The 57,671-nt window shown below is 42.5% G+C and carries 45 protein-coding genes and 1 pseudogene (1 of these 46 cut by a window edge); 11 read left to right on the top strand and 35 right to left on the bottom strand.

Annotated features, from left to right (window positions below; translation table 11 throughout):
- The 3 genes in view from fmt to BXY_RS14695 are tightly spaced (at most 34 nt apart) and all read right to left on the bottom strand, a layout consistent with a single transcriptional unit that may run on beyond the window.
- Nucleotides 1–441: the start of a methionyl-tRNA formyltransferase gene (gene fmt / locus BXY_RS14705; protein WP_195436588.1), read on the bottom strand. It extends 531 nt beyond the left edge of the window; only the first 441 of its 972 coding nucleotides appear in the window; its start codon is at nucleotides 439–441; its stop codon lies off the left edge, out of view.
- 34 nt (nucleotides 442–475) lie between these two features.
- Nucleotides 476–2,269 carry a chloride channel protein gene (locus tag BXY_RS14700; protein ID WP_004313072.1) on the bottom strand — a complete coding sequence of 598 codons (1,794 nt, stop codon included), beginning with the start codon at nucleotides 2,267–2,269 and terminating at the stop codon, nucleotides 476–478.
- The gene (locus BXY_RS14695) at nucleotides 2,270–2,833 is read right to left on the bottom strand and encodes an L-threonylcarbamoyladenylate synthase (protein ID WP_004313073.1); all 564 of its coding nucleotides are present in this window, start codon (nucleotides 2,831–2,833) and stop codon (nucleotides 2,270–2,272) included.
- 314 nt (nucleotides 2,834–3,147) lie between these two features.
- Between BXY_RS14695 and BXY_RS14690 the strand changes: the two genes are divergently transcribed.
- A complete protein-coding gene (locus BXY_RS14690; RefSeq protein ID WP_004313074.1) occupies nucleotides 3,148–3,579 on the top strand; it encodes an acyl-CoA thioesterase in 432 nt (143 codons plus the stop codon).
- 635 nt (nucleotides 3,580–4,214) lie between these two features.
- On the opposite strand, the gene BXY_RS23615 is transcribed toward BXY_RS14690, so the two are convergent.
- The 9 genes and pseudogenes from BXY_RS23615 to BXY_RS14650 form a co-directional block, all read right to left on the bottom strand.
- Nucleotides 4,215–4,961, bottom strand: a complete 747-nt coding sequence (locus BXY_RS23615) for an alkaline phosphatase (RefSeq protein WP_243442520.1) — start codon at nucleotides 4,959–4,961, stop codon at nucleotides 4,215–4,217.
- 270 nt (nucleotides 4,962–5,231) lie between these two features.
- A pseudogene (locus BXY_RS23610) lies at nucleotides 5,232–5,536 on the bottom strand (alkaline phosphatase); the annotation flags it as partial.
- A 165-nt stretch (nucleotides 5,537–5,701) separates the two neighbouring features.
- Complete coding sequence (locus BXY_RS14680) at nucleotides 5,702–6,556, bottom strand: phosphodiester glycosidase family protein (protein WP_004314609.1); 855 nt, start codon at nucleotides 6,554–6,556, stop codon at nucleotides 5,702–5,704.
- Nucleotides 6,557–6,605: 49 nt separating this feature from the next.
- On the bottom strand, nucleotides 6,606–8,033 hold the full coding sequence (locus BXY_RS14675) for a BACON domain-containing protein (protein WP_004314610.1): 1,428 nt from the start codon (nucleotides 8,031–8,033) through the stop codon (nucleotides 6,606–6,608).
- A gap of 28 nt (nucleotides 8,034–8,061) precedes the next feature.
- Nucleotides 8,062–8,880 carry a phosphodiester glycosidase family protein gene (locus tag BXY_RS14670; protein ID WP_243442494.1) on the bottom strand — a complete coding sequence of 273 codons (819 nt, stop codon included), beginning with the start codon at nucleotides 8,878–8,880 and terminating at the stop codon, nucleotides 8,062–8,064.
- A 152-nt stretch (nucleotides 8,881–9,032) separates the two neighbouring features.
- Entirely contained in the window at nucleotides 9,033–10,301 is a 1,269-nt protein-coding gene (locus tag BXY_RS14665) for a RagB/SusD family nutrient uptake outer membrane protein (protein WP_004314613.1), read from the bottom strand.
- A gap of 15 nt (nucleotides 10,302–10,316) precedes the next feature.
- The gene (locus tag BXY_RS14660; RefSeq protein WP_004314614.1) at nucleotides 10,317–13,529 is read right to left on the bottom strand and encodes a TonB-dependent receptor; all 3,213 of its coding nucleotides are present in this window, start codon (nucleotides 13,527–13,529) and stop codon (nucleotides 10,317–10,319) included.
- Nucleotides 13,530–13,863: 334 nt separating this feature from the next.
- The gene (locus BXY_RS14655; protein WP_004314615.1) at nucleotides 13,864–14,799 is read right to left on the bottom strand and encodes a FecR family protein; all 936 of its coding nucleotides are present in this window, start codon (nucleotides 14,797–14,799) and stop codon (nucleotides 13,864–13,866) included.
- Between the two features lie 179 nt (nucleotides 14,800–14,978).
- Nucleotides 14,979–15,509 carry an RNA polymerase sigma-70 factor gene (locus BXY_RS14650; protein WP_008016003.1) on the bottom strand — a complete coding sequence of 177 codons (531 nt, stop codon included), beginning with the start codon at nucleotides 15,507–15,509 and terminating at the stop codon, nucleotides 14,979–14,981.
- A 313-nt stretch (nucleotides 15,510–15,822) separates the two neighbouring features.
- On the opposite strand from BXY_RS14650, the gene recJ reads away from it, so the two are divergent.
- From recJ to dnaG, 9 genes are all read left to right on the top strand, one after another.
- Entirely contained in the window at nucleotides 15,823–17,541 is a 1,719-nt protein-coding gene (gene recJ, locus BXY_RS14645; RefSeq protein ID WP_008016000.1) for a single-stranded-DNA-specific exonuclease RecJ, read from the top strand.
- Nucleotides 17,534–19,438 (top strand): RecQ family ATP-dependent DNA helicase, encoded by a 1,905-nt coding sequence (locus BXY_RS14640; RefSeq protein ID WP_134992991.1) that lies wholly within the window; start codon nucleotides 17,534–17,536, stop codon nucleotides 19,436–19,438. The genes recJ and BXY_RS14640 overlap by 8 nt, the downstream gene beginning before the upstream one ends.
- Nucleotides 19,439–19,477: 39 nt before the next feature.
- The gene (locus BXY_RS14635) at nucleotides 19,478–20,440 is read left to right on the top strand and encodes a tetratricopeptide repeat protein (protein ID WP_015532313.1); all 963 of its coding nucleotides are present in this window, start codon (nucleotides 19,478–19,480) and stop codon (nucleotides 20,438–20,440) included.
- Between the two features lie 486 nt (nucleotides 20,441–20,926).
- On the top strand, nucleotides 20,927–21,373 hold the full coding sequence (locus tag BXY_RS14630; RefSeq protein WP_004307855.1) for a transposase: 447 nt from the start codon (nucleotides 20,927–20,929) through the stop codon (nucleotides 21,371–21,373).
- A 476-nt stretch (nucleotides 21,374–21,849) separates the two neighbouring features.
- On the top strand, nucleotides 21,850–22,698 hold the full coding sequence (locus BXY_RS14625; protein WP_004315471.1) for a prephenate dehydratase: 849 nt from the start codon (nucleotides 21,850–21,852) through the stop codon (nucleotides 22,696–22,698).
- Complete coding sequence (locus tag BXY_RS14620; RefSeq protein ID WP_015532312.1) at nucleotides 22,673–23,851, top strand: pyridoxal phosphate-dependent aminotransferase; 1,179 nt, start codon at nucleotides 22,673–22,675, stop codon at nucleotides 23,849–23,851. The genes BXY_RS14625 and BXY_RS14620 overlap by 26 nt, the downstream gene beginning before the upstream one ends.
- 108 nt (nucleotides 23,852–23,959) lie before the next feature.
- A complete protein-coding gene (locus tag BXY_RS14615) occupies nucleotides 23,960–25,021 on the top strand; it encodes a bifunctional 3-deoxy-7-phosphoheptulonate synthase/chorismate mutase type II (RefSeq protein ID WP_004307852.1) in 1,062 nt (353 codons plus the stop codon).
- Nucleotides 25,022–25,150: 129 nt separating this feature from the next.
- Entirely contained in the window at nucleotides 25,151–25,924 is a 774-nt protein-coding gene (locus BXY_RS14610) for a prephenate dehydrogenase (RefSeq protein ID WP_004307851.1), read from the top strand.
- Between the two features lie 173 nt (nucleotides 25,925–26,097).
- Nucleotides 26,098–28,176: a DNA primase gene (gene dnaG / locus BXY_RS14605; RefSeq protein WP_134992992.1), complete on the top strand. Its 2,079-nt coding sequence runs from the start codon at nucleotides 26,098–26,100 to the stop codon at nucleotides 28,174–28,176.
- A 111-nt stretch (nucleotides 28,177–28,287) separates the two neighbouring features.
- On the opposite strand, the gene folE is transcribed toward dnaG, so the two are convergent.
- The 14 genes from folE to BXY_RS14535 form a co-directional block, all read right to left on the bottom strand.
- Nucleotides 28,288–28,878 (bottom strand): GTP cyclohydrolase I FolE, encoded by a 591-nt coding sequence (gene folE, locus BXY_RS14600; RefSeq protein ID WP_004324710.1) that lies wholly within the window; start codon nucleotides 28,876–28,878, stop codon nucleotides 28,288–28,290.
- A 7-nt stretch (nucleotides 28,879–28,885) separates the two neighbouring features.
- Complete coding sequence (locus BXY_RS14595; RefSeq protein ID WP_015532311.1) at nucleotides 28,886–29,335, bottom strand: SPOR domain-containing protein; 450 nt, start codon at nucleotides 29,333–29,335, stop codon at nucleotides 28,886–28,888.
- A gap of 110 nt (nucleotides 29,336–29,445) precedes the next feature.
- Nucleotides 29,446–30,204, bottom strand: coding sequence for a triose-phosphate isomerase (tpiA, locus tag BXY_RS14590; RefSeq protein ID WP_004307847.1), 759 nt, complete (start codon nucleotides 30,202–30,204; stop codon nucleotides 29,446–29,448).
- 106 nt (nucleotides 30,205–30,310) lie between these two features.
- A complete protein-coding gene (locus BXY_RS14585) occupies nucleotides 30,311–31,669 on the bottom strand; it encodes a BT_3928 family protein (protein WP_134992993.1) in 1,359 nt (452 codons plus the stop codon).
- On the bottom strand, nucleotides 31,659–32,201 hold the full coding sequence (locus BXY_RS14580) for a DUF1599 domain-containing protein (protein WP_015532310.1): 543 nt from the start codon (nucleotides 32,199–32,201) through the stop codon (nucleotides 31,659–31,661). The genes BXY_RS14585 and BXY_RS14580 overlap by 11 nt, the downstream gene beginning before the upstream one ends.
- A gap of 122 nt (nucleotides 32,202–32,323) precedes the next feature.
- Complete coding sequence (locus BXY_RS14575; protein WP_004307844.1) at nucleotides 32,324–33,193, bottom strand: peptidoglycan DD-metalloendopeptidase family protein; 870 nt, start codon at nucleotides 33,191–33,193, stop codon at nucleotides 32,324–32,326.
- A gap of 19 nt (nucleotides 33,194–33,212) precedes the next feature.
- Entirely contained in the window at nucleotides 33,213–33,677 is a 465-nt protein-coding gene (gene ndk, locus BXY_RS14570) for a nucleoside-diphosphate kinase (protein WP_015532309.1), read from the bottom strand.
- Between the two features lie 223 nt (nucleotides 33,678–33,900).
- Nucleotides 33,901–35,997, bottom strand: a complete 2,097-nt coding sequence (gene recG / locus BXY_RS14565; RefSeq protein WP_015532308.1) for an ATP-dependent DNA helicase RecG — start codon at nucleotides 35,995–35,997, stop codon at nucleotides 33,901–33,903.
- Nucleotides 35,998–36,657, bottom strand: a complete 660-nt coding sequence (locus BXY_RS14560; RefSeq protein WP_015532307.1) for a 2-C-methyl-D-erythritol 4-phosphate cytidylyltransferase — start codon at nucleotides 36,655–36,657, stop codon at nucleotides 35,998–36,000.
- A 7-nt stretch (nucleotides 36,658–36,664) separates the two neighbouring features.
- Nucleotides 36,665–37,216: a DJ-1 family glyoxalase III gene (locus BXY_RS14555; protein ID WP_008020485.1), complete on the bottom strand. Its 552-nt coding sequence runs from the start codon at nucleotides 37,214–37,216 to the stop codon at nucleotides 36,665–36,667.
- 27 nt (nucleotides 37,217–37,243) lie between these two features.
- Entirely contained in the window at nucleotides 37,244–38,116 is an 873-nt protein-coding gene (locus BXY_RS14550) for a cell envelope integrity protein TolA (RefSeq protein WP_015532306.1), read from the bottom strand.
- Between the two features lie 6 nt (nucleotides 38,117–38,122).
- Entirely contained in the window at nucleotides 38,123–38,539 is a 417-nt protein-coding gene (locus BXY_RS14545; protein WP_004305499.1) for an ExbD/TolR family protein, read from the bottom strand.
- A 7-nt stretch (nucleotides 38,540–38,546) separates the two neighbouring features.
- A complete protein-coding gene (locus BXY_RS14540; protein WP_015532305.1) occupies nucleotides 38,547–39,263 on the bottom strand; it encodes a MotA/TolQ/ExbB proton channel family protein in 717 nt (238 codons plus the stop codon).
- Nucleotides 39,260–39,976 (bottom strand): pyridoxine 5'-phosphate synthase, encoded by a 717-nt coding sequence (locus tag BXY_RS14535; RefSeq protein WP_004307837.1) that lies wholly within the window; start codon nucleotides 39,974–39,976, stop codon nucleotides 39,260–39,262. Before BXY_RS14535 ends, BXY_RS14540 begins: the two co-directional genes overlap by 4 nt.
- 148 nt (nucleotides 39,977–40,124) lie before the next feature.
- Here BXY_RS14535 and BXY_RS14530 point away from each other — a divergent pair, with 148 nt between their 5' ends.
- Nucleotides 40,125–40,994: an NAD kinase gene (locus tag BXY_RS14530; RefSeq protein ID WP_004307836.1), complete on the top strand. Its 870-nt coding sequence runs from the start codon at nucleotides 40,125–40,127 to the stop codon at nucleotides 40,992–40,994.
- 634 nt (nucleotides 40,995–41,628) lie between these two features.
- Here the strand turns inward: BXY_RS14530 and BXY_RS14525 are convergent.
- The 9 genes from BXY_RS14525 to BXY_RS14485 all read right to left on the bottom strand — a co-directional run bounded on the left by BXY_RS14525 (nucleotide 41,629) and on the right by BXY_RS14485 (nucleotide 57,348).
- A complete protein-coding gene (locus BXY_RS14525) occupies nucleotides 41,629–42,501 on the bottom strand; it encodes a hypothetical protein (RefSeq protein WP_008776712.1) in 873 nt (290 codons plus the stop codon).
- Nucleotides 42,502–42,675: 174 nt separating this feature from the next.
- A complete protein-coding gene (locus BXY_RS14520; RefSeq protein WP_015532303.1) occupies nucleotides 42,676–44,370 on the bottom strand; it encodes a hypothetical protein in 1,695 nt (564 codons plus the stop codon).
- A gap of 33 nt (nucleotides 44,371–44,403) precedes the next feature.
- Nucleotides 44,404–46,272, bottom strand: a complete 1,869-nt coding sequence (locus BXY_RS14515; RefSeq protein WP_015532302.1) for a hypothetical protein — start codon at nucleotides 46,270–46,272, stop codon at nucleotides 44,404–44,406.
- A complete protein-coding gene (locus BXY_RS14510; RefSeq protein ID WP_229097043.1) occupies nucleotides 46,259–48,472 on the bottom strand; it encodes an alpha-N-acetylglucosaminidase in 2,214 nt (737 codons plus the stop codon). The genes BXY_RS14515 and BXY_RS14510 overlap by 14 nt, the downstream gene beginning before the upstream one ends.
- A gap of 103 nt (nucleotides 48,473–48,575) precedes the next feature.
- On the bottom strand, nucleotides 48,576–50,036 hold the full coding sequence (locus tag BXY_RS14505) for a DUF3823 domain-containing protein (RefSeq protein ID WP_134992994.1): 1,461 nt from the start codon (nucleotides 50,034–50,036) through the stop codon (nucleotides 48,576–48,578).
- A 20-nt stretch (nucleotides 50,037–50,056) separates the two neighbouring features.
- A complete protein-coding gene (locus BXY_RS14500; protein WP_015532300.1) occupies nucleotides 50,057–51,907 on the bottom strand; it encodes a RagB/SusD family nutrient uptake outer membrane protein in 1,851 nt (616 codons plus the stop codon).
- Nucleotides 51,908–51,913: 6 nt separating this feature from the next.
- Complete coding sequence (locus tag BXY_RS14495; protein ID WP_243442493.1) at nucleotides 51,914–55,183, bottom strand: TonB-dependent receptor; 3,270 nt, start codon at nucleotides 55,181–55,183, stop codon at nucleotides 51,914–51,916.
- A gap of 287 nt (nucleotides 55,184–55,470) precedes the next feature.
- A complete protein-coding gene (locus BXY_RS14490; protein ID WP_015532299.1) occupies nucleotides 55,471–56,613 on the bottom strand; it encodes a FecR family protein in 1,143 nt (380 codons plus the stop codon).
- A 144-nt stretch (nucleotides 56,614–56,757) separates the two neighbouring features.
- Nucleotides 56,758–57,348: an RNA polymerase sigma factor gene (locus BXY_RS14485; protein ID WP_004297236.1), complete on the bottom strand. Its 591-nt coding sequence runs from the start codon at nucleotides 57,346–57,348 to the stop codon at nucleotides 56,758–56,760.
- Between the last annotated feature and the right edge of the window lie 323 nt (nucleotides 57,349–57,671).

Here is a 57,671-nt window from a genome sequence, read left to right as displayed (position 1 = left end):
ATCTATCTCATGCTTCAAAAAGAAAGTCGTAATCCCGGTTTCCGTATCACCGTTGATAACCGCCCAGTTGATAGGAGCAGCTCCACGATATTGAGGAAGTAAAGAAGCATGAAGATTAAATGTACCCAGTCGCGGCATATTCCATACCACTTCCGGCAACATACGGAAAGCAACTACAATCTGCAAATCCGCTTTCCATTCACGCAACGCTTCCACAAAAGCTTCATCTTTCAACTTTTCCGGTTGAAGCAACGGTAAATTCTGTTCGAGCGCATATTGTTTGACAGGAGAATATTGAATCTTATGTCCGCGTCCGGCAGGTTTATCGGGCATCGTAATCACACCCACTACATTATAACCGCCTTCTACCAATTGACGCAGGGCCTCTACTGCAAAATCGGGAGTCCCCATATATACTATTCTTAAGTCCTCTTTCTTCATCATTTTAAATATGTTATCATTACTTAGGCACGGATTAGTCTTCAGAAAAATGTACCAGCACTTGCCGATACGAATTAAATATCTTTGATTTAGAGACAAATCCCTGATAGCGGCCTTCCTCATCTACGACCGGAAGATTCCAGGCTTTCGTATCGTCAAATGTTTGCATAACCTGCTCCATTCCATCCGTATCGAAGATTTTGGCAGGAGCAGATATCATCAATTTATTAACAGTGAAACGATGATAAAGTTCTTGTCGGAACATGATGTTGCGAATATCGTCGAGCAATACAATTCCCAACAATTCACCCGTTTTCTTATCTGTCACCGGAAAGACATTTCTATGGGAAGCTGCAATTGCTTTCACCAGTTCGCCCAAGTCCATTTCCGGGTGTACGACAACGAAATCTTTCTCCACCACGTTTTCCATTTTCATCAGCGTCAACACAGCTTTATCCTTGTGATGTGTCAGCAATTGGCCCTTCTTAGCCAAACGCATCGAATAGATACTATGAGGTTCGAAAGCAATAATTGTCAGATATGAACTTACAGATACAATCATCAACGGAAGAAATAAATCATATCCACCTGTCAGCTCGGCTATCAGGAACACCCCTGTCAATGGAGCATGCATGACACCACTCATTACTCCCGCCATTCCCATCAATGCGAAATTCTTCTCCGGCAAATAAGCGGAGAAAGCAAAGTCATTGCTAAAATGAGAGAAAACAAAACCGGCAATACATCCCAGATAAAGCGAAGGAGCAAAGATACCACCACAACCACCTCCACCGTTTGTTGCACTGGAAGCAAATACTTTCAATAAGATAATCAGCATCAGATAAACCAGCAACAAATTACCATAGCCATAAAACATAGAGTTGTTCATGACCGTATCCCACTCTTCGGCAGACGTTCCATTCAACAAAAGATTAATCGTATCATATCCTTCACCATAAAGAGGTGGGAAAAGGAAAATCAATACACTCAACATCACACCACCAAAAGCCAGTTTCTTGTAAGGGTTATTGAGTTTGCCAAATACACCTTCTACCGAATTCATGGCACGTGTGAAGTACAACGAAATCAGCCCACAAAAAATTCCCAGCAAGATAACGAAAGGAATACGTTCCAGTTCAAATGCCTGATCGAGGTGGAACTTAAACATAGCCTCCGTACCAGTGACTATGTACGAAACAGTTGCTGCTGTCACGGCAGAAATCAGCAGGGGAAGCAAAGAAGACATGGTTAAGTCAATCATCAGCACTTCCAAGGTAAATACCAGTCCCGCAATCGGAGCTTTAAAAATACCGGCAATGGCACCTGCCGCACCACAACCTACGAGCAGCATCAACGTGCGATGCTCCATCTTAAACACGCTCCCGAGATTGGAACCGATTGCCGAACCTGTCAGTACAATTGGTGCCTCTGCTCCGACTGATCCACCAAATCCGATGGTTATGGCACTGGCGATAGTAGACGACCAGATATTGTGTCGCTTGATACGTCCCTGCCTACGGGAGATGGCATATAGAATTTTGGTGACCCCATGACTGATATCATCCTTTACAATATTACGCACAAACCAACCTGCAAGGAAAATACCGACTACCGGATATACCAAATACAAATAGTTAGCTTCTGTTGCATTGAAATTATTAGTCAGGAAATTCTGTATCTGATGGATAAAAAATTTCAATATTAACGCAGCAAACGCAGTGAAGATTCCGACCAGAAAACTTAATATCAGGATAAATTGCTTCTCCTTTATGTTCGCTTCCCGCCATTTGATACAACGCTGCAATAAACTAAGTTTTTCTCCTTTCATTTATTCGCGAATTATCTTTATCACTCCACCTTTTTCCAACTTAATAATACTTGAGGGTTTCGGCTTATTCATATCATCCTGACGAAAGCCAACGATATAATCTACCGCCGATTTGATTTCATCACTAATTTCACTAAAATTAGCAGCACCCGGCTGCCCGCTGACATTAGCCGAAGTAGAAACAATTGCTTTACGGAACTGCTGACAGAGTCTTCTGGAAAAATCTTCATTCGTCACACGAATCCCTACACTGCCATCTTCGGCCAGCAGATTAGGTGCTAAATTTCGTGCTCCGGAATAAATAATCGTCAACGGCTTGTCGGCAACTTCAATCAAATCCCATGCTACATCAGGTACATCCTGTACATAAAAATCCACTTTAACCGGAGAATCCACCAACACCAACATAGCTTTGCTATCAGCACGTTTCTTAATCTCATACACCCGGCGTACAGCCTCCTCATTAGTCGCGTCACAGCCTATACCCCATACGGTATCAGTGGGATAAAGGATCACTCCTCCTTCATTCATCACCTGACAGGCTTTTTTAATATCTTCTATCATTTCTTGATTAATTTCCGTTAAGAACAAGACGCAAAAATAACACATTTATTCCATTTAGTGAAATCTATCCTGACGTTTTTAAATCACCCTTTAAAATCAACTATTGGCAGACAACAATTTAACTATTACATTATTACAAGCGTGTTTCCCTAACAGAACAAACATCCCAAAACTTCGTTTTAAACGATTATTAACGAAAATCTTCCTTATCTCCGAAAGCAGAATCATTAGAAATCTCTATCTTTGCCTCAATTTCAAGCAAGAAAGCAAAAGTGCCATTTTTGTGTCGAATTTAAAACGTTTAAGAGAAAACAATGGAAGAAATCGTATTTCATCACACATTACCTATCCAATTGCGATTCAATGATGTAGACAAATTTGGTCACGTCAACAACACAGTTTACTTCTCCTTTTACGACTTAGGAAAGACTGAATACTTCGCTTCAGTATGCCCCGGAGTAGATTGGGAAAAGATCGGGATTGTCGTTGTCCACATCGAAGCGGATTTCGTCAAACAGATATTCGCATCCGATCATATCGCCGTACAGACTGCTGTTTCTAAGATAGGCACCAAAAGCTTTCACCTGATCCAGCGGGTTATCGACACAGAAACGAATGAAGTAAAATGTATCTGCAAGTCTGTTATGGTTACTTTCGATCTTGAAAGACATGAATCCATGCCACTGACAGAAGAATGGATAGAGGCGATCTGCAAATATGAAGAACGGGACTTGCAAAAAGCATAGATAGTTTTTTTTTGAAAAAGCCCCCTCACGAATGAGAAACAAAACAAGCAAAACCAATTCTCCGGAAAAAGTTTTATTCTGATTCATGTCCGCTATATAACAGAAATTGCCTATTTTTGTACCTTAATTAATAAGGCATAAAATATCTAGTACAGAAAATGATAGCTGACAAAAGTATAAATTTAGATACCCTTTATAATAAAAGTTCATCTTTTATCTTTCACGCTTTTCACAGTCTCATAAACTGTAGAATAACAGATGTTTGCTGTGATTTCACAACCCCATTTTAAACTCCTCACATCCTTCACACTGTTCACACTTTTAAGAAAAGAAGCTCTAGTTCAAACAAAAACTCAGGTGTTTTCTTATGTGGAAGAACGTAAGAAGAATATGACCGGATACCGGATTGAAACAGCCGACATCGTATCAGTCGACTAAAGTCGGCTATATAGCCGACTCCAGTTGACTAAGCAGCCGACTTCAGTCAGCTAAGTGGCCGACTCCAGTTGTCGATTAATAAATCAACGTCAAAATCGCCATATAGAGCCGACATTATGTAGTATCCAGCCATATATTTATGTTCAGTATTGGCTTAGTTCATTTTCATACGGGATTCCTCTAACTCAAATACTGACTCACATTCTTGATTGATAAACCTCTCCATATTTGATAAGGAATAATTTCCGCAAAACATTAGCCATATCCGTATTGTCTCTCCTGCCCGAATAAAGAACAGCCTGCTTGCCTATCGCATACAATGGCACGGGTGCTCCCGTATGCGTTTTAGTTGTCCATCCCAATGACGCCTTCTTATCCAACAAGGCAATAGCAGCCACCGCTAAAGGTTCATCTTTCGCGTAAAGGCTGACCACATCTTTCGACTTCTTCTTCAAGAAAGACTCTTCGTAGCAAACCAATAATTCAAGTTCTTCACGCGGAGTAATCTTAATTTGTTCCCAAAAGCCCAGGTTCTTTTTCAGAAACGCTTTCATGTCTTTCCACGAAGGAATCATCTTTCCGCTTTTCATTTCACGCATAGCAGCAGTCAAGGCTTCTTGTGAACACTTCTGATATTGAAGCAAGTCGATATTCAGGTTCATATCGGAGTTGCCCAGTCCAAGACCGCCCGTTTCGTGGTCGGCAGTCACTAATATCAATGTCTCGTTCGGATGCTTTTTGTAGAAATCATAAGCCAAGCGGATACATTGGTCGAAGTCAATGGTTTCTTTCACAACAGCGCCACCGTCGTGGGCATGGGCCGCCCAATCTATTTTTCCGCCTTCTACCATCATAAAGAAACCCTTCTTCGCGGTTTCCTGAAAATTAGCAAGGCAGGCTTTTGTCAAGTCAGGCAAACTCAAGTCTTTGGCGGAACGGTCCATCGCATATTTCAGGCTTTTGCTCACTGTATCGGTTGGGAAGAGGAGAATTTTATCCTTTGCAGCAGCACGGTTATAAGCGTCCATTCCACGAAACATCGTATAGCCTTTCTGATTGAACAGGTCATAAAGGCAAGGCGCCGAAAGGTTACGCTTGCTGCGAGGTTCGAGCAATCCCGCCCCACCGAAGAAATCGAAACCGGAATTGGCGGCATCCACTCCTATTTCGTAATACATAGAACGGTCGGGTTGTGAAGCATAAAATCCACCGGGGGTAGCGTGGTCGATAGAAGCAGAAGTGATTATTCCTATTTTATAACCTTTATCTTTCAGTTGGCGTGCCAGGGATTTTAACCCGTGATTCTTTTCCGCATCCATTCCGATTACATAGTTCGCGTTTTTTCTCCGGTAGCCAAAGCGGTAGCTGCGGCGGATGAACACGTAATCAAGTGAGAAGCCGAGCGCGTGCATACTTGAGTCATCACAGGGAAAGTGGGGAATAACAGTGAACATTCGCCCGTATCTGTTCCTACTTTCTCCGCATAAATTTGGGTTGCTTCCACATGGTTGAATCCCATGCCGTCACCGATAAACAAGAAGATATATTTGGGGACTTGCGCTCCGTTTACAACGACACTGCACAATAATAATAGCCCCAACAGGAAGCATCTTAAAAGTTTCTTCATTTCATTTTCCATTTTATTCGCAACTTCAAGTCGTGCGATAGCTGATAAACAATAAGGTTATTCATAAACATAAATGATGTTGGGCACTCCGCGTTCTCCGGCATGGTCGAAACGTTTATTATCACAAGGATAATTGACGACACCATTCTCCGGTGCCCCCGACAGCCATAATGTTGTGGAACCGCCACCGTCCAGGTTCAACGCATCCTTACCGCCTAATATCCGAAGCAAGTGTGCCAGTTCGGGGATATTCACCCCTTCGGCACGCCCCGGAAAACGTCCGTTCACCGTGACAAGCAGTATTTTTCCATCCTTCGTCATGCAAACAGCACTACGGGGATGCTTATTCTGGACAAAGTCCTTTCCACACAAGCTCCAGTCGCATACCCGACCGTCTTTTAATAATAACGGTCCGGATGCCAATATTGTACCCACCTTTCGCTTATATTTTTTTTCTATCTGTCTGTTCCAGGGAATCAGCTTCATCTTTCCTTTCCGTTCGTAAACGGCTCCCGTGACACGTAGTTTAAACTCGTTTATCGTTGTCGTATCAATCACTTGCCTGTCTGTTTTCAGGAAACAGACAGAATTCCCATGCTTCATATCAAAATAAGAACCATTGATTGCCGCAAGCGCATGATGTTCGGAAGCTATCCGGCTTGTCTTTTTCATACCGTCCGATATGGCAATACCCGCTTTCATCCCTTTGCCGGGGTCAATCTCTATCAGGTTGATAACTTGGGGGCACTGATAAAGCTGAGGTATAGACGCACTCTTGTGGATAATTCCCTTTTGAGCATGTATTATCTCCCATTGTGCAGAAACGATTGCCAAAGAATCTGATGCGGTCTGCCCTTTCAATGTTCCGACGGAACAGAGAGCTAAGACAAGGATAACGAAGTATTTTCTCATTGTAAACAGACAGATAAATGTGTTAAGTTAATAAATTAATTAAGTTATCTTATTCAGTAAGACTATTCCCTTGCAATATCCACGCAGCTTTCCGGGTTGCATATTGCGACCATGCCTTGATATCCGCAGGTATCTGTCCACTCAACTGATTATCATTCACTCTGAATATACCACTCGAACCACTCTTCTCGATTACCGTTCCATATCCGTAAGGGATACTTCCACTGAATCCGTTGGTATAAATCATAAACTCTTTCAGGCTCTTCCAAGTGGTCGGTTTATTGTTTCCGTCTAACGGAATAACCGGAAGCGGCCCGCTCAAATTATTACAATATGCCTTTATTGTCACCATACCGGGGATATTTATCAACATATCCAGATTACCAGTAAACGTGTTGTTAAATCCGGCCGGAGTGGAAGTTGGATGATTTGAGATGTTAAAGCTAGTCAATAATTCACATTCTCCCAAAGATTCCGGCAAGTTTCCGCTTGCAGCAGATTCTATTATCCATAAAGTGGTCAATTGGGACAGTTGTCCTATTTCCTCGGGAATACCTGCTAACTTCTGATGTTTGAACTTTATGCTTCTCAGTTCCGACAAGTTGCATAAGGGGATAATATCTCCTTCGATATTATTCGGGGACTGAATATCAATCTCAACCACCCTCTTATTCTCAAACTTCAATCCGAACCAGTTTGTCGGGTTAGTTTCCAGTGGAGCGTCAAAGTTCCATTTCTTCGTCCAGTTATCTCCGTTCGCACTTTCGTAGAACATTCTCAGGTAATCGATGTCTCCCAAAGGTTTCTTATCCTGCGTTATTGTCAGTACGTCGGTAATCCCATTCGAACCTTTCAGGTACAATGAGGCGGTACGTCCCTCGTCTATATCCGTATAAGGGTCAATCGCCAATTTCAGTTCCGATTCATTGATGACGCCCGGAGTAATTGCCGCCCCGTCGGTAACGTGTATCCAGTCGCATCCTTCGGATAGTTCGTATGTGTAAGTAACCATTGTCGAAAAAGGTATCACCTCTTCCGCACTGCCTTCCGCACCTACTTTCACCGCACGTTTTTTTAAAGCGATGCCCACTCCTTCCTGTACCACTTTCAGCTTTGTTTCGGCACCTTCGATAATCCAGCCTGCAATTTCCGCTTCGCGGGGAGCTACATTCGCATTCTTGGATACCGATATTCTGAAACTTCCCGTACCCATCCCGTTCGATGAAAGCAAGTCAATCCAAGTGGCGGAAGTCTTCACACGCCAAGGCAGATTGGATTCGATATCCACCGTATATTCCTTTTCTTCCAACGGAAGATTCAGCGTTCCGTCCGCAAACTTCAAATCCGGTTCGGGCATTGTGCGTCCCGTATCATCCGTAAAGTCCTGACAGCTTGCCATACCCAGCAGCAAGGACAGACAACAGATGATTCCCCATAGACCTTGCCAGCAACTATACATTCTATTATTTCGTATCATAATGATTCAACTATTAAGATTCAAACTATTAATTATCGGTCACCACCAACAGTCCGTTGGCAACTGCTCTTTCGACACCGCCATTATCATAAGGCCAATTGCGGATAGCAAAACGGTTCTCTTCAAATCCCGCCTTCGAGCGGATAATGAACGTAGACGAACCACCGCCATCCAGATTGATAGCATCCTTCGCTCCCAACGCTTTCATGACAGCTCCCATTTCAGCATACCTCATGCCATTGGAGTACCAAAAGTTACGTCCGTCGGCAACCAAAATATAAACGACATTATTGTCCGTCACGCCGATAGCCGTCCGGGGTTCCAGTGCTGTCGATGTCTGAGGAAGCACATTCCCGTTCGTCATCAAACGCACGCGACCGCCCACCGCTTCCTGAATCTCATCCTTATAAGTATCATATTCGTCATACGAGCCAATCACCGCCTTCTTACCCTTCGTGACGGCAAAGAAAGTACATACATTATCGGTCATCGTATTCTTCAAGCATACCCCGTTCCGGTAGTAAATGCCTTGCGGTGTTCCGTCCGTAGCAAAGAAATCACCATTCACGGCAGCCAGAACACGGCTGCCCTGTTTGTCGTGTGCCAATGCCTGCAACGTCATTTGTTGTTTCGTCTTGAGCTTGCCTTCGTCTTTGGGAGACGAAGCCTTCATCGTCAGATGCGTGTCTTTCAAATCGACTTCCAGGACAAACATCTTTACCGCCATACCTGTGGCAGAAAGGATTTCCATCTCCAAAGCCTTTACACCCGGAGCCAACGTGTAAGTAGTGTCCGAGAAATATTGTCCGACGTATCCGTCACTTCCGACAATTATCTTCTGTCCCAACTCCGTTTTCGCGCCCTCGGTGGAATAGACGGTCAGGTCTTCATCATTATTGCATCCCGTCCATAGCAGACACCCTAAAAGAAGAAGAGCGGAATCATATATCTAGTTTTTTCATCATTTTGTCTCTTTAATAAGTATAAATACAATCATTATCAATATCCGGGATTCGGCTCCAGGTTCGGATTCGAAATCATTTCCTTGCCCGGTATAGGCAATACCAACTGGTAATCTTTCAGTCCAAGCATTGTCTTTGCCTTATTCGTACGTATGAGGTCATAATATCTGAAACCTTCGGCGAGCAGTTCCTTCCGGCGTTCGTCCAGGATATATTCTATAAATTCGTCTTCATCCTTCGGATTTACGGCATCCAGCCCGCGTTCTTTCCGCAAGTCGTTCAGCCGTCCCAGACCTTTGGAGAGTCCTTGCGCTTCCGCACTTATCAGGTACATTTCAGCCAGACGGCTCATCACTACCGGGTCGGTACCGGTTTGTCCGCTCGGATATTTATTGATACAAGGTTCGGCACCTACATTGATAATGGAAACTTCTTTCCGTTTATCCTTGTCGTCATACATATTCATCACGTCGTTCGTGGGACGATACACATAGCTGCCGTGATTGGGATGAGCATATGTATAGAATAAGGTGGAAATGGTGATATTCGATTCTTCCGCCAGACATTGGAAGGAAAAGATAACTTCCGTGTTGGTCTTTCCACGGAATATCTTGTCGAAGCTATCCAGTTTGTATTTTCCATCCTTTATCAGACCTTCCGCCAGTGCAGCCGCTTCCGTCTTTTTGCCACGTTCGAGCATCACACGGGCTTTCAGTGCAAGGGCGGCATCGCGGGATACATAGTAACAACTGGAAGAAGTCCCCAAGAAAGCAAGGGCTGTTTCGAGTTCTTCCTCAATAAATGCCCACACTGCTTCTTCCGAATCACGGAAAGGCTTGTCCATCGTATTCACTCTTTGGATAGGCACACCACCCCAGCGTGTCACCAGTGAATGATAGATATATGCCCTGAAATAATGCGCTTCTCCGATAATCAGATTCCGCAGGTCGGATTCGGGAAGGTCTTCTACAATGGAGATAACATTATTTACTTGATATAAAGCATTGTAATAGCCGTTCCAACTGTTGGCTACGATCGAATTCAGTGAGGAAAGTACAGAGTTTATCAAGTCCCTTGCATTCCCTGTACTTTGAGTCAAGTCTCCGCCCAATATATCGAATGTAATATATGACTCACGCGCCGGAGAGTTCTGTACCTTATTGTACATTCCCATGCGTAAAGCCGATAAGTCTTTGGGCGTCACACTTCCCGGCGATACGGCGGAGTGGGATTCGATATCAAGCATGCCACTGCATGAAGCCAGCAACAGGCATCCCAGAAATATAGTAATAATCTTTTTCATCATTGTGAGCGTTTATGATTAGAAACTAAGGTTTATTCCGAAATTGACCGAACGGGAAGGCGGCACTCCATACAAATCGACGCCAAAGTACTGCGGGTCCATGTTCTTACTCACTTCAGGGTCCCAGCCGGAGTATTTGGAGAACAGCAACAGGTTGTCCCCTTGCACATAGAGACGCAGACCTTTCAAACAAATCTTTTGTAACATTACTTGCGGGAATGTATAACTGAATGTAAGAGAACGCAAGCGAATGAAAGAGCCGTCTTCAAGGAAACGGGTGGAGTTCTTGCTGTTATGCCCACACAGCGTATTGACCGCACGCGGATATTTATCAGAACTTCCCGGAGCCGTCCAACGATTCTTGGCGACATCTTCCGTAATGGCCATGCGGTATCCGGGACGGGTAGCGGTCACCGCCCATTCGGCATACACATCATTTCCGTACATATACGTAAAGAACACATCCAGTTGGAAACCTTTGTATTTGAAAGTATTGTTCCATCCACCGAAGAAATCGGGATTGGAAGAACCGGTCAGTACACGGTCGTTATCATTGATAATGCCATTATTATCCGCGTCATGATATTTCACGTCACCGGCACGTACACCCAGGTCGTACAATGGTTGCGGCACTTCACCGTCATATTGGTAGAGCCCGTCCATCTGGAACAGGTAGAAAGCTCCCAGTTCCTCACCTACTTTCAAGGCGCGGTTAGAACCTATCGGAAGCAAGTCGTCTCCCAGCAGTTTAGTCAATTTGTTTTTGTTGTGGGAGATGTTGAAAGAGGAAGTCCAGTTGACTTTCCCTATATTCAAATGGCCGTTGATGGAGAATTCCACACCGTAGTTCCGCATGGAACCGATGTTGCTGGTGATACTGGTGAAACCACTTGTTCCATGCAAGGGCATTGAATAAAGCAGGTTGTTCGTATTCTTCAGATAAATATCGGCTATCATATTCAGTTTGCCGTTCCAAAAGCCCAGGTCGAAGCCGAAGTCATACTGGTCGGCAGTTTCCCATGTCAGTTTGTTGTTTCCCATGCTGGTGACAGCCATACCGCTATTATTGCCGTAGTTAATGCCGCCGGACATTAACGGTTGCCAGGCATAATTGCCGATTCCATCCTGATTTCCGGTCTTACCATAACTCAGGCGGAACTTCAAGTCTGTCTGAGGGAATTTCCAGAAAGATTCTTTCGAAACATTCCAACCTAAAGAGACAGAGGGGAAATATCCGTAGCGGTCGGAAGGGGCAAAACGGGATGAACCGTCCGAACGCATAGTCACATTCAGAATGTAACGGTCTAAATAAGACAGGTTGATACGTCCGAAGTAGGACTCCATGGCAAACTCGGAGATGCCGCCCGAAGCATTATAAATTTCGGAAGCCGTGCCGACCGTATCGAATACCGGAGACGGAAAACCGCGTCCGTCGATAGAAGATGTACGGGTGGACATCTTCTGGAAAGAATGTCCTAGCATCAAACCCGCTTCAAAATCACCGAACTTATCATTATAGTTGAATACATTCTCTATCAATAAGTTCTTCACCAGGCGGTTGTACTCCACAATACGTCCGCCGCCTGCTCCATAAGGATGATTCTCATTGTAGTACACATAGTCATACGTATATCCGATGTCGGTGCTGACAGAGTTTTTCAGACTGAACTTCTTGTATTTTAAGTCTGCATTGAACGTTCCTAAATAACGGTAGGTATCAATATAGGATACTTCTTCATTCAGAATCTGAAGTGGATTATGACGTGCCAACTCGTCGGTTCCACCTAAATAATAGTCACCGTTCGGTTTGTACGGACGGTCGAAAGGACGTTGTTCAACGGCACGGGCTACGATGGTAGAACCGATATTGGCTCCCGGAACACGGTTGTTTTTCAGATAATTACCGCTGACATTGGCGCCGACTTCCAACCAGGAAGTCATTTCGTGGCTAATCTTGGCTTTCAGATTGATTTTGGTTATGTCATTGGTCTTGATTATACCTTCCTGATAATTGTAGTTGGCTCCCACATAGAATTTTGTTTTCTTGCTTCCGCCGGAGAAGGAGAGGTCTACATTGTAAGAATGTCCCACTTGAGTAATCAAATCCAGCCAATCCGTATCGGGTAATCCCTGGAATGGGTTGGAGATAGGCACTACATACCCTGCAGAACCTACGGTATAGCCATTCTGACGGTTATAACGTTCGACCCCGTCGTTATAAGTTTCCACATACAAGTCAGAATCCGCATATTTAATGCGTCCTTTATTGGCGAATTTGGAGATTCCCGTACTGACATTCAAACGAATATCCGAACGGCCTTCCTTACCGGATTTGGTTGTAATCACCACCACGCCATTCGTTGCCCGCGAACCGTAGATAGCTGCCGAAGCGGCATCTTTCAATACTTCAATAGATTCGATGTCCGTCAGATTCAATACTGCCATCGAGCTCAAATCTTCCCCCATATTGAATAAGGAAGCGTTACTGTTAAGGATGGGAATTCCGTCCACCACGTACAGAGGTTCGTTACTGGCACTCAAAGAAGCCGCACCGCGGATACTCATTCGTTCGGAACTTCCCAAATTGCCGGAGCCGGTCGATACCGTAACACCCGCCACTCGTCCTTGTAGTAATTCGCTCGGAGTCAACACCGGACGCATATTCGATTCGCTGGGCTTAAAAGAACTGATTGCATTAGTCACCAACGCCTTACGTTGTGTGCCGTATCCTACAACCACCACTTCATTAAGTGCTTTTGAATCTTCGCCCAAGGTCACATTGATAGTCTGCTGTGCTTTCACCGGATATTCCATACTCTTATATCCGAGGAATGAAAAGACCAAGGTTGCATTATCGGGAACTTCAAGGCTATACTTGCCATTTATATCAGTGATTGTACCGATGGTAGTGCCCTTAACCGACACATTGCATCCTACGATGGCTTCGCCCGAATATTCCTTCACCAGACCGGTTATTCTTTTCTTGTGTTGCACAGGACTTAGCGCTTCAGCTTGTTTTTTCGTAAGGATGATGTGTTTCCCTTCCATTGTATAGGAGAACTCCGTACCCTTCAGTGCATCCAGCAGCAGACTTGCCACTGTCCCATTCTGAGTGAAAATAGATACTTTCCGTTTCAGACTAACCTCACGTTCATTGTAAATAAACAAATAGTCTGTTTGCTTTTCAATCTGCCTGATGATTTCAGCCAATGTTGCGGTTCCTTTATTCATCGAAACTTTCTGATTTTGCGAATAGCCGTTCAGGGCATATGTCTCAAGAATAATGAATAACAGGAAAAAGACAGTTAACCTCATAATTCTTAAAATTTGAGTACAGTGTGTTTTTCTATGGACAATACGCCCACACCAAAGATTATTTTTCATATCTTTGCCTAGAGTTATTAAGTTAATACATAAAGATTTGTAACAGATGTCGAGTCTTTTTTATTGACTTCTCACATATCGGTAAGTGTTGCAGCATTTACCGATATTTCTGTTTTGAAAGGGCTGGTTCTCTTGCTCTCATTCCGGGTGTTTCTTTTTTAGATTAAATACTAGGGTTGATTTAATAGATAATTATCTGATTTTTCTCATCGTCCTGTATATAGTTGAATTTGACGTACTTCTGCAATACCTTCATCACGTGCTCGATTCCTTCTTTCTGACGGAACTTACCGGTACACGGGCGGGAAGCGATTTCCTCGTTCTTATTAATAATCTTCACTTCATAATATTGCTCCAATTTCCTGAAGACAGTTTCCAGCGGTTCATCCTTGAAAGAATAGATACCCATTCTCCACAAGAAATCATTGTCCGATGAGAAAGTCTCCTTATAGAGTTTGCCATCTTTAACTTCTACCTTTTCATGAGGTTTCAAGGTCATTTCATGTTGTGTATCGGGCTGATACACGGTAACTTTACCTTCAATCAAAGATGTCTCGAATAAACCGGAGTTTGGGTAGGCAGAGACATTGAAGGTGGTTCCCAATACTCTGATATCGTATTTCTCCGTTTCTACAATGAAAGGATGCTTCTCGTTATGTGCCACTTCGAAATATCCCTCTCCTTCCAGAATCACTTTCCTCTCTTTGGAATGAAATCCGGTTGCCGGATATTTCAAGGTAGAGTTGGAGTTCAGCCAAACAATTGTTCCGTCAGCCAAGACCAGACTAGCCCTTTGTCCTGCCGGGACGGTCATAATTTGCATTTCGGCAGAATGTTCTATCCGGTATTCCTGATATTCCTTATGGATAATAAAAGCAACCATGGCAACGACCGCCGCTATCTTTATAGACGCCCAAAGGTAACGCATCACAGGTTTCTTGTTCTCTGTTTTTTCTGCCTGTAAGTTTCCATTCCATATAGTGGCATTGTAAACACGGTGCAACTGCATCAACTGTTCCCGATTTTCTTCGCTCTCCTTCATCCAGCGTATCACTTCCTTTTTTTCTTCGGGAAGTGCGTCACCTGCAATATATTTATTCAATAGTTTCGCGTCCATACCTTTTCTTAGGTTTATATATAAACTCTTTGTGGGCTTACATATATAAGACACGCCACTTGCAAAGTTCACTAGTGGAAAAAATAAAAAAAGTGCGTTATTAACCGTTTATTTGTTCCCCGGTACCGGAAGGTGTGTTCCTCGGTGCCGAAGGAGTACTTCACCGGTGGATAACTTTATTAGAAAAATAATAAGGTATAAAGATAATCTTTCAGGTTCTTTCTCAATTGTTGCAGCGCTTTACTGATATGATAATCGGCTCCTTTCACTGTGACATTCAGCGCTTCGGCAATCTCCTTCACCGATTTGTTCTCATACCGGCTCATCATAAATGCTTTTCTTGTCTTTTCCGGTAATCCGTTCAAAGTACGGTTCACAATATCGGTTATTTCTTCAGAGAAAAGTCGGTTCGGGTCGGAAGAGTCCAAAGAAGCGATGCGGAAATCAAGTTCGTAGAGTTCATCAGCCAATATACTTTCACGGGCTTCCATTCGCAGATGTTCATTTCGCATATGATTCAATGCCTGGTTCTTTACTACGGTCATCAGGAAAGCATGGATATTTTTCACATCTTCGGTTTTCATCGTAGTCCATAAAGTTATCATGGCTTCGGAAGCTATATCTTTGGATAACATTTCGTCATGAAGATAAGACTTAGCAAATAAGAAGCAGCGTTGATAATACTCCATATAGATATTATCAAATGTCATTCCAGTGTTTATAGTATCATCCAGTCTTCCCATTTTTGTGGATTTCTCTCCTAGTTTTTATATTGGTTGGTGAAGCAAAGATAACCAAAAGAAGTTAGCTGCCAAAAAGCAGTATAGAAAAGTAAAACCATAAAGAAAAAAAAGTCCGGATGCCACTACATTTCTATTGCAAAAAAGTCCTCATCCATACTTCACTGAAATATTTTCGTAATATCTGCCTTTCACTTCCGCTTTTTTTCGTACTTTTACCCCTTGTTGGGAAGAAGTTCCTTTCCAACCCTTGAGAACAGAAAAAGAAAAAACAATATATAAAATGAATCACAAATGGAATTATCGACCCATTACACCCGAACAGGCAGAGACAAGCCAGACATTGGCCCAGGAATTAGGGATTAGCCCGATTCTTGGACAACTTTTGGTACAGCGGGGAATTACGAAGGCAGCAGATGCCAAGAAGTTTTTCCGCCCGCAGTTGCCCGACCTGCACGATCCGTTCCTGATGAAGGATATGGATATTGCAGTAGAACGTCTGAACAGGGCGATGGGAAAGAAAGAACGTATTCTAATTTATGGAGATTATGACGTAGACGGTACTACTGCCGTGGCATTGGTCTACAAGTTTATTCAACAGTTCTATTCGAACCTTGATTATTACATACCCGACCGCTACAACGAAGGGTATGGCATTTCTAAAAAAGGAGTGGACTACGCCGCTGAAACCGGTGTGGGACTGATTATTGTACTCGATTGCGGAATAAAAGCAGTAGAGGAAATCACGTATGCCAAAGAAAAAGGGATTGACTTTATCATCTGCGACCATCACGTACCGGATGATATTCTCCCGCCTGCCGTAGCTATATTGAACGCCAAACGCCTGGACAACACGTACCCGTACACCCACCTTTCCGGTTGTGGAGTCGGTTTCAAGTTTATGCAGGCGTTCGCCATTAGTAACGGTATCGAATTCCATCATCTGATTCCGTTGCTCGACATCGTAGCCGTGAGTATCGCATCGGACATCGTTCCGATTATGGGTGAAAACCGTATTCTCGCCTACCACGGTCTGAAACAACTGAACAGTAACCCGAGTATCGGCATGAAGGCCATTATCGATGTATGCGGACTTTCTGAAAAAGAAATTACTGTCAGCGATATTGTGTTTAAAATCGGACCGCGCATCAATGCATCGGGACGTATTCAGAATGGGAAAGAAGCTGTAGACTTGCTAACGGAAAAAGATTTCTCGGCGGCACTTGAGAAAGCCGGACAAATCAACCAGTACAACGAAACCCGGAAAGACCTCGACAAGAGTATGACGGAGGAAGCAAACAACATCGTTGCCAATCTGGAAGGATTAGCCGACCGCCGCTCTATTGTGCTCTACAACGAAGAATGGCACAAAGGAGTGATCGGTATCGTAGCTTCCCGTCTGACGGAAGTGTATTACCGCCCTGCCGTGGTACTGACACGAACGGATGACATGGCGACAGGCTCCGCACGTTCTGTTTCCGGCTTCGATGTATATAAAGCAATCGAGCATTGCCGCGACCTGCTGGAAAACTTCGGAGGACATACATACGCCGCCGGACTATCAATGAAAGTGGAGAATGTGGATGCTTTTACCAAACGGTTCGAAGACTACGTTTCACGGCATATCCTACCGGAACAAACCAGTGCCGTCATCGAGATTGATGCTGAAATCGACTTCAGGGATATTTCGTCCAAGTTCTTCAACGACCTGAAGAAATTTAATCCTTTCGGCCCCGACAACACGAAACCCATTTTCTGCACTCATCACGTCTATGATTATGGAACGAGTAAAGTAGTGGGACGCGACCAGGAACATATCAAGCTCGAACTGGTTGATAATAAATCGAATAATGTAATGAACGGTATCGCGTTCGGACAGAGTTCGCACGTGCGCTATATCAAAACAAAACGTTCGTTCGACATCTGTTACACCATTGAAGAAAACACGCATAAGCGTGGCGAAGTTCAACTTCAAATCGAGGATATAAAGCCGATTGAATAAGTATCAGGAGATATTAAAACAATATTGGGGATATGACTCCTTCCGCGACTTGCAGGAGGAGATCATCACCAGTATCGGCGAAGGCAAAGATACACTGGGGCTCATGCCTACCGGAGGCGGTAAGTCCATCACCTTTCAAGTGCCTGCTCTCGCCCAGGAAGGGATTTGCATTGTCATTACTCCGCTCATCGCCCTGATGAAAGACCAGGTGCAGAATCTCCGCAAACGTGGCATCAAAGCCCTTGCCGTATACTCCGGCATGACGCGGCAGGAAATTCTCACTGCACTTGAAAACTGCATCTTCGGTGATTACAAATTCCTCTATATTTCTCCGGAACGTCTGGACACGGACATATTCCGCACCAAACTGCGGTCAATGAAAGTCTCTATGATTACGGTTGACGAAAGTCACTGTATCTCACAATGGGGATATGACTTCCGCCCCGCTTACCTGAAAATTGCCGAGATACGGGCGCTGTTACCGGGAATTCCGGTACTGGCACTGACCGCTACCGCCACTCCGGAAGTGGTGAAAGATATTCAAGCTCGCTTGGATTTCCGTGAAGAGAATGTTTTCCGCATGAGTTTCGAGCGGAAAAACCTGGCGTATATGGTACGGCAAACAGATAACAAGACTCAAGAACTGTTACATATCTTACGAAAGGTACCGGGCAGCGCCATTATCTATGTCCGCAACAGACGACGGACCAAAGAAATCACCGAATTACTGGTAAATGAAGATATCACCGCCGACTTTTATCACGCCGGACTGGATAATGCCGTAAAGGACCTACGTCAAAAACGTTGGCAAAGCGGTGAAGTTCGCGTGATGGTAGCTACCAATGCCTTTGGCATGGGGATCGATAAGCCCGATGTGCGTATCGTATTGCATCTCGACCTCCCCGATTCTCCTGAAGCCTATTTTCAGGAAGCCGGACGTGCAGGAAGAGACGGTAAGAAAGCGTATGCCGTAATCTTATATACTAAAACGGACAGAACGACGTTACACAGGCGTGTAGTGGATACTTTTCCCGATAAAGAATATATCCTCAATGTGTACGAGCATCTGCAATATTACTATCAGATGGCAATGGGCGACGGTTTCCAATGTGTACGTGAATTTAACCTGGAAGAGTTTTGCCGGAAGTTCAAATACTTCCCGGTTCCGGTAGACAGTGCGCTGAAGATACTGACTCAAGCCGGTTATCTGGAATATACGGACGAACAGGACAACGCCTCACGCATCCTTTTTACGATTCGCCGGGACGAACTGTACAAACTGCGGGAAATGGGAACGGAAGCGGAAGCTCTGATACAGATGATTCTCCGTTCGTACACCGGAGTGTTTACCGATTATGCCTATATCAGCGAAGCCACCCTGTCCGTACGTACCGGACTGACCCGTGAACAGATTTATAACATATTGGTCACGCTTACCAAACGTCGCATCGTGGATTATATTCCGCACAAAAAGACTCCTTATATTATATATACGCGCGAACGGCAGGAACTTCGTTTTGTGCACATCCCCCCTGCTGTCTACGAAGAGCGTAAAGCTCGGTATGAAGCTCGCATCAAGGCGATGGAAGAATATGTCATTTCGGAGAATGTGTGCCGAAGCCGGATGCTGCTCCGCTACTTCGGAGAGAAAAACGAGCATAACTGCGGACAATGTGATGTTTGCCTTAGTCACCGTGCAACAGATACGCTGACCGGGAAGTCTCTTGAAGAGCTGAAAAAGAAAATAACAGAATTACTTGCCCAAAAACCGCATACGCCGGCAGAAATAGCCGAGAAAATAGAAGCGGAGAAAGAGAGAGTCAGTGAAGTCATCCAGTATTTATTGGAGGAAGGTGAATGGAAGATGCAGGATGGAATGATACATATTTCAAAATAAGTTACTACCTTTGCAAGGTAACTCAAAAATAACACAGTCATGCCGAACTTTTTTAAATCTTTCTTCTCCGGTAAGTCGGAAACTCCGGAAAGTGAAAAACAGAAAAACGATCAGAAAAATTTCGAGATTTTCAAATACGACGGTTTACGTGCGCAACGCATGGGACGTCCGGATTATGCAGTAAAATGTTTTACAGAAGCTCTTGCCATCCAGGAAGAGTTTGAAACAATGGGCTATCTTAGCCAACTCTACATTCAGATGGGAGAAACGGCAAAAGCCCGCGAACTGTTGGAAAAAATGGCTGCCATGGAACCTCATCTCACGAGTACTTTCCTGACACTGGCAAATGTATGCTTTATCCAGGAAGATTATCAGGCCATGGAAGAGGCTGCCAATAAAGCAATTGCCATTGAGGAAGGAAATGCCGTAGCTCATTATCTGCTAGGAAAAGCCCGTAAGGGACAAAACGACGACCTAATGACCATTGCCCATCTCACCAAAGCGATCACTTTGAAAGACGATTTCATCGAAGCCCGTCTGTTACGTGCAGAAGCTTTACTGAACCTGAAACAGTATAAAGAAATGATGGAGGATATAGACGCTGTACTTGCTCAAAATCCGGAGGAAGAAACTGCCATGCTCTTGCGTGGAAAAGTGAAAGAATCCAACGGTCAGGACGAGGAAGCGGAAGAGGATTACAAACTGGTGACGGAAATAAATCCCTTCAACGAACAGGCTTACCTTTACTTAGGACAACTTTATATCAATCAGAAGAAGCTGACGGAAGCCATCGGACTGTTTGATGAAGCCATCGAACTGAATCCGAACTTTGCAGAGGCCTACAAAGAACGCGGACGTGCTAAATTGCTGAATGGTGATAAGGATGGTTCTGTAGAGGACATGAAGAAGTCTTTGGAACTGAATCCGAAGGAGGAAGCTGGTCTGAATGGAGAATTCAAAAACTTGGGACCGAAACCGGAGGCACTGCCGGGAATCTTTTAAAATAAGACCGAAAGCCTATCATTATATAGTGTAGGAACTATCAGAAACGACGGATTGATATCAGCTTGATAAGCTGAAAGTCTTCCATTATATAGTGTAGAAACTATCAGGACGGATTGACATCAACATTGATAAGGCTGAAAGCCTTCCATTATATAGCGTAGAAACTATCAGGACGGATTGACATCAACATTGATAAGGCTGAAAGCCTTCCATTATATAGCGTAGAAACTATCAGGACGGATTGATATCAGCTTGATAAGGCTGAAAGCCTTCCATTATATAGCGTAGAAACTATCAGGACGGATTGACATCAACATTGATAAGGCTGAAAGCCTTCCATTATATAGCGTAGAAACTATCAGGACAGATTGACATCAACATTGATAAGGCTGAAAGCCTTCCATTATATAGCGTAGGGCATCGCCCTACGTATTTATAAAACCCAAATACAAGCCCTGAAAGGGCGGAACATGAACTAACTATATGCCACAATCCCTATCAAAGAACTATATTCATCTGACTTTCAGCACTAAATACAGGAAGGACAGTATAAACGAGGATAAATTATCAGAAATATCCAAATACATCTCCGGCATTCTGAAAAACATAGACTGCCCACCTATCATAGTAGGCGGATTTACCAATCATATACATATCCTATGTATTCTCAACAAAAACATCGCATTATCCAAAATGGTAGAAGAAGTAAAACGTAGTTCGTCAAAATGGATAAAAAGTTTAGGACCCTCATATCATGATTTCTCCTGGCAAGAAGGATATGGAGCTTTCTCAGTCAGTCAATCAAAAGTTGAGACTGTAACTCGATATATTCTGGGACAAAAAGAGCATCACAAAAAAATGACCTTCCAAGATGAACTGAAAATGTTTCTAAAAGAATATCAGGTTGAATATAATGAAGAGTTTATATAGAATCATACTATGAAAGACGTAAACGTCCAAGTAGTCCCGCCCTTTCAGGGCTTATGTTAGGTGTATGCTTTTACGTAGGGCGATGCCCTACGCTATATAATAGAAGGCTTTCAGCCTTAATGAAAGAAAAGGCTACACGCAAACCAGAGAAAGACGACATGTAAAGCTCAAAACAGAATGACCTTTTCATTTGTTTTTGATGAAAAAACAAAAAAAATATCGTTTTTTGTTTGCATCTAACAGAAAATTATTACTTTTGCCCCAGAATTAGAAACCAAAGCAAAAAACAAAGATTCGAATGAAATCATTTACTTATGCATATTACTTCTTTTTTTACTTTTACTTTAGCAACAAAGTAGAGCGGGAGTTTGTATGTATCAAGTGACAGTGATGCTTAAGGACTGAATAGAGAAATCAATCATATGAATCCCGCTCCAATATGGACGCGGGATTTTTTTATATAATACATTAGAACAATGAAAAAGATAGCAATTCAAGGAACACTCGGCTCATATCATGATATCGCCGCACACAAGTACTTCGAGGGAGAAGAAATAGAGTTAATCTGTTGTGCCAACTTCGAAGACGTGTTTACTTCGATACGAAAAGACAGCCAGGTTATCGGAATGCTAGCCATCGAGAATACGATTGCAGGAAGCTTGCTGCACAACAATGAGTTGCTGCGACAAAGCGGCACACAGATCATTGGTGAATACAAACTGCGTATCTCGCACAGCTTCGTCTGTCTCCCTGATGAGAGTTGGGAAGATCTGACTGAAGTCAACTCCCACCCTATCGCCCTGATGCAGTGTCGCGAATTTCTGAACCAACATCCACAGTTGAAAGTAGTGGAAGGTGAAGATACCGCCCGTAGCGCGGAAATCATCAAGAATGAAAACCTGAAAGGCCATGCCGCTATCTGCTCCAAAGCAGCAGCCGAACGTTATGGCATGAAAATCCTTCAGGAAGGCATTGAAACAAACAAACACAACTTCACCCGTTTTCTGGTAGTTGCCGATCCCTGGCAAGTGGACGAACTCCGCCAACATCATGTCAACGCAACCAACAAGGCAAGTATGGTATTCACTCTTCCGCACACGGAAGGCAGTCTGTCGCAGGTTTTGTCTATTCTATCGTTCTATAATATCAATCTGACAAAAATCCAATCGTTGCCAATCATCGGACGGGAATGGGAATACCAATTTTACGTAGATGTGGCTTTCAACGATTATCTAAGATACAAGCAATCTATTGCCGCAATCACTCCATTAACCAAAGAACTTAAATTATTAGGCGAATATGCAGAAGGAAAGTCAAACGTATAAAATCGCTCCTGCCGACAGATTGGCAAGTGTTAGCGAATACTACTTCTCAAAGAAACTTAAAGAGGTAGCACAGATGAATGCTGAAGGAAAAGATGTCATCAGCCTCGGTATCGGAAGCCCCGATATGCCTCCTTCAAGGGAAACCATCGAAACATTGTGCAACAATGCTCATGATCCTAACGGACACGGTTATCAACCGTATGTAGGTATCCCCGAACTGCGCAAAGGTTTCGCCAATTGGTATCAACGCTGGTACGGAGTGGAACTGAATCCGAATACGGAAATACAACCATTGATCGGTTCGAAAGAAGGAATCCTCCATGTTACGCTGGCATTTGTCAATCCGGGTGAGCAGGTGTTAGTCCCAAATCCGGGATACCCCACCTATACTTCTTTAAGTAAAATACTTGGCGCGGAAGTTATCAACTATGACCTGAAAGAAGAAGACGGTTGGATGCCCGACTTTGAGGCACTGGAAAAGATGTATCTTAGTCGTGTAAAACTGATGTGGACCAACTACCCGAATATGCCGACAGGAGCCAATGCTACTCCGGAAATCTATGAGCGTCTTGTTGATTTTGCCCGCCGAAAGAATATCGTGATTGTGAACGACAATCCGTACAGCTTTATCCTGAACGATAAGCCTATCAGTATTCTAAGTGTGCCGGGAGCCAAAGACTGTTGCATCGAGTTCAACTCTATGAGCAAGAGTCACAATATGCCCGGCTGGCGTATCGGTATGTTGGCATCGAACGCAGAATTCGTACAATGGATATTGAAAGTGAAAAGTAATATCGACAGCGGTATGTTCCGTGCCATGCAACTGGCTGCAGCAACTGCTCTTGAAGCAGAAGCAGACTGGTATGAAGGCAATAACGAAAACTATCGCAACCGTCGTCACCTCGCCGGTGAAATTATGAAAACATTGGGATGCACCTACGACGAAAAACAAGTAGGAATGTTCCTTTGGGGAAAGATTCCCGCTTCCTGCAAGGATGTAGAGGAACTGACGGAAAAGGTATTGCATGAAGCAAGAGTGTTTATCACTCCGGGATTTATTTTCGGCAGTAACGGAGCAAGATATATTCGTATCTCTCTTTGTTGTAAAGACAATAAACTGGCGGAAGCACTGGAAAGAATAAAAAGAATATAGGTTTCTGTTGTTCTCTCTTCAAAGAAAAAGAGAAGAAAACAGCAGCATAATGAGACAGAATAATTTCAACGAAAACAAGTTATTAAAAGAATAAAAACAAATAAGAATATGGAACTCGAATCAATTTTATTACCGGGCATTGAAGCTAAAAGACCGATTGTCATTGCCGGCCCTTGTAGCGCAGAAACTGAAGAACAAGTAATGGATACAGCCAAACAACTGGCTGCAAAAGGACAGAAAATATATCGTGCCGGCATTTGGAAACCACGTACCAAACCGGGAGGTTTCGAAGGTATCGGCGTAGAAGGTCTTGCCTGGTTGAAAGAGGTAAAGAAAGAAACAGGAATGTATGTTTCTACGGAAGTAGCAACAGCCAAACATGTTTACGAATGTCTGAAAGCGGGTATCGATATTCTTTGGGTAGGTGCACGTACCACTGCCAATCCTTTCGCCGTACAGGAAATCGCTGATGCGCTGAAAGGTGTTGATATCCCCGTATTGGTTAAGAACCCGGTGAACCCGGATCTCGAATTATGGATCGGAGCACTGGAACGTATCAACAACGCTGGTTTGAAACGTCTGGGTGCTATCCATCGTGGTTTCAGCAGCTATGACAAGAAAATCTACCGTAATCTTCCCCAATGGCATATTCCTATCGAACTGCGCCGCCGTATCCCTAATCTTCCGATTTTCTGTGATCCGAGCCATATCGGTGGAAAACGTGAATTAGTAGCTCCGCTTTGCCAACAGGCGATGGACTTGAACTTCGACGGTCTGATCGTAGAAAGCCACTGTAACCCTGACTGCGCTTGGAGCGATGCTTCCCAACAAGTTACTCCGGACGTACTCGACTATATCCTCAATCTGCTGGTGATCCGTACTGAAACGCAATCTACCGAAAGTCTGGCACAACTCCGTAAACAAATTGACGAATGTGACGACAATATCATTCAGGAACTATCAAAAAGAATGCGCGTAGCCCGCGAAATCGGTACTTACAAAAAAGAGCATGGAATCACCGTTCTTCAAGCCGGACGTTACAATGAAATCTTGGAAAAACGTGGCGCGCAGGGCGAACAGTGTGGTATGGACAGCGAGTTTATGAAGAAAATTTTCGAAGCCATCCACGAAGAATCGGTTCGTCAACAGATGGAAATTATTAATAAATAAAAAGCAGCCTCTCCACTAACCCTCTTCCAAAGAAAGGAAAGAAAGTAACCTCCTGTTCATATTGATAAGAGTAACTTTCAGTCTGTTCTCCTTGGGAGAGGGCTAGGGAAAGTTTTTTAAATAAACATTATGAGAATATTAATCCTTGGAGCCGGAAAAATGGGCTCTTTCTTTACTGATATATTAAGCTTTCAACATGAAACGGCCGTGTTTGACGTCAACCCGCACCAGTTGCGTTTTGTCTATAACACGTATCGTTTCACCACATTGGAGGAGATTAAGGACTTTGAACCGGAACTGGTTATTAATGCCGTTACAGTGAAGTACACGCTGGATGCCTTTCATAAAGTATTGCCTGTGTTACCGAAAGACTGTATCATTAGTGACATTGCCTCTGTAAAAACAGGACTGAAGAAGTTTTATGAAGAAAGCGGTTTCCGTTATGTCTCCAGCCACCCGATGTTTGGCCCTACTTTTGCTAGTCTTAGTAATCTAAGCAGCGAGAATGCCATCATCATCAGTGAAGGCGACCACCTGGGAAAAATATTCTTCAAAGACCTCTATCAGACATTGCGTTTGAACATCTTCGAATATACGTTCGACGAACACGACGAAACAGTAGCCTACTCGCTTTCTATTCCGTTCGTATCGACTTTTGTATTTGCTGCCGTAATGAAACATCAGGAAGCTCCGGGAACTACGTTCAAAAAGCACATGGCAATTGCCAAAGGCCTATTAAGCGAAGACGACTACCTGCTTCAGGAAATTCTATTCAACCCACGCACTCCGGGACAGGTAGCCAATATCCGCACGGAGTTGAAGAATCTTCTCGAAATTATCGAGAACAAAGATGCGGAAGGAATGAAAAAGTATCTGACTAAGATTCGGGAGAAGATTAAATAATCCATTATATAGAGAGGGATCAGGGGAAATAATAATCTTCCGTGTGCCTCTCCGGTTACAGAACCATCCCTTATATAGGCAAGATTTAACGATCCTCTGCATACTTTTTTGTTTGCAGGGGATTTTTTTATGTGTACCTTTGTATCCGCAAAAACGGATTCACAGGAGAAAGAATGATAGATCAAATTACCATAGACCGGATATTGGACGCGGCACAAATTATGGATGTCGTTTCAGATTTTGTCACCCTGCGCAAACGTGGTGTCAATTACGTCGGTTTGTGTCCGTTCCATAGTGATAAAACCCCTTCTTTTTATGTCTCTCCCGCCAAGGGATTATGCAAATGTTTTGCTTGTGGAAAAGGTGGAAACGCAGTGCATTTCATTATGGAGCACGAGCAGATGTCATATCCGGAAGCGCTGAAGTACCTTGCCAAGAAATACAATATTGAAATCAAGGAGCGGGAATTAAGCGATGAAGAGAAGTTTGTGCAAAGCGAACGTGAAAGTCTGTTTATCGTCAATAACTTTGCGCGCGATTATTTCCAAAACATACTAAAAAATCATATAGACGGGCGTAGCATCGGTATGGCTTATTTCCGCAACCGTGGTTTTCGCGATGACATTATTGAGAAATTCCAACTAGGCTACTGTACTGAAAGTCACGATGCATTCGCCAAAGAGGCAATCCAAAAAGGATATAAAAAAGAGTATCTGGTAAAAACCGGACTTTGCTACGAAACGGACGACCACCGATTGCGAGATCGTTTTTGGGGACGTGTAATTTTCCCTGTCCATACGCTTTCCGGTAAAGTGGTGGCTTTTGGCGGACGTGTACTTGCCAGTGCAACGAAAGGGGTTAAAGTAAAATACGTCAATTCACCCGAATCGGAAATCTATCATAAAAGTAACGAATTATACGGTATATATTTTGCCAAACAGGCTATTGTAAAACAAGACCGTTGCTTTTTGGTTGAAGGCTACACGGACGTAATCTCCATGCATCAATCCGGCATAGAGAATGTGGTTGCTTCCTCGGGAACAGCCCTTACACCGGGACAAATCCGTATGATTCACCGGTTCACCAACAACATGACTGTGCTTTACGACGGCGACGCAGCAGGTATCAAGGCTTCTATCCGGGGAATTGACATGTTATTGGAGGAAGGTATGAATATCAAAGTCTGTCTTCTTCCCGATGGGGACGACCCGGACTCTTTTGCCCACAAGCACAACTCAACGGAATTTCAGACTTTTATCTCGGAACATGAAACGGACTTTATCCGCTTCAAAACGAACTTGCTACTGGAGGATGCAGGAAAAGATCCCATCAAGCGTGCGGAACTGATTGGTAATCTGGTGCAAAGTATTTCTGTCATCCCTGAAGCAATTGTCAGAGACGTCTATATCAAAGAATGCGCGCAGCTACTTCATGTAGAAGATAAGCTGCTAGTATCAGAAGTTGCCAAAAGACGGGAAACTCAAGCAGAGAAACGGGCTGAACAGACGGAACGGGAACGCCGGATGGCTGAAAGAACAGCTACAATGTCTCAAGGGACACCGCCTGAAAATGCTCCGATGCCCAACGGAGATATTCCGTTGCCCCCTGAAATAGATAACGGATATACAGAGGTTCCTCCCGCTCTGCAGGAAGACAACTATGCATCTTTTATCCCCCAGGAAGGAAAGGAAGGACAAGAATTCTACAAATTCGAACGGCTGATATTACAGGCAGTAGTTCGTTATGGAGAAAAAATCATGTGTAACCTGACTGATGAAGAAGGAAACGAGATTCCGGTAACCGTTATAGAATATGTGATTAATGATTTAAAAGAAGATGAGTTAGCTTTTCATAATCCGTTGCACCGCCAAATGTTATCGGAAGCTGCTGCACACATGCATGATTCCAATTTCATTGCTGAACGTTATTTTCTGGCACATCCTGATCCGGTAATCAGTAAATTGAGTGTGGATTTGATTAATGTGCGGTATCAGCTTAGTAAATACCACTCCAAATCCCAAAAGATCGTAACAGATGAAGAGCGTCTCTATGAAATGGTTCCGATGTTAATGATTAACTTCAAATATGCAATTGTAACAGAGGAATTGAAGCACATGCTTTATGCCCTGCAAGATCCTGCTCTCGCCCATGATAATGAAAAATGTGATTCGCTTATGAAACGCTTTAATGAGTTGAAGACTGTACAAAGCATCATGGCAAAACGATTGGGTGACAGGGTTGTTCTGCGATGATTCCTCATCGGTGCCGAGAGATGTCTTCATCGGTGCAACCCCCTCTTCATCGGTACCGAAGCCTGCCTTCCCCGATACCGAAACCAAATAACGTCTCTTACCAGGTTTTCTCTACAAAGTCCCGTGTTGAATCAGATTCATAAACTCTTCACGAGTTTTTGCCTGATTGAAAGCCCCGGTAAAATCCGAAGTAGTAGTAATAGAGTTTTGTTTTTCTACACCACGCATCTGCATACACATGTGTTTGGCTTCCACTACCACCATTACACCCAACGGATTCAGTGTTTCCTGAATACACTCTTTGATTTGCAGTGTCATGCGTTCCTGCACTTGCAGGCGATGAGAGAATATATCGACTACACGGGCTATCTTGCTCAACCCGGTGATATAGCCGTTAGGAATATAAGCCACGTGTGCCTTCCCGTAGAACGGCAACATGTGATGTTCGCAAAGGGAGAAGAAATCGATATCTTTCACAATCACCATCTGACTGTATTCTTCCTGGAATTTAGCAGAGCGAAGCACTTCATGAGGATCCATGTGATACCCTTTCGTCAAGCTTAACATTGCTTTAGCCACCCGTTCCGGAGTTTTCAATAATCCTTCCCGTTCGGCATCTTCACCCAACAAAGTTATAATACTACGATAATGACTCTTCAACTCCTCCAGATTCGGAGAAACAATTTCTTCTTTTTCTAACATGATATAATTATAAAGGAATATTGATCTGGTCTCTTACAATAGAAACCTCTTTGAACACACCGGTAGCCTTCAACCGACGCATCATTGCGTCCGCCTCTTCAATGCTCCGGAAATCACCTACACGACAAAGCCAACGAGGTGGATTGAACGAAGTATATACTGTCAATTCAGGGAAATACTCTTTAACGCGTGATGCTACATGATAAGCATCATTCTTAGCCTGACGAGTATTGTTACCGGCATACGCCTGTATTCTGAACCCGGAAGTCTTTATTACTTTCTGTTCACCTGTTGCAGGACGTTCCATCCCTATCAGAGCCTCAATACGGGGATCTTGATGAATAGTCACCTTTCCTTGTCCCGGAACGTTACGTTCCAGACTTTTGACAATGCCCTGTGCCTGTACACCGACAACTGCCAATACCAACAACAAAGTAAGTAAAGCTAGTTTTCTCATTCTATAAATAATATTTAGGCACGGATTACGCGGGTTACACAGTTTTCGAAATCTCTTGGACTAAACTATACCGTGTAATCCGTGAAATCCGTGCCTGAAAGAAGTTTTAATTATGCGTTAAAAGCATCAATGATACCTTTGAAATCAGATACTTTCAGAGCAGCACCACCAATCAAACCACCATCAACGTCCGGGTTAGCGAACAGTTCTTTAGCGTTAGAAGGTTTGCAGCTACCACCGTAAAGGATAGAAGTATTGTCTGCGATTTCTTTGCCATACTTGTCAGCTACGATAGAACGAATGAAGGCATGGATTTCCTGTGCTTGTTCAGGAGAAGCAGTTTTACCTGTACCAATAGCCCAAACCGGTTCGTAAGCCAATACAATCTTAGAGAAGTCTTCAGCCGACAGAGAGAATACAGATTCCATTTGTGCAGCTACTACTTCGTTTTGCTTGTTAGCTTCGCGTTCTTCCAACACTTCACCGATACAGAAAATCGGAGTCAGACCGTTAGCCAAAGCCAATTTTACTTTTTCTTCAAGGATAGCAACTGTTTCACCGTAGTATGCACGACGTTCAGAGTGTCCCAGAATTACATATTTTGCACCAGTAGAAGCAACCATTTCAGCAGAAACTTCACCTGTATAAGCACCTGATGCTTTGTCTGCACAGTTTTCAGCACCTACACCAATCTTAGCAGCGTCTACCAACGGAGTAACAGAAGCCAGGTGGATGAACGGAGTACAGATGATTACATCACAGTTAGGCTTTTCGTTAGCCAATGCTTCGTTCAGTTCTTTAGCCAAAGCGATACCCTCTTGAAGGGTTTTGTTCATTTTCCAGTTTCCTGCAACAATGTTCTTTCTCATTTTGTTTTTTTATTTTAAAGGGTTAATAAATTTACGATCGGACGATTGACGATTGAACGATTCAGGTTAGTGTTCGTTACAGAGGGTCGCTCGTTATCATTTTTTCTTATTCTTGTTCTTCTATTCCTTGATTCTTTGTTTCCGGTTCTTTGCTTTTTATCTCTTCTTCTTGTTGCTTCCGCTTCGCGGTTTTCCGTTCCCGGCGGCGAACGACCAACACATCCACCCCAAGCACTAACAACAACGGAATAACAAACCACAGAAAAACATATCCTACCGTATGAGCGTCACTGCTCACTTTCTGCTTTCCTAGCGGCAGATTCTCCAGCTTGTCCGTCAGTACGTATTCATCCGGTATATCCTCATCGCTCCATTTATTCAGAATGGTTCCGTTCTTAATCAACATCAACCCCGGGTTGGAACGAACCATCGTCTTCAAAGTAATATCATCCATTTGGCAGAAAGGATATTCGGCTCCTGTCTTGTCCTTCCACAATTCTATCTGTTCCTCCGGTGAAGAAGTGAGGCAATAGAATTTGTAGCCATGCTCCACCGAATAGTCATATATCTCATTAATCAAATCAATGTTACTATCATCCGCCTCTTCAATGCGATGGGCAACCAACAGGAAAGTATATCCTATATCTGTCAATACATCGTTTGTTATATCTTCCCCCGTATTCAGATCTATCATAGAGAAATCGTGAATAGCCGGTTCATATCCTTTTTCCTTAAGGATAGTACGCGTATCGACAAATGTCCAGGTACTATCCGGATAGTTATCCAACGTAAATTCTTTCTGCTCTCCGTTCTTCTCCAGGATAAAAATGCTTTCATATACGCTTGGTTTGGCTCCTTCGGGCATTGTCATTCCTTCCAGGATATTCTTTCCGATCTTGTAAGGACGAAAGTCTAAAACAGGCAAACGGTCCAAGCAATAGAACGATAAAGTAAACACAAAAAACAGTGTATAAAGAGAAACCAGCCATTCCATCTTCACACTGATAAAACGAATCAGCATCCTCCTGTGACGGAAAGCCATTATTGCCGCAAATAGCAGAATGATATTCTTTCCAAATGTTTCCCAATTTGTCAACACCCAGGCATCACCAAAACAACCGCAGTCCGAAACCGGATCAAAGATGGCAAGATACAAGGTCAGTGGCGTCATGAAAATCATCAGCATCAAAGCCAATGAGGTAGCCAATGTTCTTCTTGTTGCAAAGAACAAAGAGATACCTATAAAAAACTCAACGGCAGATAAAACGATACCTCCCAATAAAGGGAAGAATGAAGGGAACCAGGAAGCCATTCCGAATGCAGTCAGATAATCCTGTATCTTATACTGGAAACCCAGCGGATCAACTGCCTTTACAAATCCGGAAAAGATGAACGATGCCGCCAAAACAAAGCGACACATATTCGCCACTACCTCCTGAATGATATGTAAGTTCTTATCCTTCAAATTCTATCTTAATCAGTCCGAAAACAGAGTAATTAATCATATCCATATAATTGGCATCAATACCTTCTGACACCAATGTATTGCCGGCCAAGCTCTCAATCTGCTTGGTACGGTAGATTTTCATCAGAATCAAGTCTGTGTAAGAGCTGACACGCATGCTCCGCCAGGCTTCATCATAATCATGATTCTTGGCAAGCATCAGTTCTAATGCCTCTTTTGCATACTTATCGTACAAAGCCATCGCTTCTTCATTGCTGATGTCGGCAGACTCGGCATACCCCAGTTCCAACTGGATAAGTCCGACAATGCCATAATTGACAATCGCAATAAACTCGGCACGGATTCCCTCGTCAATCAGGGTTACTCCTTTGGTTTCAATACTACGAATCCGATTGGCTTTAATAAAAATCTGGTCAGTCACCGAAGCCGGACGCAGGATACGCCATGCAGGTCCGTAATCGTGCAGCTTCTTGGAAAATAAGTCACGGCACAAAGCGATGACATGTTCAAATTGTTGCTTGGTATCTTTCATCTTCTTCCAAATAGTGCGCAAAGGTAACAATAATTAAGTAAAAACAGAAAGAGGGCACTCTAAATTATATTAAAGTGCCCTCTTCTAAAGATATTGTATTACTGTTTTATAAGCTATATTTTTTATGAACAACGCAAAACCTGTCCGATACGCAAAGTAGTAGTCGGTTTGATACGGTTCAGTTTGCAAAGTGTACTGACTGATACGCCACGCAATTTAGCAATGCGGGACAATGTATCGCCACTCTTCACCTTGTGATAACGGATGGTACCGTCAGCCACTTGAGTATCATGAGAACCAGCACGCTTCACGCCTTTTGCTTTGCGGAACGTATAAGTATCGGCAACGATATCTTGTTTCGGGAAGTCGAACATATAAATCGGATTAATTGCAATCCCCAGGAAGCGGGTTTCGAAATGAAGATGCGAACCAGTAGAACGTCCGGTGTTACCACCCAAACCGATTACTTCTCCGGCTTTCACTAATTGGTTTTCTTCAACCAATTGTTTTGATAAATGGCCATACACAGTTTCCAATCCATTATCATGACGGATAACAACATATTTTCCATATCCTCTACGCTCATATTTTACGATACGTACTTTACCGTCAAAAGCAGCTACGATAGTATCACCTATGTTCACTTTCAAGTCCAACCCATTATGCATTCTTCTCCAACGAGGACCGAAAGGCGAAGTAATTTTTGTACTTGGAGTTGGCATGTGGAAACCTGTCAGGTCGATTGTATACGTATCAGGGATAATAGCATTTCCGTAAGCATGCACATACTGGTTGTTCCAGTTTGGATAAAGACTTAGGGCGGGATATTCGGACTGTTCGGCACGGATTTGCTTCTGCAAGGCCAAAGAGTCTACTGATTTTAATTTCTTGTCTATCGGTGCTTGGCGGGCAATCAAGTCTTGCGAGAAAGAGCTCAGACTGACCATAGCCGCAACAGCGACCAATCCTGTTTTAATAATGCTAAAATTCATTCCTTCTTTGTCAATTCAATTAATATTCGTCGTTTGCATACAGGTAATCAAATGTAGCCTGCTTGTAATCGAATATTTCTTCCGGTTTAAAAAATCTCGTTAATTCAATAGCTGCAGTCTCCGGAGAATCGGATGTATGAACGATATTCTCTTGAAAGCTCATACTGTAATCCCCGCGAATGGTGCCTGGAGCAGCTAAACGTCCATTAGTCGGTCCCGCCAACGTACGGACTGTTTGAATAGCATCCACACCTTCGAAACAACAAACAATGACAGGAGTTGCCATCATCGAATCTTTCACACGCTGAAAGAAAGGTTTGCCGCTAAGGTGGGCATAATGTTCGCTTAACAATTCATCAGTCAGTTGCATCATCTTCATGCCGGCCAACCGTAATCCTTTACGTTCAAAGAGATGAGTAATCTCACCAACCAATCCCCGTTGAAGGGTACATGGTTTTAAAATGACCAGCGTTTTTTCAAGCATAATACTCGACTTTGCAAATGGTTAAACAATACATTTACTAAAAAAATTCCCCCAAAGGTAGTATTTTCCTATGAAAAGGCAAGAGAGTTATTAACTATTTTTCAGATGCTTAGTACAAAAAGAGGGAACAATTGAGCCGTTAAACTCCTATAAATAGGGAGAATAGGGACAAAATATGTTTTGCAACACATTTACGCAAATAAACTGCATGTTTAACCGTTTTTCAACTTATGGCAGCCCAGTTAACATTCGTTTTCCGCAAGGCTTTAAGTTGCCGCCACAAGATTTCATTCTCGGGATTCTGTGCCGCAGGGTCTTGTTCCACAATACTTTCAGCTATGGCACGAACGTATTGCAACAGTTGCCCGTCGCGTACAATATCCGCAATCTTCAAATCGAAAGCGATGCCGCTTTGCTGCGTACCTTCAAGATCACCGGGGCCACGCAATTTCAAATCGGCCTCGGCTATTTCGAAACCATCATTAGTGCGTACCATGATTTCCAATCGTTTCCGGGTGTCCTCCGTCAACTTATAATTCGTCACCAGAATACAATAAGACTGTTCCGCTCCACGTCCTACCCGGCCACGCAACTGATGCAACTGCGAAAGCCCGAAACGTTCTGCATTTTCAATAATCATCACCGAAGCATTCGGGACGTTCACTCCGACTTCAATGACGGTAGTAGCCACCATGATCTGCGCTTTGCCCGAAACAAAAAGCTGCATTTGCTCATCCTTCTCGGCTGGTTTCATTTTGCCATGCACTTTACAAACCGTACATTTCGGAAACTCTTCCAGAACATGTTGATATCCTTCTTCAAGGTTCTTCAAATCAATCTTTTCGCTTTCTTTAATCAGCGGATAGACAATGTAGACCTGACGTCCTTCTTCAATTTGTTTGTGCACCGAACGGTACATACTTTCCCGGCGGTTATCAAATTGGTGGATGGTAGTAATCGGTTTTCTTCCGGGTGGAAGCTCGTCGATAACAGACACGTCCAAATCACCATACAATGTCATTGCCAAAGTGCGTGGGATCGGGGTAGCAGTCATCACGAGCACATGCGGAGGTTGAACATTCTTACTCCAAAGGCGGGCGCGTTGTGCCACGCCAAAGCGATGCTGTTCGTCGATAACAACGAAGCCTAAAGAAGAGAAATTGACAGTATCTTCAATAACGGCATGCGTTCCTATTAATATCTTCACATCTCCGGTCAGCAATCCGGTCAGAATCGCTTCCCGCCTTTTGCCTTTAATAGAGCCTGTCAGCAGTTCGACACGGATATCCATGCCAAAGAGCAGTTCTTTGATCGTTTCATAATGCTGGTTCGCCAAGATTTCGGTGGGCGCCATCATGCAAGCCTGATAACCGTTATCCAACGCCAACAACATACTCATCAAGGCAACCAGTGTTTTCCCGCTTCCTACATCTCCCTGCAAGAGGCGATTCATCTGCCTGCCACTGCCGACATCGTTCCGTATTTCCTTCAATACCCGCTTCTGTGCACCTGTCAGTTGAAAAGGAAGATTCTTTGTATAAAATGTATTGAACACATCTCCCACTTTCTCAAAGATATATCCACGATATCTTTTTTGTCTGTCTTTGGCATAGCGGAGGATATTCAGTTGAACATAAAACAGCTCTTCGAACTTAAGGCGATATTGCGCCCTGCGAAGCACATCGGGATTGGTCGGAAAGTGGATATTCCGGAGAGCTTCCGTCAAAGGCATCAGATGATATTCCGCCAGCAATTTGGAAGAAAGTGTTTCAGGCAGAGGCTCCTGTATTTGCTGAATCACCGTTGCCATCATCTTCTCAATCGCGTGAGAGTTGAGGAAACTGCGCTTCATCTTCTCCGTCGTATTATAATAAGGTTGCAATCCCACCGAAGAAAGTTTCAAATCTTCCGGCTTGTCTACATCGGGATGCGCCACATTGATACGTCCGTTGAAAACAGTCGGTTTGCCGAAGATGATATATTCCTCGTGCAGTTTATACTTACCTAAGATATACTTAATGCCTTGAAACCACACCAAATCCACGACTCCCGTACCATCCGAAAAGTGCGCCGTCAAACGACGTTGACGTCCTTCGCCAATGGTTTCGAAACCGAGAATTTCTCCTTTCAACTGGATATACGGCATATTGCCATCTATTTCGTGAATGTAATAGATGCGGCTCCGGTCAATATATTTATAAGGGAAATAATAAATTAAATCGTGCAAGGAGTAGATTTCCAACTCCTTATTTAATACAGCGGCTTTTTGAGGGCCTACACCGGAGATAAATTTTATGTCGCGTGTGGCTAAATCGAACATTTATAAAAGAGCACTCCCCACTTTTAAATCGAAAGGAGTCGTTATTTTTATATTTTCACGGTTACCTTCCGCCAGATACACAGGCATTCCCATTGCTTCGACAACGGAAGCGTCATCTGTAAAGAAGGGAGTAAATTCTTGTGCATAGGCTTGTTTCAACAACTCTACATCGAACACCTGCGGTGTTTGAACCAGCTTGTAATCATTCCGGCTGACCGTTTCACTTCCGGTATCTGTCAGATGGCGAAGTGTCTCTACCACATCCACCACAGGAATCACTGCTTTCTGCACTTTTGCCAAGTCATAACAACGGCGAATCACCTCTACCGACACAAACGGACGTACTCCATCATGCACCCCTACCAGTCCCGGCCCTTGCACCAGTGCCAGACCGTTCTTTACAGAGTGAAAACGCGTTTCGCCTCCATCGGCAAGGGTATGTTCCACCGCAAAGCTGTGTTTTTGGCAAAGTTGCTTCCAAAAGTCCTGTTGTTCCCGTGGAAGCACTACTATGATTTGAAGTGTTTCGTCATATCTCCTAAATACTTCCAGGGTATGCATCAACACAGGTTTATCACCCATGGGAAGGAATTGTTTCGGGAGGTCACTTCCCATTCGCAAGCCCTTTCCACCGGCGACAATGATTACATATTTCTTCATGGACGGTTTAGCGTTTAACACACATCGCTTCTACCAGTTCGTCTACTTTTTCTTTACCTACCAACAGGTCAACGATTGTCAAAGCAAATTCCATGGCAGCACCCGGTCCCATACCGGTAATGATGTTTCCATCACGTACGACAGGTTCATTTACACATTCTGCACCATCCAGATATTGTTCAAAACTCGGATAACAGGTAGCCTTCTTTCCTTTCAGCAGTCCCAGTTTACCCAATACCATCGGAGCAGCACAAATGGCCGCAATAGGTTTACCTTTTGCGGCAAAATCAAGAATCAATTTACGCAACCCTTCGTGCTTGTCAAGTGTGGCAGCTCCCGGCATTCCTCCCGGCAACAGCAGCAGTTCAGCATCGAAGAAATCGCAATTCTCGAAGTTGATATCGCAAAGGACGGATACGTCATGTGCTCCCACTACAATTTCATCCGGCGTAACGGATACGATTTCTACATTAAGTCCGGCACGTCTCAACGTGTCAATAGCAGTAAAGGCTTCAATTTCTTCAAAACCATCTGCAAAAAAAGCGTATACAGTTCCCATAATCCTTTATATATTTGGTTAATGATACTATCTCAAGTTAAAATAATAGGTGATTGTCCCTGTCTGGTTATTCACCCCATCTATCGTATTAAAACGGGCTTTCTTCGCTGCATCCTCCGCCGCCTTACGCAAAGCGGAATTTACCGTATTCGTTTGAGGGCTAATACTGGTCGATATCACTTGCCCTGCAGGATTCACGGTGATATTCACCACTACACGTCCTTCTTCCTGCACATTATATACAGGCTTCGGCAAACTGCCCGTACCTAAAGAACGTCCGCCAAGGTCAAATGTTCCATAACCTCCGGTTCCGGTCTTCGCTCCGGTAGAAGAATTTCCCTCCTTGCTACCTTCGGTTCCCGTGCCACTAGCCGCTGTTCCTTTATTTCCTGTCATTTGCGCTCCCTTTCCAAACGCACCGGACACCCTCTTTCTGGCAGCTTCTTCGGCAGCCTTACGTTCACGTTCCGCTTTTTCTTCTGCCAGCCGTTTCGCTTCCGCAGCTTTTTCGGCTTCCGTTTTTTCGGGCTTCTTCACCGGTTCTTTCGGCTTGACCACCTCTTTAGGTTTCACCGTTTCTTTTTTCGGTTCTTCCGTCTTAGGTTTCAGGGTTACTGTTTCCTCTTCAGTCTGCGTCAATAAATCCTGTTCCGAAGGAAGTTCCGGTGCTGTTTCCGCGGGTGCTGCCGCATCTTCATCCATGATATCCACGTCTACCAGAGAGGGATCATCGAAGCCACTCGCTGCGTCTACATTTCCCATCATTACAGGCACTCCGCCTGCATCTTCATCCGGTTGAGGGACAGTAAAGCTCACCAGAATCAAAAGAGCAATCACTGCCACATGCACCAACAGTGCACCCAGCGCTCCTATGTATTCACCCTTTTTTCTTCTGTCCATTGTTTCTTATTTATTTTCAGGCGGGCGTGTAGCCAACACCATCTTAAAATGATTCTCGTTTGCAATGTTCAATACCCTTACGATCTCACGGTAAGGTACCGATTCATCTGCATACAATGCCACGTACATTTCCGGCTCCTTCTCTGCGCAACTCTGCAAGAATGAAGTCAGATCGTTCAGCGCCACCGGCTGCTCTTTTTCATTGCCGAAAGCGGCATAGAAATTCAAGTCTTTATCGATAACCACTCTTGTCAGCGGTTTGGCCGAAGTCTGCTGCTTGCCTTGCGGCAACAGGACTTTGATAGCATTGGGCGACACCACCGTAGAGGTTATCATAAAGAATATCAGCAACAGGAAGATGACGTCCGTCATGGAAGCCATGCTGAAATTGGGCGATACTCTATTTCTTCTTTTTAATCCCATCAGCCTATTATTTTGCCGGCTCGTTCAACAAGTCCATGAACTCCATTGTACGAGACTCCATTTTATTTACCACACGGTCTACCAGCATCACCAGATAATTGTAGGCAAACATAGCAATGATACCGACAATCAGACCACCGACCGTAGTAATCATAGCTTCATAGATACCACCAGAAAGCAAAGTGATATCAATGTTTCCGCTTCCGGCATTCGCCATTTCATAGAATGCACGTACCATACCGGTCACCGTACCGAGGAATCCGAGCATCGGAGCACCTCCGGAAATAGTTGCCATTACAGTCAATCCTTTTTCCAGCTTTGCCACTTCAATATTACCTACATTCTCAATAGCTACCTGTACATCGTTAATAGGACGTCCTAAACGGCTGATCCCTTTTTCTATCATACGTGCCGAAGGGGTGTTTATCGTACGGCAATAGTTAATAGCCGCTTTGATCTCATCGCTATGAATATAGTCTTTAATCCGCTCCATAAACATCGGGTCCTCTTTTCCTGCCTTACGAATCATGTAGTTACGTTCAAACAGGATATAGAAACAGACAACCGACAATACACCCAGCACAATCATAATCCATCCACCCTTGATAGCCATATCAAGCATGTTCATTTCAGGAGCATTCACCTCCGTCAATACGGGGTTGGCAGTAGCCAGCGAGTCGGCCATATTCATAGCCCCTTGGGCTAACAAGATCATTGCATTCATGAGCGTAGACAGTTTTTATATTCCTGAATGGTACGTTCGAGTCCCAGATACAACGCATCGCTAATCAACGCATGTCCGATGGAGACTTCATCCACCCAAGGAATGTTTTTATAGAAATAATTTAAATTAACCAGACTCAAGTCGTGTCCGGCGTTCAATCCGATACCCAGTTTACGGGCAGTCTTTGCGGCTTCGATAAAAGGAGCGATGGCAGCTTCCGGATTCTTCGGATAGTTCGTTGCGTATGGTTCGGTATACAGTTCGACACGATCCGCTCCCGCTTTTGCTGCATATTCCACCATTTCAGGATCGGCTGCCACAAAAACGGAAGTACGAATACCGGCGCTGTTAAACTGATCGAGAACTTCAGTAAGGAATTCCAGATTTGCTTTGGTGTCCCAACCGGAATTAGAAGTAATTTGTGAAGGATCATCGGGAACCAAAGTTACTTGATGAGGTTTAACTTTCAACACCAGGTCAATAAACTCCGGAGCGGGATAACCTTCGATATTAAATTCCGTGCGCAACAAAGGGCGCAAATCATATACATCTGAACGACGAATGTGGCGTTCATCGGGACGAGGATGAACAGTGATACCGTCTGCACCAAAAGATTCACAATCAAGCGCTACCTTTACTACATCGGGAACATTTCCTCCGCGAGCATTCCTTAGCGTAGCAATCTTGTTTATGTTTACACTTAATTTAGTCATAGTTCTACGTTATATTTGCCGCAAAAATACAAATATTATTATTAGTTGCCTAATAATACGAAACGCATTATGGGTTCTTTTTTGGTTATTTAAAGTAGAAATCCAAGAAAAAATGCCAAATTTGCATCCTGAACTAATGATATTGCTTATGAAATTCGCCATTTTCGGAAATACTTATCAGGCTAAAAAGTCCTCTCATGCTGTCACCTTGTTTAAACTTTTAAAGAAACAGGGAGCAGAGATTGGTATGTGCAGGGAATTTTATCAATTCCTAGTTTCTGAAAATATGGATATTAAAGCAGATCAATTATTTGATGGTGATGATTTTACTGCCGATATGGTAATCAGCATCGGAGGCGACGGAACATTTCTGAAAGCTGCCCGCCGCGTAGGAAGAAAAGGGATTCCTATTTTGGGAATTAACACAGGACGTTTAGGATTTCTGGCAGATATTTCGCCGGAGGAAATGGAGGAAACATTTGATGAAATCCAAAACGGCAGATATAGTGTGGAGGAACGGAGCGTACTTCAGTTGATCTGCAACGACAAACATCTCCAAGATTCTCCTTATGCCCTCAACGAAATAGCTATTCTCAAACGAGACAGCTCCTCAATGATTAGTATCCGGACAGCTATTAATGGCGCGTATCTGAATACTTATCAAGCTGACGGGTTAGTAATTGCCACTCCAACAGGTTCCACAGCCTACTCTTTGAGTGTAGGAGGCCCGATCATCGTCCCTCATTCCAACACTATTGCCATCACTCCGGTGGCTCCACATAGTCTCAACGTCCGCCCTATCGTTATTCGGGATGACTGGGAGATTACATTAGATGTAGAAAGCAGAAGTCACAACTTCCTCGTCGCCATCGACGGGAGGAGCGAGACTTGCAAAGAAACGACTCAACTAACCATCCGTCGGGCAGATTACAGCATAAAGGTAGTGAAACGTTTTAATCACATTTTTTTCGATACACTCCGCAGCAAAATGATGTGGGGAGCTGACGGAAGACGGTAAGCAGTTCACATTATGCAACCGTTATTCCTCATCACCCGATTCAACTATACGGTACTTAAAAATAGAACTTCTAAAAAAAGGGACATTCAAGCTGTTGGGAATGCAACAAATTGGGTATAGATTCCAACTAAAGAGAAAAAGGGCCGGGATTTACTATCTTCAGAAATCAGATTAACATGATTTCCCCCTATATTTACTCAATAAGATTAAAATTATACTGATTGCATTTGCAAATCATTCTTTTATAGACAACAGTCCTTCATTTTATCAATTTCTCCTTATCTTTATTCGCATACAAACTAGAGAGAAAAACTGCTTCCAATCATTCCCATATGACTTCCTCACCGAGAAACGAACTGTCCCTCACCGAGGAAGGATAAGTTCCTCGGTGAGGGACAGTTCGTTGATTTTAATCCAACGAAGGCTTCTACGATTAAAAAGCCGCATATTGTATGCAAATTCATGCTACATTCACCCTATTTTCTGTATATTATTGCAATTATTTATGCAGTTCTTTCCCCAGTTCATCCATAAAAGAACAGCTGTTACCCGAAGAAATATTAAAAACAGACCATCGGGTTAGTTAATATAGAAGAAAAATAAAATATCGATAGAGAAAAATAATACCCCGATATTAATTTAATGTAAACGACTGCGAACCAATCAGGTTCCCGCCTTCAAAAATATCTACCCGGTAATTTCCGGCATATAGAAACTCTTCTACATCCCAAAACACATTGATATTCTGTTCTTCTCCGTTATACTCAATATACTTCTTAATTGAATAAACCAATGTACGGTTTTCATAAGGGAAAGTATTGGATGCACTCTTGGTCAGTACATCATTATCGGGTTTGGTAATACGTATATAAATGGTACGTTCACCGTTTTCAGCAGTTATATTCTTCACGACCGTGAAACTGATAGCCAATTTCACCACATCTTTCACCTTCTTCGCCACTTTACCGCGTTTATTGCGTGGTTCGATACGAATATTAGTTGCATCGAGTTGTGCGGCTAACGTCACCTTCTTATCCAGATTTTTCTTTTCTTCGGAAAGGTTACTGATTTGTTGTGAAGCCTGATTATATTTTTGTGTTACTTCTGCAATGACCTGTTTCTGCTGTGCAGCCAGTTTATTTAGTGAATCAATCTGATTAATATAACCAACCATTACTTTACGTAAAGTAGCCAATTCTTTCTTTAAACGACGAATCTCTGTTGCATTCGAACTCTTCACAGTACGAAGTTCTTCTAATAGACGTTGGGTCTTTAACTGTTCCTGTTCTAACAATACTCCTAATGAGTCATTAGTAACCTTAAACTTCAATTCATCATATTCTTGCACAAAACGACTATATTCGTTTTCCAGATCTTCCTTATCCAATTGGAATTCCTGCACTAACTCCCGATTAGCTTTTTTTTCGGTAAACAATAAATAAGTAATACCAATAATAGCTATCACCAAGATAGCCACGGCCGCAATAAGAAGGCTTTTTTTACTCATAGTTTCAGTTGTGAATTGATAACGTGCGCAAAAGTAATCATTTCGCAACAGAAGTCAAGCAGAAAAGCAGAGAGTTTTTTGATAACCCTCTGCTAATCCATACAATTTTAACTTATTTGCTTGCTAACTTATTCAGTTCAGCAGGTGTTACTACTGTAACCAATAAACATCTTGCTACTTTTTCTTAAAAGAATGAAAGACAAGTCCCGGAATATTATTCGTTACTAGTTTAAGATCACCCATATTTAAATACAATGCATTCTTACATTGAGTCTGATATTGTTTTACCCCAATCTGTTCCACTATATTCTGTACAACCTCTTCACAAGGAGAATTTATTCCATCGGATAGGTTCCACAATTCTTCCACATTATCTTTGCGCTTAGTAACAAACCGAAATCCCCTTTTCTTCAATTCCTGTACCAACTCTTCTTTCCCGATACGTGCATTCACATGTACGGTTTTATTCTCCAAGAGAACACCTTTTTCATAAGTATCCACCACTTTCTGTATATCACGTTTTATCCTGTCGATCGTTGATACAGGAGGAACAAACTGCCAAAACAATAATGGAATATATCCTTGAGTCAACTCATACAAAGGTTGTGATATTAAATATTCATTTAAATAAGTCCCCTGTACGGAAACCTTTGTTTGCTCCCGATTCTTATACATAAAATACATACCCATATTTGCACCGAGATTATACATATCCATCATATCATGAGTAGCAATCAAAGAATAAACTTGTGCCGGAGTATGTTCACAAATACCTTTTGATATATTATCAATCTGCCTGTTGACAACACCGCTCTCCCAATCGGCCAAGTCCTTACCTTTTTCAAGAGATAACGTATCATAGTCCACGACATTTCTTGATATCGTTTTGATGTCATGCTCTGAACCGGATTGGGTATATAAAATATAAAGAGAGCCGTCTGCATACTCCTGACCATCCACTCCGGTTTTACTAAGTTTCCGACAATAAGATTCACTTTTCACGTCTTCTCCTATGCCTGCGATAATTACATTTTCTACTTCATGTTCTATTATAAACTTCCGATATTCATCAGGCAAAGCCAATAATTTTATCCAGGCAACTCCGACACCATCCATGGAAGCATCATATCCCAATGTCGCATAACAGGGTACTCCAGCTTGCGAGGAATATTCCAATATAGAAGAAACTTCTTTGGTAGAATTGACAGAAACCAAAAAATGTAATGGCAATACGGGAGCCTCCATAGCTGCAGAAAGATAAGGAACCGCCGGTACTCCCGTAGCTATTATCACAGTTTTAAGTTTCTTCGACTTACCCAAATACTCATTATATAAATCTACTGTATGCTGAACGGATTGTTGAAGGAAATCAGGTGTCCCCCATACCGGTTTGGGACCTCCTCCCGGACCAATCCGCCATGTATGGCTCACACCTGCCGTCAGATTAGCTAAAGATTTTTGGACAGCATATTCCGCACTCATCCCACCATCGAGCATAAACACATTCAAACCTTTATATTCCTCTTTAGCAATCTGATAGGTAGTCAACATTCCGGGAGTTACCACCCTAAAATAAGAAGAATATGTCAACTGTCCCTCCTCTTTTTGATAAACACCTACGGCTGCAGGCGTAAATTCTGAAGGAACTTCCCAAACAAATGGTTCTCCGCCAATCTCCGCAAGAACCGGTTCTCCTTTCTTGGAGAGATATTTCAGTATAATCGTTTTACCTTCTGACTTCCCATCAAAAGTAAACACAACCTTCTCCCCTTGTGAATAAACGAATTTATCCGTCAGCACACGAGCTCCAATCTCTCCTCCTGCCAATAGTGCAATGAAGAAAGTTACCATCAATTGTTTTATATTCATTTCGTTAGTTTAAATCTTAAATCCGATGTTATATCAATGTTCTACTAATCTCATATTTCCAACCTGTGCACAAATAGTACGAAGCTCCTCCAATGTCAGGTACTCCATCGACTTAACCGTATTCCGATACTTCTGCACTCCAATACGTTCAATTATATCATAAGCAAATTCTTCAGCCGAACCTATTTTATGATTAATGCGTCCCAAATACTCTTCCGTTTCTCCATCATCTTCCGGATTCCATTTATCTACACTCTGCCTAATTCTAATATTCTCCGAAGTGACACCTCTTGCTGTCAGCTCGTCATAAAACTCATAGCGTCTCATATTAGAATTCAGATAGAAAGATCCCTCATACAAATGATCAACAACATCAGGAAAATACCCGGCAATAGCTGACTTCAGATAACCATCAATACGTTCTACTGTAGAAGCCGCCGAATTAAATTGCCAATATAATAAAGGTACATATCCAACAAACGCTTCATATTGAGGGTGATTCGTAAGATACTCGTTAAAAATAACTCCATTCACAAAAGGTGCCTGCAACTTGCTTTGATTCTTTTTTATATATTGAAGCGTCAGGAAAGAAGATATATTGTACAAAGCCATCATATCATCAGTCTCAATCGTATAAGCTTTCACATTTGCCATCGCTTGCGCAGAGCCGGATATATTGGCTATCTGATCATCGACAATTCCACTTTCCCAATCAGAGATATACTGTCCTTCACCCAATTTTAACTGATTATAGTCATACAACCGATGTTTCAGTGCGTCAATATCAGCATCCGAACCAAAGTTAGTATACAATATATATAAAGAACCAGGTGCATATTCATCGGTAATTGTATTCTGCGTCAAAACCCTTCGGGAATAAGACTCTCCATGTCCTTCCTGACCTACTCCATAAATATAAACTTCTTCTACCTGATGATCTTTTATAAATTGCTTATATTCTTCCGGCAAATCCAATAATTTTATCCAGGCAACTCCCACTCCGGGCATAGAACCGTCATAACCCAATGTGGCATAAGAGGCATATCCATTTTGATTGGAATAATCGAGTATAGCTTGTACTTCGGAAGCAGAATTAACCGATACCAGATAATGAATAGGTAAATAGGCTGCCCCCATCATTGTTGCAAAGTAAGAAACAGATGCGATCCCCGTTCCAATCACCACTCTCTTTATCTTTGTGGCAGCTCCGATCTCCGAATTGTAAAGCTCAACAGTTTTGCGAACGGAACGTTGCAAAAACTCCGGAGTAGGCGCAACCGGATAAGTACCACCCTGCGGAGCCTCCTCCATGGTGGCAGCTATTCCCTGATCGAAAGCAACTATCGTTTTTAATACACCGAACCCGGCACTCATATCTCCTATCTGACGATAAACAGGAAGTCCCTGATAATCTAACTTTTGAATATCGTAAGTCAACAGCGACTGCTCGTTGACAGCTCTGAAATATGTTCCGTCAATTGTAGTGGTTATCCCATCTTCAAAATCTAACAGGAACTTGACAGCACAGAAGGAAGAAGGCTTTAATGCAGCTGGAAGGGTATACAGTGTCCCGGTATCCACAGGAACAGATTGTCCCGGTTCTATTTGAATATGGGAAGCAACAGACTTTTCTGTCAATACACACCCTCCATCATCCAAGTTCTGAATCACCACTTTTACTTCACGAATATCCATCGGATAGTTCGTTTCATTTTTCAAGGTAAAAGAGCAATTTACAGGATCTCCCGGCCAATAGGCAACTTTATTTAATTTCACATCAGAGGCTTTAGCCATTGTTGTACGAAAGCCGTCATCAACAACTTCCGAATCTTTGCATCCGCTCATGATAGCCAATGCAGAAAAAGCGATGATTATACTTGAAATATAACTAATTATTCTCATTGTGTTTTTCTTTTAAAATTGAATCCTTGTATTTATTCATCAATAAAGTAGCAATCTCAACAACATTACCAACCGGTTCGGAAGGATAACGTTCATGTGACTTGACCCAGTCAATTTCAAACTGCGTCACTCTTTGATGAAAAGCATCAGCATTAAACGGCTGCTTGTTAGAAACAGAGCGAATAACTTCATCTATAAACATTTCCCAACGAGGCGCATAATATCCCGATACTAAACCTCCCCAAGTACGATTTGCGTAATCGTTTAAACTCTGATCTTTATCTCCCCAGGTTGAAACGATAGTACGGGCATTTTCTTCGTAATAGTTTTTAGAAACTTCGTCTGTACCTAATGAACGGGCATCTTCAATCCATTTTCCCAGTAAAAAAGAAGATTGTGTACTTAATAAAGTATCAACATCACGCAGTAGTTGTTTCATTTCAGCTCCTTTTTGTTTTAATAGCGGTAATTGCTTCCGGGAATAAGCTTCCGCAAATTCATCGCGAAGCTTCCCGAAATAATTCCCCAGCACTTGCCTTCCTATATTAACAACATCATATTCATAAGCAGAATGTCGATGTTCTCCGGCTTTCAACAACATCTCCCATACCTCAAACAAAGTTTCATTAGAATACGCTACCGTAGGCGTAGTTGTCCAATTGCCATTTCCTTTTAAACAAGGACGCGCATTCATCAATGCCCCTTGTCCCAAAGCAGCTGGTACTGTATAAATACTGTCATAAAGCAATTTCCATGCCCGACGCATTTGTTGGTTTCTCAAGCCAATTCGCCTGTCTGCCAGTTGTTCTATCCATACAGAGTCCGGCAGATTACAATCCCATGCTTTACTGAAAACATATTCATACATGAAAGGATTTACATCAAACCCCTCCAAAGTAGAACCCAGTCCCGAAAAGTTTTCTCCACCATTGGTATATACATTTTCGATTCGTTTCCCCACTTCTTTGGTGTTTCCGGCAAGCATTGTATTTCCTCCGAAATTTCCTAAATAGCACCATAAATATGGTTGCCCGAAATACCGATCTGTCTGCTTCCAGACTTCAGTATTCTCACAATAATAGTCCAGTAGCAACAGTTTATCTTGAGGGACTGCTTTCAAGAAAGCTTCTACCCGTTCGTTTGTCCATAAATGTCGGTCAATATAGAATAACCATGTCATTTGTAACCAAGTAGCATCCGGATCGACATGCGTCATCGATTGATAAATATGCTTCGAGCAATTGGCTAAAAATTCCGGTTCCCAACTTGGAGGGGCTACTTCATTAAAAGGATCTGCCCCATAAATATGGTCTGTTCCGAACAACTTAGTTTGCTCTTCCAGAAACTCTTTCTGTATGGTTGCAAACAATGGGTCAAGCGGATCCAGAAAGTGGCTTCTGTATTTATCCTCGAAACCTCCCCAAGAGCTCATCCGGCTAATCTTAGCTTCCGGATAGATTCTTTTAAGTTCCGACGGTACATGTCCGGCAAATGCAGGAAGTATGGGGCGCATATTAAATTGACGTTCACGGGCTACGATTTGTTTCTGCAATGCTTCTTGTGTATCCAGCCATTCTTTAGGCAGAGGCCCCTGCCAATAATCCAGGTTAGACATACGATGCCAAGGCAAGTGAGCAGGCCCTGTGAAATAGTTCCGTATTTCCTCATCCGTCAATCCTAATTTCGTCCATACGCGATACCAGACAGATTCTTGTCCGGTGATTGCCAAAGGCATATTGATTCCATTTAAAGCCATCCAGTCTATCAACCGTTCCCAATCCTTCCATGTCCACCATGGCATTGTATAACCGAAGGTACAGTAATTAAGAAAGAATCGGTTCTTGCAACGGGCAGTCGAAGTTATTTTTGCCGGTGGCATGGGTAATACTTCCGGCATCTCCACCGTATCGTTCACATACCAGGAAACAGAGGTAAGGCAGTAATGATTCAGATAATAGTTCAGCCCTACAGCCATCGAATTTGCGTTATTTCCCCGTATTCGTACTGTTCCTCCTTGCGCTTCTATTTCATACCAATCTTTATCAATCTTTTCCGATTGTTCAAAACTAAATTGGGAAGCATACTCCGGAAATAAACGTTCCACCATCTGTTGCATCGCTTTTTCATCTTCTGTACTTTCTTTGCAGGAAGAACACAATACGATCAACATCAGTAGAAATAAACATTTAATCTTACACATACTATTTATATTTTCATTTATATATTTCTTTTAAAAAACGAATGTATCCGATGTTACCCACTAGACACATTCGCTTGTCAAAGGGAGTAGTGTGATTACCGACCTAGTTGGTAATCGTCAGATGTGTAAGTCCCGCATCATCAAAATTCTTTTTAGTAAGCGGCACATCCGGTCCTATAATAACTGTGTTAAGTTTCTTCAGTTTCTTCAGAACTGTCAGGTCAACTTTCGGATTAATCGTTTTATCCACCGAGAAACCTTTACCCTTTATGATAGAAAGTGTTTCCAGATTAACAAAAGGTAAAATATCAACCAATGTTTGTATTTCTCCCTGAATCGTCAGTGATTTAAAGTTCTCTATATCCTGGCAAGCAGGCATACGGTCGGCAAATCCTATCAACCATGTGTCCCACCAATCGAAATATTCAAAACGTAAATCGGTAGTGGACCAGTCTTCGCCGATTGTAGGACCATATATCAATGCCCATTCACCGGATAATGATTTTTTAAATTCCGAATCATTGTAGAAAGGAACATTTTCCGGACGGGTGTTTGAGGCAGGTACATATTTATCCATCAAAGATTTAGTCTGTACTTCAATCGTTTGTTCCGGACCGGCAACTCCTTTCGCCAGAAGTTGTACTTTGATTGTACTCTTTTTATTATGAGGCAAATTGGCAACGTATGAATAATCCGTAGGTTTAAATTTATCCATCACCTCTTCACCATCCCGATCCGTATAAGAAACCTTTATCTCGTCAACAACGGGAGGAAATGCCCACTGCAAAACAGCAGAAGTGGCACTACTTACTCCGACAGCGGCTTCAATCGGTAAGGAAGACAAATCAATATCTGTCGTATTAATCACAGTCTGTTCTGAATAATTCCAGTAATCTCCTGCTGATTCCGTACGTCCCAAAGCTCTTAGATAATATGTGCTGTTAGGGTTTAAGAACAGAGTCTCCGTAAATTCTCCCGACAATTCTGTCAAATTCTTCTTTATTCGTTTGTAAGTATGTGAACCGCTTTCGCTTTCATTCATAGCCGTACGTTGTCCGGGATATTGCTCTTTGCCATATACCAATCCTATTTCCTGATTCTTGGAGCGTTCGTCATTTACCTGATAAGTAAAAGTAACGTTCGCTGTAATGCCGTACAACACTTCCACCTTCTTGATTTTCAATGTTACATTAGGGGTAACAATCAAGTCCATTTTCTTCAAACTACGAATATCACCATAAATGGTATCCAACTCAAAGAACGGTCCGTTCGCCCATACTTTATAGCGGGAAGGATATACTTTGGTATTGCGATATGTTCCTTCAGGAAGTGTGTTATACTCCAAGGGAACCGCTACATTTCCATACTCCAGATCAAGTAACTTTAATTTAGCTCCATAATATTCGGTAGCCACCTTTTCACCGGTCAGCCTGTCAATAAAAGCGCCTTCGTAGCCACCGGTCAAATCGTCCACACGTTCGTCAAGCTCACACCCTGACAGATTCAGTGTTAACACTGCTAAAAGTAACAGTTTGATATTTATATATAATCTAGCTCTATTCATATTCTTTTCTTTTAGGGTTATCAATTCCAACCGTCATTCTGCACGATACCCGGGCTTTTGCTTAAAGGAAGCGGACAATAATAGTCTCTTTCCTCGAACCATTTCACTCTCGTAGCCAAATCCGGTGCTTCTACTTTCTCCAACGTATAATAAACGGAGGCAGGAGAAGTTGTTTCATCGATATGAAGAATGGGATAGAGAGCCTTCAACGTTTTATTGTGCATCTTTTCTTCCCCAATGCGCCAACGCTTCAAGTCCCAATAACGGAATCCTTCATACATCAAGTCTATCCGGCGTTCATGCCGTACAACCTCCAAGTCCATCGTTTTGGCAGGCAATCCTCCATGTATACTACGCAATTGGTCAAAAGCGACTTGGGCAACCGCTAAATAGTCATTCACTCCATAGGTTGAAAGCTCAACGGCAGCTTCAGCCAAATTTAAAATAACCTCGCCATACCGAATAACGACTGCATCCTGATCGTTTTCTTGTATAAGATAATCATCCAGCCTCTTCACTCCATAAAGTGTTTTTTTCAGAAAAAATCCCCAGTTAGTAGTTCCTGCGGCAGAAAGGTTCAAGAAGATACCATCTGCTCCACTTTTCATGTATTTTTCGTGACCGGGCACTTTCCCTGCTCCCATCCAATCTTCTGATTTTTCATAAGAATATTCTTCAGTAGTTCCATCTGTCCTTTTCACAAGTGTTTTCCGGTAAATAGAGAAACGTTCTCCCAAAAACTCTCCTCCCGGATAAATAACAGTAGCATCCAGACGTTTATCACGGTTTGCAAAAAAATCTTCGGGATTATTCTTTGAAGCGGCATAATCCAATGGCTGGATCTTGCCGTCTAATGTTTCAAATTGTTCGACAACATCTAAAGGAGGAACCATAAAGGCACAATAACTAGACCGTTTGATACGATAAGATTGGTACCAGTAATCTTCATATACAGCTACTCCTGTCTTGGCAACGTTAGCAAAACGGAAAATTATCTCATTATTATTTTCATCTTTTCCATTAAACAAATCGCCAAATTCAGTAGAGAGCGCATACTTACCATCATCAACGATTTCCTTTGCTGCTTTTGCCGCTTCCAATAAATATGTTTTCGCCATTTCTTTGCGGATTCCCTGGAAACTATTATTTGAAACTTTTCCATACTTAGCAATAGTCCCCGCATACAACATAGCCCTCGACTTCAACGCCAAAGCTGTATACCGATTGGCACGGTCACGATCTTCTGCTGCAATACGCTGTACTTTCGGAAGCAATACAAGAGCCGAGTCCAAGTTATCTTTTATATAATCCCAGGATTTTTCCTCTGTAGAACGATTGTTGATGGAACTTACATCATCCAACGGACTTGAATACAAAGGCACGCCCCCATATCGTTTCACCATCTCAAAATACAGATAAGCACGAATAAAATAAGCCTCACCGACTGTACTCAACACCCCTTCATTATCCGAATTCTTATAAGTGGCGATAAACTTATTAACAATATTGATTGTCTTATAATTCCATACCGCCTCAAATATTTCACCTTTGCTTTGAGAAAAGACTCCTCCAAAAACAGTACCCGGAGTGTTATTTCTCATGACCCCATTCTCGTAGGTAATATTGCTCGCTCCATCATCGGTAAAAGCATCCAGATGATGTTGCCTGTACGACATTGCTCCGTCACCGATACAATGGATTGATTTACGTAATTCCGCATAATTGGATAAGAACTGTGCTTCTGCCAGTTCGGGATATTTGGCAATGTCCTCTTCACTAAGAATGGTTTTCGAATCGACAGTAAGCCAATCGCTACATCCACAGCACAAGCTCAATGCCAATACCATATATATGATAGATTTTACTTTCATAACCTGTTAGAATTTAAGATTTATACCTACATTAAATGACATGATTTGCGGATAGCTGGCAAACGAATACTGACTTTCAAGCTGTTCCGGATCAAAGAATTTCTGTGAGGAGAAGGTCAGGCAGTTATAAAGATTCGCATAAATCCTCAACTGTTTGATATTAGCCTTCTGGGTAATTCGTTGTGGCAAAGTATATCCCAATTCCACATTTTTCAGACGAATGTAACTTCCATTCCACATCCAAAAATTAGAACTTAGACGATTGATCGTTACTGATGTAAAATCCCGGACCGCAGGAAAATACCCGGGTATCCATTCTGAATTCGGATCAGTATAATCGGCACGATGCCAACGATCGCCGAAATATTCCCAAGTGTTCAGGTTGGTAGCCCCTTCCTGGAAAGCATCCATATCGAAAGCACCGATCTGGAAGTCCGACAATGCTCCTCCCTGCCAGAACATGGAGAAATCAACTCCCTTCCAGGAAAGTCCCAGGTTAATACCATATACCAACTCCGGATAAGCATTTCTTCCGATAGGACGTTGGTCATAATCATCAATATAGCCATCGCCATTCCAGTCTTCATACTTTAAGTCACCCGGCAATATGGCACTGTTATTATTCGAATTATTATGCATGGGCGCATTAACTATTTCTCCATACGACTGATAACGTCCAATACAGTTATATCCCCAACGTACGTTATTCCAATGTCCTTCAGTGTTCCATTTCCATTCGTCATAACCGCTTGTAAATCTTCCGTGCTCAATGTTCCCTTTCCGAGTCCTGGACCACGACATATTTCCTCCGACAAAATAGTTGACTTCTCCTATTTTATGCTGATGATTTAATGAAAATTCAAAACCACGGGTGTTGTCATGGTCTAAGTTATACCAAGTGGCTAATGCTCCTGCATTATCATTGGCCTTTTGTGCCGGAAGTCCCTTACGCTGACGATAGAACACATCTGCCGATCCGCTAAGTAAGCCATTCCACAACTTAAAATCAACACCTGCATTTATCATTGATGATGTAGCCCATGTAAAATCCGGATTAGGATTCAAAGTGGGGTTCAATCCATAGATGATGCGGTCGCCAAAATTCATCGGAGTACCCGGGTATTGATAGCCGCTTTGAAAATAGTATTGCTCATTATTGGCATAATATTGACTGGCAGCCGACAAGTCACCCAATTCTCCCCAGGAGGCACGAATTTTAAACTCATTCAAGACTTCCTTCAACGGGTTCATAAACTCTTCGTTTGTCAGCATCCATCCTACAGAGGCAGAGGGAAAGAAGCCCCACTTATCGGCAAAATACTGGGCACCATCATATCGGAAGTTGAAATCGACAAAATACTTGGAACGGTAATCATAAGAGAAACGACCGATGAAAGAAGCCGTCCTGTATTTACGGAAAACTTCACTATTTGTCACTTGTTTATTGGCAATTCCACCCGCCATCATATCCAACACAGTAGAAGGAAATTCCCCACGAGACGTAACAGTAGAACGGTTTTCCGCATCCGAAAATTCAAAGACCAGTCCGCTGTTTATATTATGATTCCCGAACGAACGGATATAATTGATAAAACCTTGTCCGGTTATATTATAGGAAAAACCATCTTCCAAACTCAAACTTGCTTTATTGGCATTAGAGGCGGAAACACTCTCATAATATTCCTGCGCATCCTCCCGATAGCCCATATAAACGATATTCATATTCCAGTTCTTATTCCACGAATCAGATTGCGTATATCCCATCGTAGCCTTCAAAGAGAGCCCCTCTACAAAGGGAACCTTATACTCCAAAGAAAAATCCACATTCAGATTCTTGGCTATTTTCTTGGAATATCCGGATGCCTCTTTATCCGCCAATGCCATCGGATTCACCGTGCCTTCCCCACCAAAAGCATAATAGTCGTCATGCCCCGGCCACTTTACCGGAATATTCGGAGCCATATCTTTCATTTTGCGGGCTATCTCATACGAAGCGGATCTCGGATAATTCAGACTGTTAATGACAGCTCCCACTCCGACAGATAACTTCAAGTTTTTCAGTATATCCGCATCCAAATTACTACGGAAATTGAAACGATTCTTATCAGTAGAATTTGTTGACCAAATACCTCCCTGATATAAATAGCCGGCTGAAATAAAATAACTGACTTTATCTGTGCCTCCCGAAATATTGATATTGGACTGGGTGATAGGAGCGTTCTTTATCATTTCCTCATACCAATTGGTATTATAAGCATAGTCACGTGTAGCCATATCAGCGGGAGTAATCACCGCGTTCTTATCATTAATCAATTTCATATTAGCATAATATTCACCGACTAATGTCTGCCACAGCGGGGTTGATGCGGGCTGTGGATAGTTATGCGACATTTGCAATCCGAAGCGTGTATTGATATCCAATGTCGTCGGTTTGTTTTTTCCTCCTCTTTTGGTTGTTACAAGAATAACTCCATTTGCTCCCTGCATCCCATAAACAGCGGCAGCCGATGCATCTTTCAATACAGAAACGGACTCAATTTCGGAAGGATCGATATCACTATAATTTCTTCCCGGAATGCCATCCACTACCACCAAAGCAGAACCAAAACCGCGAATTTTCAAATCGGCACCATCCGAACCCGGTTCAGCACTGGTCTGACGGGAAAAGACTCCGGACACACGCCCTGTCAACGCATTCTCCAGATTGGGGACTGTGGACTTAACTAATTCCTGATTGTTTATAGTCGAGACGGAACTGATTAATTTCTCACGTGTACGGGTCGTATATCCCACCACAACCACTTCATCAATTGTTTTTGTATCTTCAACCAACACCACTTCCGCCAGCTTATTCATTTCTTTTGCCGAATAAGTCATAGGAGCAAAACCGATATAGGAGAAAATAATCTGCGAATCATCCGAAGGCACATGGATGGAATAAGCACCATTAAGATCACTGACGGTCCCGATATTAGTACCTTGCACTACAATACTAACTCCGGGCAACGGTTCACGAGACTGGTCGAATACCACTCCTTTTACAATAGAGCTTTGACCTTCTTTCTTCGTTTTTTCCTGCAATACTTTCTTTTTAATAGTTATCTGTTTTTTATTAATGCTATAGGTAAGCTCCATGTTAGCAAAAACTTTATCCAGAATTTGCTCTACTGTCATGTTTTTGAAACGTGCAGGAACCTTCACATCCTTATCTATCAATACGTCATAGTAGAAAAAGACATAATCACTCTTTTCTTCTATCTTCTTAAAAAGTTCCATTAGTCCCAACTCTTTATAGTCCAAAGTAATTGTTTTCTTCTGGGCATACAATTCAGTAGGAAAAGCGGATAGCAGAAACACACCCAATGCTAGAAAAAAGCATATAAAGGGCCTTCTCACACTTAGGCAAGTGTGATTCTTTTTTTGATGTTTTTCATTCATCTGTTTAAGAATTAAAATTATACTTCAATATTTTAAGGCTATTCTATTACGAATAAAACTGGCTGGTATCCTTTCCCTCTCAAAAGGATAAATTAGAGTATGGTTTTTCACATATTAATCATAGGCTATTTTTTCTTTATTGTTACTTTATAAACATTGTTTTCCTTACTTATTACCACAGGAGCCGTTTCTGTGATAGTATTCAATATCTGTTCGATCGTATCGTCCAAATTCAGTTTTCCGCTACAAGTGATTTGTTGTTGTTTATCATAATCAATTCTTACGTTATAGTATCTGGACAGTTGTTTGAGTATTCCGCCAAGCTCTGTGTTTTTAAACGATAATCGTCCCTCCTTCCACGACACATAATCCTCCACATTCACTTTATCTACCACATATTTATCAGTGGATTGCCTGAACCGGTCATTGGGTAAAATACGTACAGATTCTCCATTAGATGCTGTTACCTCCACTTTACCTGTAACCAGCACAACACTTTTCTCTACATCTTCCCGATAAGCCGAAACATTGAAAGAAGTTCCCAACACTTTTACTCCCATATCCGACGTCTTAATAATAAAAGGTTTCTCCGGATTAGGAGTCACGTCAATATATATTTCTCCATCTACATATATTTCACGCTTCTTATCCTCAAAATGTGTTGGATATAGAAGCACCGTTCCTGCATTCGCCCATATTTTCGTACCATCGCAAAGAGTGACACGGGCACGTTTGCCATACGAAACAACTAATTTATTAAATTCCCCTTCACCAGCATCTGTCATCATTTGATCGTAAGCCAAATCCGGATTACCTTCAAAAGTTTCTTTCAACTGATCGTCAACAAAAAGCTGCGTTTTACCACTCATAAACACAGAGTCATTCACTTGCAACAAAGCTAGATAATCAATTGCCGGAGCACTTTTCCAAATAACCTCTACCGAAACAAACAGGATAAGAATAGCTGCCGCAACTGAAGCGCTCCACCATCTCATCTTATACAATCGATGTTTACGTTGAGACATTTTCCGATTTTGAATGGCTTGTTCCAGTTTCAAACAAGCATTATCCACTTCTTTTGGGGGTAAAACCGGCTTTTCCCACTTCAACGCCGCCAGTCTCTCCATCGCTTCTTTTAAATACGGCTCACGATCGGGACAATCGGCAATGATTTTTCGATAATAATCTCCTTCTCCGGAATAATACCAGAAAAGAAATAAATCATCGTTCAAAAAATCGGCTGTAGTATATGATGAATATTCTTTCATTATTTATTTCAATTAAAGACCTGTTTACTATATATACGAGATTCGTATGCCTTTCATCTCCTTTTTTCCTCAAAAAAATAAATAAAAAAGCAGAGAGGTATAGGTTTACGCTCCCCACCTTCCGTATACAATACTCTTTTTCAATTATTTAAAGACAGAAACGCCATGCAGGTATAAGATAAGAAAAAACAGAAAATAATCTTTTGAATCCAGTTTTCTTAATTTCTCCATCGCTTTAAAGACTTGTCCGCGCACCGTTTGAATTTTCATATCCAGCATTACCGCAATCTCTTCATAAGGCATTTCCTCTATAAAATGTAAATAGACTATTTCCCGCTGATGATCTGTCAGCAAATCAAGAATTCTATTCACCCTTTTTTTCAGTAATAAGTCTTCTTCATCAGAAATAAAGCTTTCTTCAACGGATACGGATAATTTAAAACTCCTTTCCTCTTCTTCTATAGAAGATGTATCTTTCTTTGTACGCTCCCAATCAATCAGCTGATTCCTAACCGAACGCAACAAATAAAATTTTATTTTCTTCTCATCAATACACAGGCGCTCATTGAAATACAATTTTAGATATACTTCTTGAATTGCATCTTTCACATCTTCGGTATTGAACCCCAAACTCACTCCATAAGCATACAAATCTTGATAGTAGAATTTGTAAAGTGCAATAAATTGCATATCCCCTTCCTGAACAGATTGATGATTTGATTCCCAGAACTTCATTTTGATATTTTCGATATTTTCAGCAGTTCATTAAACTTTCAATTAACAGATTGGCACAAAGATAATAAGCTTTCGGACTTTATTCGTTCATTATTTAAAAAACTTGCCAGGTTCCCTGCCACTTTAACTGGTATCTTCTTTTTCCATACAAAAATGAATCAAGCATACGGTTGAAAGGTATTGCCAAAAATTCTCCATCAAGATACTATCGTTATTTCTTTCTCTGCCTAATATTATTAATCTCATTGCTTATTATTACTTCGTTCCACTATAGTTACTCTTGCGTTCAACTATAGTTATCCGTAAGGGACACTATAGTTATT

Origin of the sequence: Bacteroides xylanisolvens XB1A, from assembly GCF_000210075.1 — a bacterium.
Taxonomy (GTDB): Bacteria; Bacteroidota; Bacteroidia; order Bacteroidales; family Bacteroidaceae; genus Bacteroides; species Bacteroides xylanisolvens.
This window is presented reverse-complemented; position numbering and strand designations above follow the sequence as displayed.

Coding starts and splice junctions, on each gene's coding strand:
- BXY_RS14700 (WP_004313072.1), bottom strand. CDS start 2,269: ATGAAAGGAGAAAAACTTAGTTTATTGCAGCGTTGTATCAAATGGCGG.
- BXY_RS14695 (WP_004313073.1), bottom strand. CDS start 2,833: ATGATAGAAGATATTAAAAAAGCCTGTCAGGTGATGAATGAAGGAGGA.
- BXY_RS14690 (WP_004313074.1), top strand. CDS start 3,148: ATGGAAGAAATCGTATTTCATCACACATTACCTATCCAATTGCGATTC.
- BXY_RS23615 (WP_243442520.1), bottom strand. CDS start 4,961: ATGGACCGTTCCGCCAAAGACTTGAGTTTGCCTGACTTGACAAAAGCC.
- BXY_RS14680 (WP_004314609.1), bottom strand. CDS start 6,556: ATGAGAAAATACTTCGTTATCCTTGTCTTAGCTCTCTGTTCCGTCGGA.
- BXY_RS14675 (WP_004314610.1), bottom strand. CDS start 8,033: ATGATACGAAATAATAGAATGTATAGTTGCTGGCAAGGTCTATGGGGA.
- BXY_RS14665 (WP_004314613.1), bottom strand. CDS start 10,301: ATGATGAAAAAGATTATTACTATATTTCTGGGATGCCTGTTGCTGGCT.
- BXY_RS14660 (WP_004314614.1), bottom strand. CDS start 13,529: ATGAATAAAGGAACCGCAACATTGGCTGAAATCATCAGGCAGATTGAA.
- BXY_RS14655 (WP_004314615.1), bottom strand. CDS start 14,799: ATGGACGCGAAACTATTGAATAAATATATTGCAGGTGACGCACTTCCC.
- BXY_RS14650 (WP_008016003.1), bottom strand. CDS start 15,509: ATGACATTTGATAATATCTATATGGAGTATTATCAACGCTGCTTCTTA.
- recJ (WP_008016000.1), top strand. CDS start 15,823: ATGAATCACAAATGGAATTATCGACCCATTACACCCGAACAGGCAGAG.
- BXY_RS14635 (WP_015532313.1), top strand. CDS start 19,478: ATGCCGAACTTTTTTAAATCTTTCTTCTCCGGTAAGTCGGAAACTCCG.
- BXY_RS14630 (WP_004307855.1), top strand. CDS start 20,927: ATGCCACAATCCCTATCAAAGAACTATATTCATCTGACTTTCAGCACT.
- BXY_RS14625 (WP_004315471.1), top strand. CDS start 21,850: ATGAAAAAGATAGCAATTCAAGGAACACTCGGCTCATATCATGATATC.
- BXY_RS14620 (WP_015532312.1), top strand. CDS start 22,673: ATGCAGAAGGAAAGTCAAACGTATAAAATCGCTCCTGCCGACAGATTG.
- BXY_RS14615 (WP_004307852.1), top strand. CDS start 23,960: ATGGAACTCGAATCAATTTTATTACCGGGCATTGAAGCTAAAAGACCG.
- BXY_RS14610 (WP_004307851.1), top strand. CDS start 25,151: ATGAGAATATTAATCCTTGGAGCCGGAAAAATGGGCTCTTTCTTTACT.
- dnaG (WP_134992992.1), top strand. CDS start 26,098: ATGATAGATCAAATTACCATAGACCGGATATTGGACGCGGCACAAATT.
- folE (WP_004324710.1), bottom strand. CDS start 28,878: ATGTTAGAAAAAGAAGAAATTGTTTCTCCGAATCTGGAGGAGTTGAAG.
- BXY_RS14595 (WP_015532311.1), bottom strand. CDS start 29,335: ATGAGAAAACTAGCTTTACTTACTTTGTTGTTGGTATTGGCAGTTGTC.
- tpiA (WP_004307847.1), bottom strand. CDS start 30,204: ATGAGAAAGAACATTGTTGCAGGAAACTGGAAAATGAACAAAACCCTT.
- BXY_RS14580 (WP_015532310.1), bottom strand. CDS start 32,201: ATGAAAGATACCAAGCAACAATTTGAACATGTCATCGCTTTGTGCCGT.
- BXY_RS14575 (WP_004307844.1), bottom strand. CDS start 33,193: ATGAATTTTAGCATTATTAAAACAGGATTGGTCGCTGTTGCGGCTATG.
- ndk (WP_015532309.1), bottom strand. CDS start 33,677: ATGCTTGAAAAAACGCTGGTCATTTTAAAACCATGTACCCTTCAACGG.
- recG (WP_015532308.1), bottom strand. CDS start 35,997: ATGTTCGATTTAGCCACACGCGACATAAAATTTATCTCCGGTGTAGGC.
- BXY_RS14560 (WP_015532307.1), bottom strand. CDS start 36,657: ATGAAGAAATATGTAATCATTGTCGCCGGTGGAAAGGGCTTGCGAATG.
- BXY_RS14555 (WP_008020485.1), bottom strand. CDS start 37,216: ATGGGAACTGTATACGCTTTTTTTGCAGATGGTTTTGAAGAAATTGAA.
- BXY_RS14550 (WP_015532306.1), bottom strand. CDS start 38,116: ATGGACAGAAGAAAAAAGGGTGAATACATAGGAGCGCTGGGTGCACTG.
- BXY_RS14545 (WP_004305499.1), bottom strand. CDS start 38,539: ATGGGATTAAAAAGAAGAAATAGAGTATCGCCCAATTTCAGCATGGCT.
- BXY_RS14540 (WP_015532305.1), bottom strand. CDS start 39,263: ATGAATGCAATGATCTTGTTAGCCCAAGGGGCTATGAATATGGCCGAC.
- BXY_RS14535 (WP_004307837.1), bottom strand. CDS start 39,976: ATGACTAAATTAAGTGTAAACATAAACAAGATTGCTACGCTAAGGAAT.
- BXY_RS14530 (WP_004307836.1), top strand. CDS start 40,125: ATGAAATTCGCCATTTTCGGAAATACTTATCAGGCTAAAAAGTCCTCT.
- BXY_RS14525 (WP_008776712.1), bottom strand. CDS start 42,501: ATGAGTAAAAAAAGCCTTCTTATTGCGGCCGTGGCTATCTTGGTGATA.
- BXY_RS14520 (WP_015532303.1), bottom strand. CDS start 44,370: ATGAATATAAAACAATTGATGGTAACTTTCTTCATTGCACTATTGGCA.
- BXY_RS14515 (WP_015532302.1), bottom strand. CDS start 46,272: ATGAGAATAATTAGTTATATTTCAAGTATAATCATCGCTTTTTCTGCA.
- BXY_RS14510 (WP_229097043.1), bottom strand. CDS start 48,472: ATGTGTAAGATTAAATGTTTATTTCTACTGATGTTGATCGTATTGTGT.
- BXY_RS14505 (WP_134992994.1), bottom strand. CDS start 50,036: ATGAATAGAGCTAGATTATATATAAATATCAAACTGTTACTTTTAGCA.
- BXY_RS14500 (WP_015532300.1), bottom strand. CDS start 51,907: ATGAAAGTAAAATCTATCATATATATGGTATTGGCATTGAGCTTGTGC.
- BXY_RS14495 (WP_243442493.1), bottom strand. CDS start 55,183: ATGGAACTTTTTAAGAAGATAGAAGAAAAGAGTGATTATGTCTTTTTC.
- BXY_RS14490 (WP_015532299.1), bottom strand. CDS start 56,613: ATGAAAGAATATTCATCATATACTACAGCCGATTTTTTGAACGATGAT.
- BXY_RS14485 (WP_004297236.1), bottom strand. CDS start 57,348: ATGAAGTTCTGGGAATCAAATCATCAATCTGTTCAGGAAGGGGATATG.